Origin of the sequence: Pseudoalteromonas sp. B131b, from assembly GCF_037162545.1 — a bacterium.
In the GTDB taxonomy this organism is placed as follows: Bacteria; Pseudomonadota; Gammaproteobacteria; order Enterobacterales; family Alteromonadaceae; genus Pseudoalteromonas; species Pseudoalteromonas fuliginea.
In genome coordinates, this window is the sequence record NZ_JARLUZ010000002.1 from 749,729 (window position 1) to 807,399 (window position 57,671).

Here is a 57,671-nt window from a genome sequence, read left to right on the forward strand (position 1 = left end):
GATGTCGGCTCATCACATCCTGGGGCTGAAGTCGGTCCCAAGGGTATGGCTGTTCGCCATTTAAAGTGGTACGCGAGCTGGGTTTAGAACGTCGTGAGACAGTTCGGTCCCTATCTGCCGTGGGCGTTTGAGAATTGAGAGGGGTTGCTCCTAGTACGAGAGGACCGGAGTGAACGAACCGCTGGTGTTCGGGTTGTCATGCCAATGGCATTGCCCGGTAGCTACGTTCGGAACTGATAAGCGCTGAAAGCATCTAAGCGCGAAGCAGGCCTCGAGATGAGTTCTCACTAGACTTTTAAAGTCTCTGAAGGGCCGTTGAAGACTACAACGTTGATAGGCAAGATGTGGAAGTGGTGTGAGCCATTAAGCTAACTTGTACTAATTACCCGTGAGGCTTAACCATACAACGCCAAACGCGTTTTATGTGATAGTGAAACACGCGAAGAAGTTAATATGACTAAAGTAGATATTACTTAGAAAGACTTAAAAAATATTATCAGATATTTTCCAAATTCAAGAGGTGACTCTTAGCGCGTAGCGTTAAAGTTGAGGCACCTTGCGCAAAGAAAATGGTAGCACTACGTGCTTGTCATTAATTCTTTGCACCATATTTGCTTGGTGACAATAGCGTTTTGGACCCACCTGACTCCATGCCGAACTCAGTAGTGAAACGAAACAGCGCCGATGATAGTGTAGCATTTGCTATGTGAAAGTAGGACATTACCAGGCTTCAAATTAAAGAAACCCGTTGCAGCAATGTGACGGGTTTTTTGCTATCTGGGATTTAGTAAATAGCCAAGAGTCCATGCCGAACTCAGTAGTGAAGTCAAAGCTTCGACCGATGATAGTGTAGCATTTGTTATGTGACTTTCTACCGCTGTGGGCACTAAGACATTACCAGGCTTCAAATTGTAGAGAGCCCGACTAGAAATAGTCGGGCTTTTTTACGTCTGCAGAAAAGTGAAAATAAAAGCGGTAGCAAGAGCCCATGCCGAACTCAGTAGTGAAACAAAACAGCTCGAAGGCGAGACCCACTGAGGGCCGCCCTGACACAAAGATAGTGTAGCATTTCACTGTGACTCTCCACCGCTGTGGGTACCATGACATTCTACTGCGTAGCGCACCGACTTAACATTGTAGAAAGCCCGAATTTAACGATTCGGGCTTTTTTACTTCTGCAGAAAAGTGGATGGATAATACATGGTATCATTGGTAAACTTACTCTAATCTTTTATGCCCATTTAGCTGACTTTGCTTGTTAATTAACAGTATGAACACTAAAGTTAATTTATAGTATTAGCTAAAAAATAATGTGTGTGAGCTCCCTCAATGAACTATCAACCCTTTATAGATGACTCAGTATCCTTAATAGAGTTTACACGTATTTACCTCGCTATTTTCTATACATTTGTGGCGGGATTTTATACTTATAGAATTATTTATAAAAATCGAACCACACCCTCTGGCGTTATTTTTCCTGGTCAGCAGTATTGCTCTAGTTGGTGGAACCATATGGCGTTTAAATTTTTCAGGGCTGCTATTTGGTTTGTGTGTGTTGTGAGAGTTTTTATTCCTGAATTAGATAATTACTTAGTATTATTTGAACCTTTAAACGGTTGGCCTGGGGTCATGTTTGGCAATGTATTACTGAGTGCTGGGTTTATATTAAGTATGTTTGTACATTTTGATATGGCATCACTTTGGCGCTCAGGAATAGATCCTAAAGGGCCAAAGGAGCTAAAAACCACTGGACTCTATGACTATTCTCGCAACCCTATGTATTTAGGTGTTGCAGCGGCTCAAATTGGTTTCTTTTTAGCATTGCCGTGTGTATTTAGTCTGGTATGTTTGATTGTAGGGGTGAGCGCTTTATATAGACAAACTTTAGTAGAAGAAGAGCATCTATCGCAATCTTTTTCAGAGCAGTATCAGTATTATAAAAAACGCGTACCTCGCTGGTTGTAATAAAGACACTACCCACATACGAGCTGGTATTTAATTTTAAAGTAATACTTTAGATTTTACGTACTTTTCAATAAAGCTTTGTTTAGTGATTGGTTTTGAAAATACATAACCTTGAATATAATCACATGCTAACTGTTTTAATAGTAAGTACTGATGTTGGGTTTCTACCCCTTCAGCGACAACTTTTACACCTAAATTATGTGCCATTGTTATTATTGCCTTTATAAGCGCTATGCTGTTTTCATTGGTTTCTATATCTCTAATAAAAGAGTGATCAATTTTTAGGATATCGATATCTAAGCGTTGAAGATAGGCAAGTGATGAATAACCGACACCAAAATCATCTATTGCTATATCAATATTTTTTGCGTTAAGTCGCTTTAATTGACTCTGTATTAAAGAATCAGGATCCATTAGCGTGTTCTCTGTAACTTCTATGAGAATAGTATGGGCGGGGAGTTTGTATTGCTCACTTGCTTCTAGCCATTCATTTACCCAATTACCAGCACGATCAATCTCAAGTGGTGACGTATTTACGCTAATTTGTATAGGTGTTTCGCAAAGTAGATTAAATTGAACAGTATCTTTAATTGCTTGTAGTTTTACCCACTGGCCAATATCGCTTATTAAGCCATTCTTTTCAGCGATTGGTATAAATTCATTTGGGCTAATTAGACCTCGCTCAGGGTGATTCCAGCGTATTAACGCTTCGGCTTTGGGTACTGATGTACCATTAATAGAAAAAATGGGTTGATAATAAAGCTCAAATTGATTTTTTTAAGGGCAGTATGTATTTGTTCTATTAAACGGCGCTTTTCGATTGCTTGTTCTTCCATAGCATAAGTGAAAAATTCGTAGCGGTTTCTACCTTTATGTTTAGATAAATACATTGCTTGATCAGCTCGCTTTACTAAGTCTTCTACTGTTACCCCATCCGTTGGATAAAAAGTTAAACCTAAACTTGCAGTCACATACACCTTTTCTTTTTTAGATGAATACACTGCATTAAGCTACTTTTTACTGCATTTGCAACCTTACTTGCGCTCGCTTGATTGTCTACTCCTTCTAGAATAAGAGTAAATTCATCACCGCCTAGTCTTGCTACAGTATCGTTAGCTGTTATGCAGTTTTGTAACCTAACTGCGACTTGATGTAACAGTAAATCGCCATAGTCATGTCCGAGACTGTCGTTTATTTCTTTGAAGCCATCTAAATCAATAAAAATAAGGGCAAAAGTTATATTTTTTTGCTAATTAAACTTTGTAGTTTTTCGTAAAAGTAACGTCTGTTAGGTAGGTCTGTAAGGCCATCTTCATATGCATATTGGTGTAATTGTAAATTTGCATTTTCAAGTTCTTTAGTACGAAGCCGAACTTGATTTTCAAGTGAACTTTCTCGCTGTTCAATCGTGTGTAACATATCGTTGAAACAGGAAGTAAGTTCGCCTACCTCATCTTGCGAGAGCTGTTTTGCACGTAAGCTATAGTCATTCGATTTTGTTATTTGGTTAGCTGTTTGTGCCAAATATAATATAGGGTTTAAAAACCGACGTCTGAGTAATAAGGATAATAGTAAGCTCACAATAAATGTAAATATCACCAAAATAATAAGAAACTTACTATAAAATGCCACTCTATCATTAATGTAGCTATCATTAGCCCTAATTTTGAGCTCACCATAGCAATGAGAATCTAGCTCTAAAACGGTACTTATTTCTATACTATGTTGTGCTGTTTTAGAAAGAGAATTGGCGATAGCAAGTGGTTTACCATCTGAATTACTCACAATCACAGATACTATATCTGAGCGAATAAGCAGTGGGTTAATAAGTTCTTGTATTGCTTCTGCATCGTCAAACATAAGCGCTGTCGTTATATTAGGGGACAACATTTTAGAAAGAGATACTAAACTTTTTACTTGCTCTTCTTTCGCGCTACTTATTTCATAGGCACTAAATACGGTTGTGACAGTTGCGGTTGATACGAGGGCGACACACATTAAAATGACTAAAAGTTTTTTGCTCATTGTGTTTAATAAAAATAGTTTTTTCATTGCATTACCTATCAACAACGCGAGCAAGGCGTAATACTTTTGAACTCATCGTAATACCTACTTCTTTAAGCTTTTTAGGCGCTATTTCGAAACGAATTTTACCACTTGAAAGAAAAAACCTAATGTGTCCGCCATTTTTAATAAAACCTTCAGTTTCACCTATAACCATAATATTGTCATAAGGAAAAAACTTTAGGTTTTCCCAATTAGCGATTGTATTGACGGTTATAAAAAGCATATCACACGATACGTTTGATATATCGTTGAGAGCAATATGTTTATTCTTTAAAGGTAATCCTTTTACTATTCGTTCTTTTAAAACAATGTTTGCTAACTCAATAAAGTGTTTATCAGGGCTGCATAGAGTAAAAAAATTGTCTTTTTGAGGAAGCGAGTGCCATTGAGAAAATCTGGCAAAATTATATAAGAAGCCCGCTTTAAGCATGTATTCCTTTTCCATTGCATTACAATTCGCACTAAATAAAAATACAAATATAATTAAGGTACGATGGATTAAACTTTTTGACTTGAGCATGTTATAAACTTAAAACGTAGTCATAATTGTGAATGTAAAAGATTCATCAATATAATTGGGTATAGTATAGGTTTCGTGTGTATTACCATATTCGATGTGAGAACTAGCTAATAAATTTTTACCTGAAAGCGCTGTTGACCACTGTTGATTTATCTGCCAATTCCAAGTCAAATCTAATGCTGCGTAGTTATCTGTGTTATACGCATTAGAATTTTCTACTCGTAATGTAGAAAACAGAGAATGGCCGTTAAATAGAGTGTAATTTGCTTTTGCAAATAGCTGCCTATTTGTTGAATCAAACCCAACCACAGGGCTTGTGTCATAAGGTAAGCTATATTTAAAGTCTGTATAACTGTACCCAAGTTCTGCGCTGAGAGTATCCATAGGTTGCCACGATAAAACGACATCAAAACCTTTTGTTGTTGTTTTTCCAACAGAGATTAAATCAAGGTTGATTTGAGTTGTTGTAAGCGCTTGAGCTGCTTGTGGGATCTCTCCCGATCGAAACAGAGCGAGAGCAGGCAAGAATTGTTCAAAATGGGTATTTAAGTTAATAACCGCTACGTTTTTACCGTGCGTGTTATAAGCGGAAAAGTCCATTGACCAATCGTTATCGGAAAATCGGTAACCTAGTTCGTGAGAGATATAATTCTCAGATTTCACTTTATCGTTACCATTTAAAAAAGTGGCGATTCGATATTCATCTATAGCTACCAGCCCTGTACTAGTGCCAAGTACATCAAGAACTCTGGTTCCATTAAGTTTAAAGTTATCGTTAAACTCAATAAGCGTGGGGATTCGTACACTTCTGGATATAGCGCTCCAAACAAGATGATTCTCGATTGGTTTGTAAACTAACCTTGCTGAAGGTTGGTTTTCCCACCCTGTTAGATCATTATGATCTAATTTAGTGCCAATTATAAAATCGAGAGTATCAGGGGTAAAGTTATATTGAGCCTGAATAAGCCCACCATACTGCTGAAGGTTATCCAAATCTTTATCGCTATCTAAAAAGACACTTTGTGCAAATGAAATGGTGTTATAGCGGTAGTTTAATCCCCAATCAAACTGTAGTGACTGGTAAATAAAATTCATTTGGTAGTCAATATCTATCGATTCGAAATGCTCTTTTATGTAGGCTTGAGATCCATTTTGTTTGAGCCATGATACCTGTAACATCTGATTGGCATTGCCTGATATTCTGTGTTCTAAACGGGCCATCATACGTGAGTCGATACGTTTTAAATCATCAGAAAATGCAATGTTTTCATTTGTAGCATCAACTACACCTCGGTAGTTTTGGCCTAATTTTGAATGCGTAACATCGCCTTGAAATAAACCCGACAATTCATCATTAGGTGTATAGTCAGCACGTATACCAAAAGAATATTGTTTCGTAGTATCATTTGGTTTGAGTCTAGCTCCTTTTTTAGATGCATTTGCATGTTTTGCATGGCCATAAATTCGATAACTGCCTTTATTACCAATATCGTTTCCATAACGAAAATTTGTATCGACATTTATTTGATTGCCGGTGGTTGCTGTTGCTAATGTGTCACGAGTATCAATACTATTTTTAGTAATAATATTGATAACACCATTATTTGCGTTACTTCCCCATAAAAGCCCACCTTGCCCTCGAATGACTTCTATGCGTTCAATATCGTACAAAGGAACATTGAGTGTTTCCCAATAAACAGCCGCAAATTTTGGTGTATATAAACTTTGGCCATCGATCATGACTAATAACTTGCTAGAAAAGCGAGAAGCAACGCCTCTCGAAGAGATAGCCCACTGGTTATTATCGAGTTGTCTAACAATAAGCCCAGGAACCATTTTTAGTGCTTCAGGTACAGACATAGCACCAGAGTTAGTAATTTGCTCTTTACTTAAAACATAAATAGAGGAGGCTGTATCAAATGCTGATTGAGTTCTTTTCATTGCTGAAGTGACTTGAACATCCATTCCCATTAGGGCATCAAGGTCAAGGTTTTCGTAATCAAATTGCTCAGCCATTAGTAAGGGAGAAATAAAGGTTAATGGCCATAAAAAGCGTTGTGATATTTTCAATGAGGTGTCTCCTACACAATCCAAATTCAAAAACAATCGTTGTTTTTGTAAAGCATCTGTTATCACATGATATTAACATAAATTAATGATGTGAAAGCACTTTATATTATTAATAAAATTGATTTTGGAATTTGTTTAGTTCGCTCAAAATAATAAACGTCTTGGGCCAGTTGACCTTTCAGAATTAAAATTCATTCTATCTCGGGGCTATTTTATCTGGTTACTAAATTGGAAAAAGCAAAATACAGATCCTATATTTTAACTCTGTTTCATAGGTAATCATCAAGTATAAGTAGTTTTGAGCTGTCATGGTTTAGCAATGCGTTATAGGCTTAATTATTACTCGCTATTTATATAGATGGCACATTATTAAAATGAGAGTGAATATATCGTTTCTTTAAAGCTATTTTTTGCTTTTGTTGTAGGGGTGTCGAATACTGGATTTAGCTTCATTAAACCTAGAGGCAAGCAGGTATGATAAAAAGTGGGTTAGTGGATTTACAAGAAGTACTTGATTTAATGCTTGATGCTGTTTGTGTTGTAGATAAGCAAGGTACATTTGTTTTTGTTAGCGCCGCGTTTGAGCGAATTTTTGGTTATTCAGCCAATGAAGTTGTTGGTAAAAAAATGATTAATTATGTCTATTCTGGAGATCATCAAAAAACGCACGATGCAATTGCTTCGCTTTTATCAGGAGAGTTAATAAACCCTCGTTTTGAAAATCGTTGGCTCAGAAAAAATGGACAATTAGTCCACATACTATGGTCTGTTCGCTGGTCTGAAGAACATCAAGTAAGAATTGCAGTGGCTCACGATATTACCGAGCGAAAAGAGATGGAAGAGCAGCTTTATTACATGGCAGGGCATGATGCATTAACGGGTTTACCAAACCGTTCGTTATTAATGGATCGATTGCAAAAAGTAATTGTAAAAGCTCACCGAGATAATTTATTTTTTTCACTACTGTTTATTGATATAAATGGCTTTAAAGCTGTAAATGATACTTATGGTCATAACGTTGGTGATAAGTTGTTGCATAGCATTGCACAGAGGCTGTCGAATGTAATGAGGGAATATGACACTGTAGGGCGTTTAGGTGGGGATGAGTTTTTAATTATTTTAGATAATTTAAAGTCACCAACCGAAAGTGTTGTTATTAGGCGTAAAATTTTAGCTCAATTTAAGGCTGAATTTCAATTGGATGAATTAAGTCTCAATATCTATCCTAGTATTGGTATTGCCAATTACCCTAATGATGGACAAACTGATCATCAACTCATTAAGTATGCCGATCAAGCTATGTACAAAATTAAAGGCGCAAATGTTGCTAAAGTTATGTAGTCATTTTTATTAATTTAATGTCTATGCTGAACTACTTTTTTAATATCTTGTTGCCAATTGAGTGCTAAAAAATCAATAAATGTACGTACTAACGTTTGCTGATAACTTCGTGATAGGTACACCGCCCATAGGCTATGGCCAGGTGAATAATAATGCGGCAAGACTTCTACTAGCTCGCCATTTTTTAAGTGTTTATTTGCTAAATCGCAAGGAATATTAGCAATTCCCATCCCCCTAATTGCCGCTTTAACTAAAATGCCCATTTCGTTTGATTGCAAATTCCCCTTAATTGCAACTTTTTGATCATTTGTTGCCGATATTATTCGCCATTTTGTCGCACTACTGTGCACTAGGCAATTATGATTTAGTAAGTCCTGAGGTTTAATTAAGGGGGCGACTCAGCTAAGTAGTTTGCCGAGGCACATAACACACCATCAATATGCATTAGTTTACGGGCAATATGTTGATCATCAGGTTGTTCAATATAGCGCAGTGCTACATCAACACGTTCGTCTACCAACTGTGATAAGTTATCCGAAAGTACGAGCTGAACATTTGTTTTGGGGTGTAGTTGTAAAAATTGCTCCACTCTTTCAAATAATAAATTTTGACCCAGCCCAATAGGCGATGCAATTCTGATTGTACCAACTAGTTCATTATTATGGCTATGAGCACGACTTTTTAAATCAGAGACTGTACTGAGTATTTGTTGGCAGTAAATTAATGCTTCTTCACCTTGAATAGTTAAACTTACTTTACGTGTTGTGCGATGAAATAATCTCAACGATAACCACTGTTCTATTTCTTGTACGTGACGAGTAACTTGTAAGCGGCTTAGATTTAAGTGCTCAGCAGATTTAGTAAAGCTGCCACAGCGGGCAACTTCTACAAAGCTTGTAATTGCAGTAATTTTATCCATTAGTAACTTATTATGAACTAATATGTATCGTAACAGTGTGTTTATCACTTAAAAGTGTGCAAGTAAACTAACTTCATTAACTCAATAATAGGATACAGATAATGAAAGTAGCAGTTTTAGGCGCAACAGGCTGGATTGGCAGCACAATCGTACAACAAGCAACTAAGCGCGGTTTAGAAGTGGTCAGCATTGTACGTGACGCAGCGAAAATAACAGATAATACAACTGCCGTTCGCGTATTTGATTTACAAAGCCAAGATAATATTGCTTCAGTACTTAAAGGTATAGATGTACTTATTGCTTCAGTGGGCGGACGTGCAGTAGGTAATCATGAATTAGTTGCACAAACCGCAGAGCGTTTATTAACAGCATTAAATGGAACAAGCACGCGTTTGATTTGGGTAGGTGGTGCGGGTAGCTTAGAGGTTGCACCTGGGGTAACACTTGTATCAACACCTGAATTCCCTGCAGATTACAAAGATGAAGCACTCGCACAAGGTGAAGCATTAAATGTATTTAAAACGACCACTAGTTCTGCTTCGTGGACTTTTGTAAGCCCTGCTGCAGTAATTTATCCTGGTGAAAGTGAAGGTCCTTATCGTATTGGCGGAGATCAGTTTTTTACAAATGAAGCTGGTGAAAGCAAAGTATCAGTCACTGATTATGCAATAGCATTAGTTGACGAAGCACAAAAAGCTGCACACTTAAACCAACGTATCAGTGTTGCTTATTAACTTATATTAAGTTTAAAGCATTTGATTATTTAGATGCTAAGCGCTGGCTCCTAAGGGCAAAATAATTTAATCTGAGAGTATTAATCCTTATTAAATTATTTGTCTTATGAGCCTTCTTTTTTCGCTTGCGTTAGCAAGTCTTCCTGCTTTACCTGAGCCTGTTGCAAATAATGCTGTGGCTAAAGTTATTATTAAAAATCAGCCTTATTTTTTAAGTTTTATGGGATTAGGCCGCGATAAACAGTACTCGTCAGTGCATAACAAAGTGTGGGCGCTTAAAGTTGGCGATTCACAGTGGCAATCTAAAACTGGTGTGCCTTCAAGCTTGCCATTAAAAGGGCGCTTAGCAAGTACCGCAGTTGGTTTAGGTGAATACGCCTATGTGTTTGGCGGCTATACAGTTGCAGAGGATCATACTGAAGTTTCAAGCCCCGACGTATATAGGTACGACGTAATAAAAGATACCTATACTCCTTTAGCCAATATGCCAGTGCCTGTAGATGATAGCGTAGCGCTGAGCTACAAAGCGCGTTACATTTACTTAATTAGCGGTTGGCATAACGACGGCAACGTAAATTTAGTACAAGTATACGACACGCAAAATAATACATGGGAGCAAGCCTCACCATTTTTAGGTGATCCCGTATTTGGTCAAGCGGCAGCAATTAGCGGCAATACAATTGTTGTGTGTGATGGCGTTAAAACACAAGCCAATCCTGATTCGCGTCGCTCGTTTGCAGGCGTAGCACAGTGCTTAAAAGGTACAATAGATTCAACTAATCCACAAAAAATAGATTGGCGCACATTGCCACATCCAACAGGTTCCGCCCACTATCGAATGGCAGCCACCAGCTATAATGGCAATATTTATATGCTGGCAGGTTCTAACAATCCATATAATTACAGCGCAATAGGCTACGACGGTAAACCTGCACCAGCAAGTGATCATGTTTGGCGCTTTAATATCGAAAAAAATGGATGGCAGGTTTTATCACCGGTTGAGGTAAAGAGTATGGATCACCGTGGTTTACTTGAACACAATGGGGTTTTATATCGAATTGGCGGTATTGACAATAAACAGCAAGTAAGTACTAACGTACTGGGTTACGAGGCTGAAAAGTGAACACTCTTTACATCACAGGAGCAGGAGTAAGCGCAGCCAGCGGTATTCCAACCTTTAGAGGGGAGGATGGTTATTGGACCATCGGCAGTAAAAATTATACGCCTATGGAAATGGCAACGCGCGCAATGTATAAAAACGCACCGAAAGAGTTTTTAGCGTGGTATTACCATCGCTTTGCAACGTATCGCAACCATGGTCCAAACGACGTACACCATTGGCTGAGTGATAAAAACCTAATTACTCAAAATATAGATGGGCTTGATGGCAAAGCAGGCAATAAAAATTACATTGCTATTCATGGCAGGCTCGATCAAATGACGCTATTTCACCATCAAGGCGATGATGTAACCCCGTTTGCCGCTCCGTGGGAAAAGGTAGATGAAAGCTGCCTGCACGACTCCTTATTTGAAGTGTTTAATATTAAAAACCGATCACCTGAGCTTAATTATTCTTTTAAACCCTTTGTTTTATTGTTTGATGAGTATTACACCGAGCTTTATAGAATTAGCGAAGCGCAAAAACGCATGAGTAATGCCGGTAAAATTGTATTTATGGGGACTTCGTTTAGCGTTAATATTACGCAAATGGCGATAGAAATAGCGCGTGATTACAACATTCCCATTGAAGTTGTAGACCCCGAACCAGCTCATATTTTACACCCCAATGTGAGTTATAAAAAAATGACTGCGCTTGAGTATATTCAAAATAGCTAAATTAAGTTGGTGATTATGTGTGATAAATACGCTATTTATATTTATTTTACAATTTTATAAAGTATTTCTCCTTCGCTTGTACATTGTTGATCTATAATCTTAACTTATACATTAATCGTCATACTGTAAACATAACAACACTGAAGAGATGTAAATGAGTGATTTAACAGCAATAGCAAATTTATCAATATTATTAGTAGAGCCTTCAGATGTTCAACAAAAGCTTATTATAAAATCACTGACTCAGTGTGGTGTAAAGCAGGTTGAAAAAGCAACATCGCAAGAACAAGCGCTAACAATGCTTAATAGTTACCAGCCTGATTTAGTTATTAGTAGTATGTACTTTTCAGACGGTACCGCTGACTCCTTACTACAAAAAATCAGATCAAATCCATTAACAGAAAACCAAGCATTTATGTTGGTGTCAAGTGAGCGTAACAAAAAGTACTTAGAGCAGTTAAGGCAGTCGGGTGTATTAGCTATTTTGCCTAAACCATTTAGTGCTGAAGCTATAACGCGCGCACTTAAAGCTACTTTAGATATTATTAGTGAAGAAGAAGTTGAGCTTGAACACTTTGATATTACTTTATTACGTGTACTTGTAGTTGATGACAGTCGCTTTGCGCGTAAACACATTATTCGCGTACTTGCGGGGATGGGGATCCCAGCACCAGTAGAAGCTGAAGATGGCAAACAAGCCATCGAACAATTAAATACACAGTCATTCGATTTGATTGTTACGGATTATAATATGCCTGAAATGGATGGCAAAGAGCTAACCGAAACCGTCAGAGGGTCAAACACCTACTCACATATCCCTATTTTAATGGTGAGTTCAGAAGCAAACGACACTCACTTAGCCAATATTGCTCAAGCTGGCGTTGATGCCATTTGTGATAAACCATTTGAGCCTGCAACAGTTAGAGATTTATTGTTTAAAATAATGTCTTAACTTATAAACTTAAGGCTAGCAGTAAAAATGTATTAGCCTGAGCAGATAAAATTAAAGCAGCGCTTGTTAAAAGTCGCTGCTTTTTTATTATTGGCTAGGTACGTTATAAAGACTAAACGCCACAAAACATAATATAACTGCAATTGTGGTATCAAATATTCGCCATCTTAATGATGAGCTTAATATGCTTTTAAGTTTAGGAGCAAAAAGCACTAAAGTGCTGAACCAAATTAGTGACCCAACACAAGCGCCAAGTGCAAAATGCATTGGGTTTGGTTGTAAAGCGCCAATATTGCCAAGTAATAACACGGTATCTAAATACACATGTGGATTTAGCAAACTGATTGCAAAGGCCGAAAGGGCAGTACTCCACCAGCTTACTTTTTCTACTTGGCTTATTTTTAAACCCGAAGTCCCTTTAATCGCTCGCATTGCAGATCCATACGCTAAGTACAATAGCATCGCAATACCGCCCCATGTTAACCAAGGCAGTAATCCTGGTAATAACTGCTGTAATTCATTTGCTGCAAATACACCTATTAAAATAAGAGTCGCGTCGCAAATAATGCATACCGTGGCTAAAACCAATCGATTAGCGCCAGCCATGCATTGGCTTAAAATCCAAATATTTTGCGCGCCAATGGCAATAATTAAACTTAGCCCCAGCATCACACCCGATAAAAACGACATACTATAAATCTACTCAACTATTCAATGCCTTGCAGGGTATTGGTAATTCTGTTACAAATCCAATGAATATATTTAGGGTTATATGCGTAAAACTCATGATTGATTATCAACTACTCAATGCACTGTCGGCGGTTATTAGTGAAGGCGGGTTTGAAAAAGCCTCTAAAAAGCTATTTATTACGCAATCGGCAGTAAGTCGGCGTATTCATCAACTCGAAGCCAAACTTGGAGAGCCTGTAATAATTAGGACGCAGCCACCGCGCCCAACCGCTCTTGGCAAGCGTTTACTTAATCATTTACAACAAGTCCTGCAGTTAGAAGTTGCTTTAAACGTAGATGCACTTAACGAGCACTCCAGCTTAAACACACCTCTTAGTGTAAAGTTGGCTGCCAATGCTGATTCACTAGCCACATGGTTGCCAGAAGCCCTTGCCATACTAGATACAGAATCTGATTGTAAATTTAGATTTGAAGTGATCTCAGAGGATCAATCTATCGCCCATAAAAGAATGAAAGACGGCGAGGTAATGGTATGTATTAGCTCATCTTCTGAGCCTGTAAATGGCGGGTTAGCGAGCCCATTAGGCGCTATACGTTACAAGGCAATTGCGAGTCCTGACTTTATTAAACAGCATAACCTCACTTCGCTTACGCAATTGGCGCAGGTACCTTGTTTAGTTTTTAGTGAATATGACAAGCTACAGCACCAGTTTTTAGCCGATATTAACGGCTCAACGCCAGAGTATATACATATATATCCCTCATCAGAAGGATTTAAACAAGCCATGATAGCAGGCCTTGGGTATGGTTTATTGCCGACTTTGCAGCTTGGTGATTCCCTGCAAAAAGGGGAGTTAGTTGACTTATTTCCAGAGTATTATATTGATACGCCCTTGTACTGGCATTATTGGCAAAGTGAAAGCCCGCAACTTAAAGCACTGCGTAAGTTTGCAATGCAAGTTGCGGCTAACCGATTAGAACCAATTTAAAGGTGTTTATAACTTCCCTAATCTATAAATGAGTAATGCCGTTTTTTTAATGTTTTTATCAAGGCTGGTTAAATCGGCTGTTTCGTTTTTAGTGTGCGCACCGCTGCCCATCAAGCCTAAACCATCAAGTGCCATATCAACATGATTTGCCGCAAACGAAATATCAGCCGCACCTGCATTACGTGGATTGGCGGCTACTACTTTGTTGAAGCCTAAGTCGTGGCTTGCGTCGCTGTATAATTCTAATAGTTTTTTATTGCCATCAGTTAATGCCATTGGCGGGTAACCGTCTTCAAAAATAAGCTCTGCTTTACTGCCATCTAAGTTTTTAGCCACAATTTTTAGCATAACCTTTTTAGCGCTTTCTACCTGCTTTGGCGAAAGTGCGCGTAAATCACCTGCAACATGCACGGTTTGTGCTATTACATTACTTTTACCAAATGCCGTTGCTGACGAATTAGCACTGTCGTAGTCGGCATTGGTACCGCCCACAATAAGCCCTGGGTTAAATGTTAAATTAGGTTGCGTGGCAAGTTGCTCTCTAAAATCATTTAAAATGCGTGATGTTTCGTAAATAGCGCCATATCCAACGCTTTCGCTAAATATTTGTGACGAATGCGCTGCATTTGCCGTTACGTTTAGCGTCCAGCCCGTATAACCACGGCGCGCCGCCATGGCAGTTTTAATATTGTTGTCGCCATTTTCATAGCCAAGCGCTACGTCAGCCCAAATTGCTGCATCAACAATAGCTTGTTTAGATAAGCTAAGCGGGCGACCGCTGCTTTCTTCATCGCCAGTCAATAATACTTTTATGCTTACATTTTTGAGTAAATTAAGGGCTTGTAAGCTTTTAAGTGCGGTAATTATTATCGTGTTACCGCCTTTCATATCGGCAACGCCTGGGCCACTGGCTGTATCGGTATCAAGCTGTTTGTAGGTAGTAAAGTTATCGTTTTTGGCAAATACCGTATCTAGATGGCCGATCATCAGTATTTTTATTGCATCGGGGCTTTTACTTTCATGTGTTGCCAGTACATGCCCTGCGCGATTAAACGCACTGCCATCAAGCCATTCAACTTTAAAACCAATGGCTTTGAGCTGCTCGCTTGTCAGCGCGCCTACTTTTTTTACACCTTCAATATTAAGCGAACCGCTATTAATATTTACGGCTTGCTCTATTTCTTTAAGTGCTTGGGGAATGTTTTTATCGACCTGTTTTACTATTTCACGCTCATTTTTATCAAGCGCCGCATGGCTTGTAAGCGACAGGGTACTCGCAAGGGTAAAAATAAGTGCATGGCTAAATTTTAAAAATGACATAACAGTATAATAAGTAAAAAATAAGAATATTTAATATGAAGTAAAATTAATAAGGATTCAATAGAAGTAGATTGTGATTTTTAACTAATTTTATAAGCAATAACGAGTTACAAGTTTAAGGGTGAACGCGTTATTAGTTTAAATACTGATATTTAAAATATAACCTGTTAACTAATAATCAACGGGTATAATTAATCAGCAATTTGCCTGATATTACTGACCTCCACCATTTTGGGGTTTTGCTACATTTAGAAAAGGTAAGGCGCATCTAACTAACTGTTTACAGTTGTTTATTTTATAGCTAGGATAAAATTATTGTAATATAAAGACATTTATTGGTTTGTAAAACGACAAATGTCGTAGACTAAATTGTTATGTGAATGGAGTGATAGTTGTCATCTGCACCTAAAAACAAAGAAGAGCTACAAAAATCGATTACGACAGCTTTTGATAAGATATTAACAGACTATTTGTCAATTCCTTCTGAAGTTTCTCGAAAAGTAGGTGTAGTCGGTAATATAAAAGGTACTGAGATTAGTGTTAGTGATACCGTCGCTTATCTCATAGGCTGGGGAGAGTTAGTTTTAAAATGGTACGAATTGAAATCTAATAACAAATCTGTTTGCTTTCCCGAAACTGGATATAAATGGAATGAGTTAGGTAAATTGGCTCAACATTTTCACTTGCAATACAATGATTGGTCTTATGAGGACCTTATTGCTAAATTTACTGTTACTACTTCTAATATTTTGATATTAGTAGAGTCTTTAGACAATCAAAAACTCTATGGTGAAAATTGGTATGAAAAATACACATTAGGTAAAATGATTCAATTTAATACATCTTCACCAATGGTTAATATGCGTGGAAAAGTAAGAAAGTACAAAAAGTTAAATAATATCAAATAGTAAATTCACATAACAACACGCCCTGAGGTGGACAGCAAGCGCTAAAGCTCACTTTCCACCGCAAATTTGAACAGCGGTGATCCCTTACTTTTCAATGCGGTTAAGTAAGTTGATTCATCGTAGGGCGTATGTGTTTTCCAGCACCTAAATAGAATTCGTATCCACTTAAATGCCAATGATCTGATGATGGTATTATGGGGTTTTCCTTTGGCTTCTTGCTGCCGATAATAGGCTTTAGCCCAAAATGAATAACGCACAGATAATCCAGCCCATTCCACAAATGTTTGCCTTAAAAATTTAGTGCACGAGTATCGCCAGTGTATCCATTCCTTTTTGCCACTGCGTTCGGTTACTGGAGCAATGCCTGCGTATTTTTGTATGTCAGCAGCGCATTTATAACGGTCACGATTTGACCCCAAAGCGGCTAATAATCGAGGTGCTAATTGTGGCCCCGCCCCAGGTAAACTATCAAAGATAGCGCGATCTGTATGTTGCTTATAAAGTGTTTTAATTTCGTCATCAAATCGTGTTATTGCCAACATCAGCTGTTTAAGTTGCGGAACGAGGCATTCAATAAGCAATAAGTTTGGCGTGATCACCGCCATATCTTCGGTGAGTATTTCTGCATCTTTGATTTCTTTTATCCGCTTTTCATTAACGAGTGGGTAGCGGGAATTATGTTGATTAAAGAAGTCGAGTAGTGTTTGTTTCCTCGCTTTTTTAGCGTGAGCAAGAGAGGGCCAGCGCAGTAAGAAGTCACAGAATATTTGAGTGTCTTTTTCTTTAAACCAATCAATCACGTGGGGATAATAATTTTTTAGCGTTGTGGCTATTTTATTGGTTAAATTAACACGATCTTGTACTAGTTTACGTCTGTATTCGACAAGCAGCGCAAGACACCTAACGTCCTCTGAATCCGGCCTAATAACCGTTAATTTATCCATGTGAAGTTGTAAGATTTTAACTTGAATAATTGCATCAGTAGGACCATCTTTAGCCCCGCTGTGCGTAAATGCAGCACGGTATTTAGCAACACTTGATGGGTTAATCACAAATAATACAATGTGCTTAAATTTACTGAGTGCATATATAAGAGGGCCTTTTTTTAGCTCACACGCGACAGCAACAGATCTGCCGTTGTAGCGTTGTTTTAACTCAAGCGCCCATGCATTAATTGACTTAGGTTCAGAGGAAATCACACTTAAATGTTGTGTATTTGTGTCACGATTTATTTCACAAATATCGTGTTTACGGTCAGCCCAATCGATCCCGATAAGGGCAGCAAAATCTGAGACGTTAAAGGCTTCCATTTTGGGCCTCCTAGAGGTAAAGTGAAAGAATAAATAGAGACTAATAGTGTTTCTCGCAGGTCTTATAGATAGTCGGCATTACGACAATCCCTGAGTATGCGTATTGAAACAAATAACTCCTGTTGATCCGAAAGTCTTGTTACAAACATTGATTGTTTCCGCTCAAATATTCGTGATCAACAGAAGCATATTCCATGTATTAATGAGATAGGTAAATACATTAATTAATGGAACGGAGTAACTATAAGCAAATCAAGTGGGACTAATTACAGCTGGCCGCCTCACTTCGTTCGTTATTTTGCCAGCAATAATTAGCCCCTTATTTGGTCGTTGTGACTGTAGAATTACTCTTTTTAGGAACGTATTCTACTATTTCTAATTGATTTTTTTCAACCTTAAATCCATTCATTCGCTGTGATCTAATAGATATTATTCACCCACGGTAAACTGTTATGGCTAACTACAAGCCTGACTTATCCTGCCAAAATAAATTCATTCCTATCCACTTTGCAAAACGTATTAAATTTCGTAAGCGTCTAGCAAAGTGCACCTGCCAGTAACTCATCAAAACTAGTAAGCTATTTCCGAATTTCAATGAGGAGATAGTCATGAGAAAAACACGCAGCCTTGAACAGTGGCGCTGTATTATCGAAGAACAACAAGTCAGTAATTTAACTATCACTGACTATTGCCAGCAAAATGCTTTATCAAAAACAACTTTTTATGCCGCACGAAGTAAGCTTAATGCCTCATCAGGCAGCTTTGTTCGCGCTAAAGTGACTAAACACGTTGACGTTATCGAACAGCAACAGTCAATCACCCTCACTATCGGCAAAGTAAACGTCAGCTTGCCACCCACAATGCCTGCCACTTATCTGAGTCAACTGTTACGCGAGCTTACCTGATGAAAATGTTTGTCGAACCAAAAAGTATTTACTTACACCGCGAGGCCGTGGATTTTCGAAAATCCATTGATGGTCTAATCGCAATCGTTGAAGGCGAACTTGAGCGTGATGCTTATACTGGCGCATTATTCTTATTCTGCAATAAAGCGAAAGATAAACTCAAGCTCGTTTACTGGGATAAAACAGGGTTTGCTTTAAGATATTACCTGAATCTAAAGAAGTAAGTAAGAAAATATTAAGCTTACCCAATAATCAACATCCGAACTCACTTTCTAATAAAGGGTTAGGGCATATTTTATCCGCTCCAAATCCACCAACATATTTTACAACATCATGTAAAGTTGAACCGTTACTTGAGTGCACACAAAAATGCCGTAAGAAGGGAGGGGTTAATATATGCAAAACCTCTTGGGTTAACCGTCTTGTAGAATGTAGGGATAGTGGAGGGGTAATCTTTATGTGCTATAAAACGATTGACCTAGGAATGCTATGTACTTGTTGGGATGAAGATGATTTTGATTCAGGTACTTGCCCAGTGTTTTAACCTCACTTTCTTTTTTGAGATCGTTCATTTCAACGATCTCTAATAACACTATCTATTTGAACTAAACATTAGATACTTACGCTGCCTTTCGATGCACAATAATAACTGCTCGTTTAGACGTTCCAACGACATCACTAATATCTCACAATCTAGATCAAAGGAGTCAATGCGCTTTCCTTTTCCAGCTAGAATACAGCCATTATTATGGACATCTTCCAGTCGTTGGAAGTACAACTCATCTTCAATTTTACCTTCATGAAAACCTTGGAGGTTTTTTCCTAAGTAAAGTAAAGGTTCAATTGAAGGAAGGCACAAAAAGTCATCATAGTACTTTAGACAGAAATACATCTCACCAACTATATATTCCATTTTTATTTTCTCTTTAGATTGATTTAAAATTCGACCAATTAAGTAATGTAATGGTCAACTAACTTTGATCACAGTTCTAGATTATTGATGTCTAAGCTCAAATTCATTAGGCGCTAAAGTTGGTTAATCTGCTTATAAGCCTGTTTTTTCGCTTAACGATGTGATTATTATAAGGGGGAAGTACAGGTCTATTTATATTTTTGCTAAGCTTTGCTTGAACAGTGCTTATTGAGCAGGGGTTTATAGCTAAAAAATAGAGCCAAGACTATTTAAAATATTTTAATTAATATAAATGTTTGGGTCAACTAATTCAGGATAGTGAATTAAATTTTTCTTCTGCTACAACAGCGCTAACCATTTGATTATGGTTACGTGGTCTATGCTAGTTATAATATTTCATCAAATAATTGCTAATACCTTTTTCTGCTTCTTGATAATTGTCAACAACAACCAAAAAGTGATTTACTCCACCATTTGAATAATGAAGCTCGCCATTAATCAGGCTTGTTTCTTTTCTTTGAGCCTATAACTTTCCCACTTAATTTGAACAATATGTAAGTGGTGTAAAATTCTATCTAACATCGCTGAAGTTAACGCTGTGTATTAGTGTGATTACCAAGGGATTCTGTCGGTCTAATTACCGAGCGACTTTGCCGTAGTGACCTTAGCAAGTAATACCTATTTGGGCAATCTGATCGAAACAAAAAAACGAAACACAGATCAATAATTGTCTTATTCGAAGGTATCTACCACTGCTAAAGCACTCGTTCGTATGATTTAGGAATTTGTATCAAGAGCGCAACAAGCGTCCGTGTCAGAATTCGGAGCTGCTAATTTTTTTCAACACCTTGATTGTTTCCATGTGACTAGACTCCATCTAAGCAATCCCTTATTCTTGAGTTTCTTTTACTAAACAAGCATTTAAATAAGGACATTGAATGACCAAGTATTTCTGCACGATTTTTTTTATTGTCACGGCTTCCTTTAGTGCGTATGCGGATTCATTTAAAGAAAATGCTGTTGAGCGGCATTTACCTTTTCAAAAAATACCAATTTCATCTTCTGTGTTAAATGAAACCGTTGATATCTATGTTCAATTGCCTTTCAAGTATGAAAGTGAATTCAATCAAAACTATCGTTATCCTGTTCTTTACACTTTAGATGCACCTGTAGGGTTGCCTCTTGTATCAGGCGTTCTTGCCCCGCTGAATGGCTACAATAGCGCCCCTCAAATGATCATCGTTGGGATCTCTACTTCCAATAGAGGCAGAGATTTTACACCAACATCTGATCCAAATTACGAAGAGCATAGCGGCGGGGCTGATAAGTATTTAACGTTTATTGAACAAGACGTTATTCCATACATCGAGAAACACTATCGGACAGAAAAATTTAGAATACTCTCTGGGCATTCATACGGCGGGCTGCTTGTGTCACATAGTTTTCATAAAAGGCCAAACTTGTTCCAAGCGCACTTTGCCAATAGTCCCTCTGTGTTCTGGGAGAGCGGAAAAACCGTTAGCGATCTCATTAAGTTCGTAAAAACGAATCCCATGCACAAAAATTTTCTATACATGAATATAGGGAATGAAGGTAACCCAGAATCAGATTCCCCAGAAGGTGTTCAGATGCTCTCAGGGATTCAAAAGATAGAGAGAGAACTTGCGAATTTAAATACACCGAACCTGCGTTACAAATTTGAATACTTTCGAGAAGAGCCTCATCAAAATACACCGATTTACGGGACAATTGGGGCACTCAGAGGTTTGTACCCTCAGTGGTCTATTCCATATGAAACATCAGTTGAAGGCTACGAAAGTGTCCTAGCGCACTTCAAAAAGCTATCAACCCTATATGGGTATCAAATTGAACCAAAATCCTGGCAAATGTATGATGAAGGCATAGGACAACTCACCTACTTAGAAAATCCTGCTGAAGCAATTAAGTATTTTAGCTACAACATCAGTCAGGAGCCATCTGCATATAGCTCTAGGCTTCATATCGTTGACGCCTTTGTAAAACTTGGTAAAAAACAAGAAGCGTTAAAACATTTAAACATTTTGTTGCGCAGAGATGATTTAAGTGATGAGGAACGTCAACAATTGACCGAGAAAAAGTCGAATGTAAATTTGATGTAAGTTTAACCAAAATAGCGTTGACACCCATCCTAACTGTTACGGAAATTGTCAATTACAAAATAGCGTTGACACCCATCCTAACTGTTACGGAAATTGTCAATTAGATCATGATGGCAAGTGAGTTTTATAAATAATGAATCACGTAAAAACTGAGCGACATTAGCAAGATGAAAGTAAAAAGAGAAAGTCAGTAGGTCGATGGCAATTGTACTGCTTTGTTTATTATATAGAAGGGCTGTGTACACGATGCATTGAGAAGGGAAAGCCCTTTTAACCTAAATAAAAGCCACTTAAACACCCGTAATCCCTTCTAAAATGCTAATTAAAACGATATCAAAAATTTCTTTATATGCTGCGTAAAAGTACAGTAATTGATTGAACCGAAATAGGAACTCAGCTATGGTTTGTTTATCAATAAAAACAAATAAAAAACGAGTTAATCTACAGTCTCGTTAGGCACACATGGAGGTTTCGTGAATCTTAATCAAGTTACATTGCCAGTTAAACACATGGATAAAGCGACTGAGTTTTATTTAAAACTAGGTTTTACCCAAATTGTCGATACTCCCCATTATGCCCGTTTCGAATGTCCTGACGGAAACTCAACCTTTTCACTTTTATTAGAAACTGGTAGTTTTTTAAATGGCGTAGTAATCTATTTTGAGCATGAAAAACTTGATCAGTGGGTATCTGATTTAAAATCTATTGGCATCGAGTTTTATCAAGAGCCAACAGATCAAAGTTATCTGTGGCGTGAAGCAATATTGCACGATCCATCAGGTAATAAAATCAAACTGTATTGGGCGGGAGAAAACAGGCTTAATCCACCATGGCGAGTAGATAAACGTGCCTAGCAAGCACTTCAAAAGCAATAAAAAAACAGTTGGTTAAGTTCCGTGCATCTTCATATTTTAACCAACTATTTTTGTCCGATCATGTGGACGTTAAGGCTGTGGAATTACTCTTTTTTAAGAAAAACAGCCTGTTTATGGGTTCCAAATAATACCTAATGCTTTAATAGCGCTTAGAGTTAATTACAGGATCTCGTTTTTAATTGAATTTGGCTGTTGGAGTTATTTTACAGTCTCGTTATGAGCCTAGGGTCTGTTGAACTTTCAAGGTTAAATTTGCAGCAGTCTGTTTGGTATTTAGGCAAGGCAGAGCCTATGTAGTGTGGCTATTCCCCATAAATGGGCGATAACGCAGCATTAATGCCAAACAGGCGCTGCCCAAAGGGCTGAGGGATCCCCACTTTATCCAGCGGCCTCTTTTTGATAATTAGAAATAAAGTTTTTTAAACTTTTTTCTATATAGCTTTGTGTAATACGTCTCTTACATAGCTTTATGACTTCTTGGCTAAGGTTAAAAATGAAAGAACTCGGCGATTCTTAACACTATTTGCTTGAAATTTTATATGCCACTTTCTTTTTTCTGCTTCACACCCTATAAACTATAACGCAGTGCTCGCTATTGTGGCTATCAAGCATAATATTCCTATTCTATTTATGCCGGTGCTTTTACTAAAACGCCACGAAAAACCATATCTCAAACTTTTGTCATCGCGGAAATTTTGCTCTATTTGCATTCTTTTACTATATAAACCAACTACTCGCTTACTCGTCATTGTATTGTCTGATGTCGCGAGTAACCATGGCTCTTTCGCTAAGTTTTGATACATTTTTGTATCTTTCGTAAATCTGCTTTTTCCTTTTCTTCCTTTATTTTTTCCATGATATACGTGTAAAAATGCATCGCATGCTGTCGGGCTGGACTGAGTTAGTCTTGCTTGACCTAACGCCTTTGGTATATCGCTGGCACCAGCCCTAAGTTGTTTTAATGTATGCCATTGTGATTGCATGGCTAGTTTACACTTCATTGAGCCTCTTAATCGACCTATCATATGCCAACCAAGTTCGCGTACTTTACTATACCAAGGCGTAAGAAAGCCGCCGTCTGTTACAATATAGACACTAGGATGTCGTCCAAGCACTTCATAAAGTTCATCTAAAAACAGGCTGTTGGTTGCTGGGCTATCAAAATTCTTCTGCTCAACAATCATGTTATAAATCACGATAGAGCGCCCATCCACAAGTAAGCTTGCTCGCAGTAAGTGATAGTCGTGACCACAGGCACCGCTCCAGTCAACGGCAATTGCAAGCATTGGTAAAGAGTCGATAATAGGATGAGCTAATGCTTTATAGATAGCGACCCTTTCATTGTAGAGGTGAGTATTTTTTAAGAAGCGATCAACGCGTTTTATTTTATGTTTTACATCCACAGCGCCAGACAAATTTCTGCCGATTTCAGTTAAGGTAAGTTTATTGCCCGAAATTAATGCATTACTGCAGCTTAGTAATGTTTTTACTCTGGCATTATTGAATGGCGCTAATGCATGTTTAAAGTACTTATGGCAAACTGATGTGTCAGGCATAGCAGTTGTGACTTATGTGGGTTGTGGTGATTTACATAAGATCATAAATTGCTGTGCCTGTCACGTTTTGGGGATTCGTCAGCCCAAAGGGTTCTTCCTAGGGGCTATTTACTCCTTGTTGCTCGGTTCTTACTTAGCCCACTAGGTTACAAACCTCGCGCCGCGATTAAATAGCCCCTAATTTGAACAAATTTTAATCCGTAAAGATCAACAGACCCTAGGATAATAATGAGAACACTTCAGCTTTTAGGTTTTATACTTGCGATTGCAGGGTTTATTTTAGGCTACGTGATGCTAGCCTCAATTGATGGTGAAGCATCCGACGCTTCAGCAGGAGGTGCAGGCATAGGCGTTATGTTTATGGTGTTACCTATTCTTGGTTGGTCTGCGTTAATATTAGTGCCCTCTTCAGTAGCATTGTTCAATCATAAAGTAAGAGAACGCACTTATTTCAGAGGCAATTTTTGGCTAAACCTTTGGAAAGTAAACCTAGTTATTTCTTTTGGATATATTGCCGTTGTTCTATATTTTGCTTACATATGGTTTAAGGGCAGCATTGGCAATTAACAAAGCCTCTAAATGTTCAATACCTTTAATTCATTCTTACCTACTAACATCTAACCCAAACTAAGCACTACAACCATCAGGCTTAACACCATTAGTATTAAACCTAACAGCCCAAACTAAAGAATGTTTAATTAGTTGGCATTAAATAAATCTCGCGCACACTGTTTCGCTGGTTTGCTTCAATAGCAAACAGTACGGCGTCGGCTACATCTTGCGGGTCGAGTTTGTCGGGTTTAGCGTCATCAAAAAATGGGGTGTTTACCATGCCTGGGGCTATGGTTGTGCAGCGGCCGTTCCACTCGCTCATTTCCTCAGCTAAGTTTTGTCCAAAGCCATAAGCAAACCATTTAGTTGCCCCATAAATAGAGCCTCCTAGTGGCTTACGACCAGCAGCTGAGCTGGTTAATATAAAGTGACCTTTGTTTTGGCGTAAATGCGGCAGTGTTAATTTTGCAGTCCACAGCAGCGCTTTAATGTTTATGTCGATCATCGCTGACCATTCATCTGGGTCACCTTTTTCGGTGCCTGCGGTTGAAACGCCCATGCCTGCGTTAGCAAAGGCCACATCTAATCGGCCAAACTTTTCAATGCCTTTGGTAACTACGTTTTCAAGCGCGGTAAAGTCGGTTGCATCTGCGGCTACGCCCAGCGCATTATTTGAGCCTAACGACTTTACTAACTCAGTTAACTTATCTTCGCGTCTAGCGGTAAGTATTACTTTATGACCATTATTTACAAGGGTTTTTGCGGTTGCTTCACCAATGCCACTTGAAGCGCCGGTTATGAGTACTATTTTTTCTTTTGCCATAGATAACCTCTTTAATGAACGTTAAAAACTTAAAGTCACCATACCAATAAACGATTAACCTACATTGAATAGTCGCTATAAATTAGCGATAAATAGGTGTGTTTTGTACTTCAATCATCATGGTTTTTAAGCCGTTATTAAAATTGAAATAAGTGATTAAAAAAGATAGGTTTAAATTTTTTATTCTATATACTCGCGCCACTTCTTTTGAAGTCGGTTTTTATTAGATTTAACCATTATTTTGCTGAGTGTCAGCAACATTTATCGGAACAAACATGAAAGATAAACTCTTAGCGTTTTGGCAAAGCCATTCAGAAACAATCATCACTTTAGGGTACAAAGTGATTTTAGCGTTGGTGATTTTAGTTGCGAGTGCCTTAATTGCACGCTCGGTTAAAAAAGCGATTAAAAACTCTAAATCGCCATTAAAAAGAGTAGATAGTACGCTACTCCCGCTTTTATCGAGTATTGCTGGTTATTTAGTTTATATAATTGGTGGGCTATTTATTTTAGATATTTTTGGCGTTAATACGGCAAGCTTAATTGCGCTAATGGGTGCTGCTGGTTTAGCGATTGGTTTAGCCCTTAAAAATACGCTGAGCAATATTGCTGCGGGTATTATGCTGCTAATACTCAGACCTTTTAAAATAGGCGACTTTGTTGATGCCAGTGGCACGCTTGGTACTGTGAGTGAAATAAACTTGTTTACCACTATTTTTAAAACCACCGACGGTCTTTATATCGCATCGCCTAACGGCAAAGTGTGGGGTGGCAATATTAAAAACTTTACCCGTAATGGCAAAAGACGAATGGACATAGTGGTGGGTATTTCGTATGCCGACTCAATTGACGTTGGCTTAAATGTACTTAAAGAATTAGCCGCATCAGAGAGCCGATTACTCGCAGAGCCTGCACCTAAAGTAATGGTGACATCAATAGGCGAAAGCGCAGTAAACATTCAATTACGTGCGTGGGCTGTTAATGGTGATTATTGGCAAACTGTGTGGGATTTAAATAAACGTGTTAAAGAAGCTATTGAAGGCGCAGGGCTGAGTATTCCGTTTCCGCAGCGTACACTGCATATATCTGAGTCTATGGCATCGGCAGTAATTGTTAACAAAGATACCTAAATATGTATTAACATAAACACAAATAAAAATAGCGAGCCTTGGCTCGCTATTTTTGTATTAGCCTTTGTGTAGGCTGAGGTATTAACCTTCTAATTGAAAGTCGTACACTGAACCTAAATTAAGTAGCTGCGTTAGCTCATCAAGTGCTTGGTAGCTCTCGGTGAGTAGAGCTGAGTCTGCAAAGTCACTTGCACCTAATTTGTCGCGGTAGTTACGTTTTGCCCAGTCACACAGTTGTGTATATTTAGTATCAGTTAAAATAACCTCTGGGTTTATTGCAGCAAGTTCTTGCTCGTTAAGGGCTACACGTAAACGCAAGCAAGCTGGGCCGCCACCATTTTGCATACTTTGGCGTAAATCAAAAAACTGTACTTGGTTTACTGGGTTATCAGCCATGATCATTTCTTCAATGTAGGCGTTAACTGCGCTGTTGCGTTTACACTCTTGTGGTGCCACTAACAGCATTGAACCATCTTCAAGGCTCACTAGCTGGCTGTTAAATAAATAGCTACTTACAGCGTCGGTAATACTTACTTTATCGGTAGGTACTTCAATAATGTAAAATTCTTTATTGCCCACATACGCTTCGCGAATATCTTGCAGTGCCAAAGCTTGGTTTAAAAATGCTTGCTGGTGGCACAGTAATACGTTGGCGTTACCTACTGCAATTACATCGTTATGAAACACACCTTGGTCTATTACGTCTGGATTTTGCTGTAGTAAAATTTGGCTTGAATCTTTTAAGTTATGTAAACGGCAAATTGCTTCTGAGGCTTCGAGTGTTTGCCTTGCAGGAAATTTAGCTGGTTTTGGTAATTGGCTGTTAAACGCGCTGGCACCAAATACAAACATTTCAAGGCCTTGCTCGCCGTGGCTGTCACAAAAACGAGTATGGTTTGCTGCACCTTCGTCGCCAAAAAAGCCTTGGTCGGGTAAATGGGTATGGTGCGCAAAGTATTTGTCGTTGTTAAACATCGCTTTTAATAAGCGTGTAGTGGTTGCAGGCTCTAATGAACGATGAAACTTATTATTTAAATTAGCTGAAGTAAAATGTACTTTGCCGTCGGTTGTATCAGGAGATGGCGATACCGTAGCGGCATTGGCTGTCCACATTGCTGACGCTGAATAACACGCGCGTAATAAAATAGGATCAGCTTTAAATGCTTTATGAATTACTTGTGCATCATTACCGGTAAAGCCTAAGCGGCGCAGTACGTTTAAGTCGGGGCGCGCATGAGGGGCAAATACACCTTGAGTTAGGCCTTTGTCGTGCATCGCTTTCATTTTTTCAAGGCCTTGAAGCACTGCCTCTTGAGGATTTGAAAAGCTTGCTGCGTTATTTAACGAGGCAACATTACCATACGATAAACCAGCGTAGTTGTGAGTAGGGCCAACTAAGCCATCAAAATTAACTTCCAAAGCGTGCATACACGTTCCAACTAAAAATTTTCAATAGGATGCAACAATACAACGCAATAGGGCTGCTTGCAAAGTTATAAACGCAGTGTTTTTACTAATTTTTTCGACGTTTTTAAATGTGGAGTTTATTACAAGGGGGTTGTTTTTATATTGAACGATTAATTTGAAGTTTAATTAAAATGTACACATAAATTTCATAGTGTGCAAAAGCTTAGCCTAAAGTAGGTTTTTACATTTAAGCTTTATGCCAAGCCTTTACACAATACGATGTTACTTAACATAGACGCGCTCTTTGTCAGCGGTGGTATGGGTATTTGTTGGATCATTAACTTGCCAAACGCTAATGTCTAAACGCCATAAAAGGTAAAGGGTATGGTATAAGTTGAACATGGTTTTTCCTTGGTATTTTCACTGAACACATCAGTTTATAGGAAGAAGTATGCCAACATTAACTTGAATATTTTATGAATAGAAATCAGGTATTTAGTATTTAAGTGTAAATACGTACTAAAGGATTAGCACCAAAGCGGTGAAGTATTTTTAAAATATGCACCAGTGTGGTGTGTTTTTAACAAAAAGCCCTGCAACTATTAGGTCACTTAAATGTGCAAGGCTTTTTTAAAAATGTAGTCACTTGAAAAGTAAATTAGCGGCCTACTTTTCCTTTTACTAAAGGCTCGAACGACATTACTTTAAACTTACCGTGGCTTTGATTTTTGCCATTATTAAGTACAGGCGAATTATGTAAATCGTCAACGGTAAAGTATATTTTATGATCGGCTCCGTAACTAAAGCCATCAGGCCAGCTCAAACGTTCGTCTTTAAATAATACTTCGTAGTCGCCAGTGGGTTTAACTACGCCAATTGCGCCATTGGTTATGTCGGTTACATATATGTTACCGCCGCCATCAACAATAATACCGTCTGAAATTGGCTTAGTGCCGTAACGCGTAACTTTGTCTTCAAGCGCTTTAGCCCAAAGGCTCTCGTTATTTATATCGCTGGTGGCAATGCGGTAAACCGACGTGCCCGACATTGAGCCAAAGTAAAGCCAGTCTTCGTTAGGGTCAAGCGTAATAGGGTTAACACCTAAGCGGGCAGGTTGGCCGCCAAGGCTCATTGTGCGCCCATCAATAACCATATCGATATTTTCGGCGGTGGTGTAATGGCTATTTTGCAACACTCTACGTGCGACACCTGTTTTAAGGTTTACCGTAATAATAGCGGCTTGGCTGCCTTGGGCTGTGTCGGCAATGTATACAACGCTATGCTTATTATCGATGACTAAATCGTTTAAAAATGAGGTGTCGGTAATGGTCGGTTTAGCCAGATAAATAATTTTGTGCAGTTGCTCTTTGTTTGTATCCCAACCTACTAAGCGCCCAGCGTGATCGGGCCCTGAAGTGTCGAGCATCCATAACACGCCATCGCTTGATACGTTTATGCCAAGTACGTCGTAAAAACCTTTACCGTTATTGTACGCGTATGCCCATTCTTCATTAGGGTAGGGCTTAGTTGTACCATCGCTTAAAAGTTCCATAATTTTTTGCTTTTGGCCAAAAAAGCCATGCACAGATAAAAATTTTCTGCCTGATGGGGTAATAGCAATGTTGCCCGGTGGGTGCTGCGCATCAAATGTGGCTACTGTTTTTAAATCAGCATTTTGGCCAGCGGTGTTAGCAGTTACAGCGTTGCTACCTAAAAGTGCCGTGCTACACGCCGCTGCTAATAGTAATTTTTTAATATGAGTCATTTTTAAAACCTTTTAAAACACGTTTATTGTTTAAAAATTAAGAGCCTAATCGGCTAAGTCGTTTACTACTAAATCGAGCAGCTGCATCAACTGCTTCGCTTGCGCTGCATCTACACTATCAAATTTACATAAAATATTTTTAGGAATATCGGCTGCTTTTAACTTGAGCGATTGGCCATGCTGGGTTAGCTGCACTAGGCGTTTGCGTTTGTCGTGCTCATCTTTAATAACAGCCAGTAATGATTTGTCGCTCATTTTTTTGAGTATTTGGGTCATAGCACCGCCGTCTATCGCGGTTTTATCTATTAGCTCTGCAATTGTTATTTCGTCTTGCTCCCACAGCGCCATCATTACTACGTATTGCGGGTAAGTTAAATTTAGCTCGTTTAAAGGCTCGCGATACGCACGCGCAATGCTGTTAGATGCCATGTATAACCGATGGCATAACTGATTTTTTAACTTTAATTGCTCAAACGGCATAACGTTATCCTTTATTTCGATACATGCTATTTTAATTTGCATGCAAAGTATTTGCAATCTCTAATTACTTGTTCTATTATTTTGCACACAAACTAAATTAATTACTAAACTTTGGAGTTCATTATGAATGTATTACAAAACGTAGCTTACACTGCAAAAGCAACTGCAACTGGCGGCCGTGAAGGCGTAGCTAAATCTGATGATGGTCGTTTAGATGTAAATTTATCAACACCTAAAGGTTTAGGCGGAGACGACGGACAAGGCACTAACCCAGAGCAATTATTTGCCGCAGGTTATGCAGCATGTTTTATTGGTGCACTTAAATTTGTAGCAGGTAGTGAAAAAATAGATTTACCAAGCGACACACATATTAATTCACAAGTGTCTATTGGTGCTATTGAAGGCGGTTTTGGTATTGCAGTAAAACTTGCTGTGTCACTAGGTGATATGGATAAAGCTGCAGCGCAAACGCTTGTAGATAAAGCACACCAAGTATGCCCATATTCAAACGCAACACGTGGCAATATTGAAGTAGAGCTTTCAGTTATTTAATAACTAAATAAAGAAAAGTTATAAAAGCACACAACGAGAATTAGTCGTTGTGTGCTTTTTTGCGTTTAAGGCATAAAAATTAAATATACGATAAATCGTATATTCACTATTCCATATATTGTTATTTTGTTTTATTGTGTATGCATAAGCACAGTGAGGACAGTATGGAACAATTCAACCCACTTCAATTTTATAAATGCCTAGCGGACGATACGCGTTTAAAAGCAATGTTGCTTATTAGCGACCAAGAAGAGCTATGTGTATGCGAACTGGTTGCTGCACTTGAGCTAAGCCAACCTAAAGTGTCTCGCCATTTAGCACAGTTAAGACAATGCGGATTATTGAGCGACCGTAAACAAAATCAATGGGTTTATTACAGTATTAATAAAGCCCTGCCAGAGTGGGCTAAAAATGTATTAACGCAAACGCTTACTGCTAACCCTTCATTTTATGAAAACGATTTAACGCGCTTAAATGTTATGGGTAATCGCCCTGAACGTATTACTAGCTGCTGTAACTAACTAATAAATTAACTTATTAAAGGTATTTAATTATGACTATTAAAGTAGGTATTAACGGTTTTGGCCGTATGGGGCGTTTAACTCTGCGTGCAGCAGTTGATTGGCCAGAAATAGAGTTTATTAAAGTAAATGATGTAGCGGGCGATGCTAAAACCCACGCACATTTAATTGAGTTTGACTCAGTACATGGGCGCTTAGCACAACTGGTTTCTAGTGACGATAATAGCTTTAGTGTGGGTAAACACACGATTGCAGTTACCAACAACAAAACCATAAACGAAACTGATTGGTCAGATTGCGATGTAGTTATAGAAGCCAGCGGTAAAATGAAAACCACTGAACTGTTAAATCAATATTTAGCGAAAGGTGTTAAGCGTGTTGTGGTAACCGCGCCTGTAAAAGAAAACGGTATATTAAATGTAGTAATGGGTGTAAACGATGATCTTTATAACCCAAGTGAGCATAAAATTGTTACGGCTGCTTCTTGCACAACTAACTGTTTAGCGCCAATAGTAAAAGTACTGCAAGAAAAAGTGGGCATTAAGCACGGCTCAATGACTACTATTCACGACATTACTAATACTCAAACAATTATTGATGCACCTCATAAAGACTTACGCCGTGCGCGCTCGTGCGGTACTAGTTTAATCCCTACTACAACCGGTAGTGCAACGGCTATTACGCATATTTTCCCCGAGCTTAAAGGTAAATTAAACGGTCATGCTGTGCGTGTACCTCTTACTAACGCGTCAATTACCGATTGTGTTTTTGAGCTAGAGCGAGGTGTTACACAAGATGAAGTAAACACTTGGTTTAAAGACGCTGCAAATAACGAGTTACAAGGTATTTTAGGCTACGAAGAAAGACCGCTTGTATCTATAGATTACAAAACAGATCCGCGCAGCTGCACCATAGATGCGCTTTCAACCATGGTAATTAACAACACTCAACTTAAACTATACGCTTGGTACGATAACGAGTGGGGTTATGCAAACCGTACTGCTGAGCTAATGCTTAAAGTTGCACAAAGTGATTTTGCTTAATCTCGTTTAAAAAGGTTTAACGCTATGCTTGCGCAGTTAGCTAATTTACCAAGTTCTATAAAGCAATATTTAATAATTACTGGTAACTATTGGGCATTTACTTTAACTGATGGTGCGCTACGCATGTTGGTGGTGCTGTATTTTCATCAGTTGGGTTATGGTGCATTTGCGATAGCCATGTTGTTTTTGTTTTATGAAATATTTGGGGTGATCACCAATTTAGTAGGTGGTTGGCTTGGCGCGCATTTAGGGTTGAACAAAACCATGAATGTAGGGCTTGGGCTACAACTTGTCGCCTTAGCCATGCTTTGCGTGCCAGGGGATTGGCTAACCGTTGCCTATGTTATGGCAGCGCAAGCACTGAGTGGCATAGCAAAAGACTTAAATAAAATGAGCGCAAAGAGCGCCATTAAGTATTTAGTACCACAAGACGATGCAGGGCAAAGCCAATTATATAAATGGATTGCCATACTTACCGGCTCTAAAAATGCGTTAAAAGGAGTGGGCTTTTTTTAGGCGGCTTACTACTTACGTTATTTGGGTTTGTGGGAGCATTAATAAGTCTAATTATTTTACTTAGTGTTGCGTGGGTTATTAGTTTAATTTTTTTAAAAGGCGATATTGGTAAAGCTAAAAACAAACCTAAGTTTAAAGAATTATTTTCTAAATCGCGGGCAATTAACTTACTTAGCGCAGCGCGTTTATGCTTGTTTGCGGCGCGCGATGTATGGTTTGTAGTTGCACTACCTGTTTACTTAGCCGCTCAGTTTAACTGGGATCATTGGTGGGTCAGCGGCTTTATGGCTTTGTGGGTAATTGCTTATGGGCTGGTGCAATCGCAAGCACCGCGAATAACTGGGCAAGGTGATTCAACTTCACATTCGGTCAAAAAAGCGTATTGGTGGGTCGTTTTATTAAGTGGTGTAACTGGCATTTTAGCGTTGTTGATGCAATTGGATATAGCGGTACATTTTACGCTTGTAATCGGCTTACTTATTTTTGGTGGAGTATTTGCTGTAAATTCATCGCTGCACAGTTACTTAATAGTAAGTTTTGCTAAAAATGATGGGGTGTCACTCGACGTAGGCTTTTATTATATGGCCAATGCGATAGGGCGTTTGCTTGGTACGGTGCTTTCTGGTTGGGTTTTTCAAGTATATGGGCTTAGTGCGTGTTTATGGGTAAGTGTTTGTTTGTTAATAATGGCGACAATTACGACGGCATACCTGAAAAAGCAGTAAAAACCCAATTAATTGTATTAAATTCAAATTGTTTGATGATATTCATAGCTTCATTTTTTAAAACTACTAAACTATAGCTGTAGATTTAATCAAAAGGTGTATGGAATGCGGGAAATATCGTTAGCAAAAAAGTTACTCTGGCTTACCGTCGGGAGTATATTTATTACAGTATTGGTACTTTCTAGTGTTTTATGGTGGGAATTATCATCAAGCAATGAGCAGTTAGCGAGCAAATCTGAAGAGTATATCGTTGCTGAGGTTGAAGAAAAACTTAATGCTAATGCTGCAGTATATGGTGAACGAATTGCTGGCTTTGTTAACGAGGCTTACCGAGTTCCGTATTCATTAGCCGCATTACTTGGTGATGCTGCAAAACAAAATACGCTAAGTAGAGATACAGTTGTAAGCATAAACCGCTCTATTTTAGAAAATAATACACTTTTATCTTCTATTTATTCTCAGTTCGAAGCTAATGCTTTTGATGGACAAGATGCTCAATTCCAGCGGGGCTTTAAGCATTCTGTTGATGGTGATGGCACGCTCGAAGTCTATATTACTCGGGACGAGAATGGTACGGTAGAACAGCAAAAAGTGGCTAATGCAGCTGACAAATATATAACAAATTTGAACGAATTTGGACTTCGCGAAGCTGAATGGTACTTATGTGCAAAGGATACGCTCACACCATGTATTATGGAGCCTTACCTTTACGAAATTCCGTCTGGTGATTCGGTAATGTTAACGTCATTAACAGTGCCAATTTTAAAATCTGGGCAGTTTATTGGTTTAGCTGGTGTAGACTTAACACTGCCTACTTTTCAAGTGATGACTGAACAGCTTTCTAAACAACTCTATAACGGTAAAGCAAAAGTAACATTATTGAGTGACATAGGCTTAATTGTTGGCAGTAGCCATTATAAAACTAAACTAGGGCGTCCACTAAAAGAAGCGATTAGCTCGTCGTTGTACAACGATATTGAAAAGTCAAAAGGACAAAGCGGTATTTTTAAGGTTAATAACGAGTACCTTGTTAATTACCCTATCAATATTAAACTTGCCAATAAGCAGTGGTCTTTAATTATTGAAGTACCAACAGAGCTTGCGCTCGCAGGTCCTGAAGCGTTGGCTGAAAACATGCAAGAAACTGCAGCATCGTTAGGGTCTATTATTTTAGTAACCGGTTTAGCTATAGCTGCAATTGCATTTGTTATAATGAAATTAGTGGTTGGCGGCATCGTTGCACCGCTTCGACAAATTCAACAACGTGTTGATAACCTTGCAAGCTCTGAGGGTGATTTAACGCATACATTGCATGTTGATAGCCACGCTGAACTTATTGCATTAGCTGGTGGGTTTAATCGATTTTTAGCAAAACTACGTGATTTAATTTCTGAACTAAAAGCGGTGTCTGAACAAACCAAACAGCAAGGCGAGATAGCGCAACACATTGCCATAGATACAAAGCAAAATGTGCAATCGCAATTTCAAGAAATTGAAAGTGTGGTAACAGCTATGAACGAAATGAGCGCAACAGCACTCGAAGTTGCCAGAGCATCAGAACAGTCAGCGCAGCAGGCAGATGAAATTAATGGCTTAGTGGTTAGTAGTGAGTCGAGTTTGTCGTCAGCGATGAGCCAAGTTAAAACTATGTCTGAAGAAATTAAAGAAGCTAACCAAGCGGTTGAAAAAGTAGCATCGCGTAGTAAAGATATTACGCAAATTTTGGATGTGATCCGTACCATTTCAGAACAAACTAACTTATTGGCACTTAATGCGGCAATTGAAGCTGCGCGTGCTGGTGAACATGGCCGAGGCTTTGCGGTAGTTGCTGATGAGGTAAGAGCGCTTGCGTCTAAAACGCGTTCATCGACTGACGATATCAGTAAATTGATCGATAGTTTGTTACACGAAGTTGGCAATGCCTCAACTGTAATAGAAAAAGGCGTAGTGCGCGCACAAAGTGCTGTTGATGAAACCTCAATTGCATTTGATGCTCTTCACAGTGTAGTGGTTAAAGTTGATGAAATAACTAATCAAATTACACATATTGCCACGGCAGCTGAAGAGCAAAGTTTAGTAACTGAAGAAATAAATCGTAATTTAACACTTATATCAGATGCAGCTTCGCAGCTATCCGATTTATCGGCACAAGCAGGCGATAGCAGTGAAGTACTCAACAAGCTTGTAACGCAACAAGATTCAGAGCTTAATAAGTTAAAAACGTAATATTGAACGTAAAAAAATAAAAAGGCAGCAATTAAATTACTGCCTTTTTTAATTAAAACAAGCGGTTTATAGGTTTTTCATGAGCGCAAACATTTGATTGATCATAGGTTGGGCCAGTAGTTCAACGCCTGGTCGATTAAAATAACCACGTAACCCTGTAAACTGAATCTGAAAAAAACGTGCGTACTCAATAGCTGTTAATTTATCGCTCAACTCATTTTTTGCTATTGCTTGCTCGAAAAGTACAGTGAGATAACCTTCAAACTTAGCCGCTAAATCTAAACTCAATTCATATAAACTACTGTTTTTATCGGCAAACTCATTGTTAGCTTTTACTAACATACAGATTGCACTCGGGCTACAATCTTTGTTTTTAATTACCACATTTTCTACAAATGCACGTAAGCCACCTAAGGTTGTGTCTGACGAAGATAAAAAACCGTCAATTTGGCTTTTCATTTGCACCGTATAGTCTTTTAGTGACTCACTATATAGCCCCTCTTTTGAACCAAATGCAGAATAAATACTGCCTGGTCGCATATTAACGGCTTCTTGTAAGTCTCGCGTTGAGGTTGCATGAAAGCCTTTTTCCCAAAATAATTGGCTGGCAACACGAACAACATTTTCGCGTTCAAATTTAACCTTATTAACCATTTCATTCTCAATTAATTTGAACAGTTGCTCAATTTTAACTTGAACAGTCGCTCAAAATCAAATAGTATGTGTTTCGAAGTTACATAAACCTAATTATTTTTGGAGCGAAACATGGCAGAATTTACTTTATACACGGCAGAAAATGCACCAGAAGAAGCAAAACCACTTTTAGCTGATTCAGTAGCAGCATTTGGTATGCTTCCTAACTTACATGCAGTAATGGCTGAAGCACCAACATTACTTAAAGGTTACCAAGTACTGCATGACTTGTTTCAAAAAACGTCATTTAATGCAGAAGAGCTAACAGTAGTATGGCAATCAATTAACGTAGAGCACGACTGTCATTACTGTGTTCCTGCTCACAGTGGTATTGCAGCGGCAATGAAAGTTGATCAAGGTATTGTTGACGCACTTGTTAACAAAACACCACTTGAAAACCCTAAGCTAGAAACTCTTCGTGAGACTACACTTGCAATGACACGTGAACGTGGCGTGATCAGCGATGAGCAAATCGAAAAATTCTTTGCCGCAGGTTACGCTAAGCAACAACTACTTGAAATTATTGTAGGCTTGTCTCAAAAAGTAATGAGCAACTACACTAATCACCTTGCTGATACACCAGTAGATGATGCATTTAAAAAATACGTAAAATAAATACGGTTTTATAAATGACAATAGGCAGCTTAGGCTGCCTTTTTTGTGTTTATAAATTGCGATTATTTAAACTTAACGGCTTTTGTACTGCGTGTATAAATACGTTGTTCGGGCTTTGTCCACTCCCCTTTTTTAAATAAGAGATTGATACAATGAATTTATCGTCTTTTAAATCACTTGTAGACTTAACCTTAGTCACTCCCTCTTTACTGCCTGTTACTTCTTCGTAGGCTACAAACTGAGTCGGGCTTAATACTGTTATAGTGCCTTTTGTATAAAAACCTGCTGTTGTGAAGTAATAAAAGACGAGTGACTTTTTTTGCTATCATAAAAAATCGTCGATTCGCCGCCATACTCACCCTCATTAATAGAGTGCATAGTACGAATAGCTTTACCGTTTAGCGTACGTTCCCACCTGCCGACATCCTGAACTGGCTTTGCGCCTGAGACTACCTTAAAGTCGGTTTGCCAAGTGCCTAAGTAAGGCTGAAATATTGCTAGCTCTTTATCGAGGGTTAAGTTGTTTTCGTCCGCGTAACTAAAAGTAAATGAACAGAGGAGCAACGCTAAGAATAACGCTTTAAAATGTGTCATAATTTAACTCTTATTTTTAAATTCTGTGCGTTCAGTATAGGTGATAATTAATTGATAAAAAAAGCCTTAATAACAATATCGAGTCTTTTTATTGCTTTAACTTGGCTAGCTTACATGCTTAGCTATATTGCTCTTTATATACCAATTTATCTCAGTATTTTGAGTATGTTAACATTTTTAATGTATGCTTGGGATAAGCGCAAAGCAATACAATCGGCACATAAAAAAGTAAACCGTACGCCTGAGCGCACGTTGCAATTACTTGCTCTGTGTGGTGGTTGGCCAGGTGCATTATTTGCACAACAATTACTACGTCATAAATCTAAAAAACGTCGTTTTATACTTGTGCTGTGGGTATGCATTGCAGTTAATTTAGGTGGGATCGTGTATTTTTGGTTGAATAGGGGGTATTTACTCGTTTGACTAAATAGAAGGTTTGCTGAGCTAACTTAACCTGAACTTTGGTAAATAATATATTACTCAGAGTTCAGGTTACTTAACAGTATAAATGGCTTACTGTTCAGATTGACTTGTTAGTGCTTCATCTAATCCAACAGTTAAAATAGTTTTTTTGTCAACAACGACCCATTTTCTGTAGGTTTGGTATCCAGCTCTGCTGACTTCAATATCGTATTTGCCTTCTTTTAGCTCAATGGCATCTTGATAGACCGGGTTTATGTTCATAATACGAACGCGAGCATCTGCGGGAGTCGTAATAACGGTTAATGAAATTGGTGCTACAACTTCTTCAACATCTACTTTGGCTTCGGTAACAACCTCAGTGACGACTTTATCAACTGTTGAGGTGGTTGAACAACCGCTTAGTAATAGGATGGCTGCAAGTGCGCTTAAGTTTTTCATCGATACTCCATTAAGTAATTTAAAAATGTTGAAGGTTACGAAAAATCTTGGAGGAGTGTCTTAAAAGCTCAACTCGTCGTCCTTGACTCTCGTTTAAAAAGCGGTGGATAGTCTAATATGTATCCACCATATATTCAATTATAGTTATTTTCTTATTGCTACGCTCATCATCTAAACAAACTCTGAGTTAGTAGCCTAACTATTTTATTTACAGCATACTGTCTAACGACTGCGTAATGGCCTCACTTCTTTCGACTAATTGCTCCGCAGTTCGGTACATTTTTCGCTTCATTAGAGTATTAGCCATAGTAATATATCGCTTTGACAAATCTTGTTTTAATGTCACTAGAAGAGGAAAATCAGTTGGTAGATCAGCAGACTCTAAATTAATAAGTTCTTCAAACTCTAGTAGCTGCTTGTAATCCTCAATACCTTCCAATTGTTCAGAGTAACGTTGAAATCTTGGTTGATAAAAAACAATAGCATCCGAGAGTGGGTAGGTAATTTGCTCACCTATCGCTAATTTTTTCTGATAAAAGGTCAGTGCATCAATTGCAGATTCTCTTTTGAGTAAATTTGCGAAAAGGAGTTCAGCTTTTTGATTGCTGGTAAATATCGCTTTACCAACATTTAAGAGTGCTTTTTGCGCAATTACGTCATCTTCTTCTACTGCTTTGTCTAACGCTATTTTAAAATTATCAAAATGTAAGGAAGAGGGCTCGTACACGTAGGTATTATCAACTTCTTTTAAGTCTTGAATTAGCTGCGGGATATTATTATTGTCACTTTCGTTATAACGAGACTGTTCTAACAATAAATTAATTCTCGATGTGATATCAAAAATTATTGACTGACGCTCTCTTAGGATGCTCTCTAACTGCACTGAAAGTTTTTCTGAGTCAGGGTAGTAGTCGAGAGCTTTAGAGTAGATTGAAATTGTTTTATCAAAATCTTTAAATTTATTTGAATTATTATTATTAAAGTTATTAGCTCTTTTATCAAAACTGCCTAATATGCTCGTTTGATTTACTCTTAATAGGCCCTGCTTTAATACTTCGTACTGCGGAGGAATTTCAGCTAACTTATCTAAAATATGAGGCCCATTCCAAGACATCCAGGTTTCTACTTGTTGATTAATTGCGTTCGCATTATCAAGTTTTGCCTCTAGTTGCTTTACTTGCACAGTGTTAGCTAATTGATATTGAATAGCTACAATAACTAAAATAACGGATGCTGCGACTAAACCGATCGCTGGCTTTAAATTAGACTTAAGTTTTTTAGAAATAGGTAATAAAGAACTTTGTCGTTGTGACGTTTCTAACGATAGTGCATTATTTATACTTTGCCATAACCAAAGTGGACAATTGCTTGGACGTTTAGCAGTGGTACTCTTTGGTAGTTTATCGGCTGCAACTCGATTAAATGGATGTTTACTACTTAATAGTTCAAACGCAATACATGCGTATGAAAACACGTCATCTTTAACGGTAGCACTGGCACCATTTAGTTGTTCAGGACTTGCGTAGGTCGGTGTATAACCGCCAATATCGCCCAACTCAACATTACTTCTAACGGCATACGCATCTTCAATGTTTTTATGCTTTGCGATACCAAAGTCGAGTACTTTTAAGTCCCCATTACTGTCAAATATGATATTGGATGGTTTGAGGTCATTATGAATCACCCCTCTTGAATGTGCATATATAAGAGCATCAGCAAGCTGTTCTAAAATCACTTTCGCTTTTTTAAATGCCATGCCTGAGGGCTTGTTGCGTTTAATTATTTGTTCTAAAGTTTCTCCCTCAACAAGTTCCATTGTGACGTAATATAAATCGCCATCGGAATCTGCTGAAAACACTTTAACGATGTTAGGGTGGGAGAGCTGTTGTGTTTTTGCTGTTTCGTCTTTTAGAAGAGTAATTGCTTCTTCTGAGTATGAAAACTCTTCTTGCAACACTTTTAAAGCAACAAATGCTTCAGCACGATTTACATTTTCTAAGAAGGTATCACGCGCTCTGTAAATGTAGCACATGCCGCCTTGTCCAATTAGTTCTTCAACCAGGTAGCGATCGGAAATCTTTTTTCCGATGAGGTTAATCTTATTTTTAGCAGAGGTTCTTTTTTGATTAGAATCAAGTGATGCAATTTGAGTTTTGTCACTCGGGTTGTTAATACCGCTCATTATAAATCCTTTTATTGTGTTTATTTAAATAATTACAAAGGTAAGCTTTATACTTATTATCAATTTCCCTCTGATATTGTCGTACATTTTTACAAAAAATCTCGACTATAGCAATGTTTCAATTATTGAATATTTATATCTAAATTTTGAAACAGCTAATTTATACGCTATCGGGAATATTTAACAAATGTAACTTTATAAAAATATAAAAAATAAACCCACTTTTGAGCACATACTTAAGTAAAAAAGAGAGTTTAGGGCGTCAATGAATGAGATTAAGTAATCAAGATAAATCAATTGAGGTTTTACTTTTTCATTTTATAGAGAACGGATTTTGGCCGAAATGTAAAAATATTAACGGCCACAATTGTTCAGTATTTCGATTAAGTTAATATTTATTTTTACAGTATTTTATGGCTCAACAAAAGTCAGTCTATATTTATATATTAATTTCAATGTTGACAATAGTTTCTCTTCTACTTTATCCTACCGACAATAAAGATTTAAGGGACTGACTTATCAAATGGAACTGATACTAAACATAACTAGTTATCATAGACTCTCACCTGAAATTGAAGCATCTAAGACTGTAGTAGATAAACTTATCTTTGGTCGCTCTGAGGCTTGTGATTGGCACCTGCCCGATCCTGAAAAAATAATATCAAGTAAACACGGACAAATCGTAAAAGAAGGTGATTCTTTTTATATTTACGATAATTCAACGAATGGCACCTTTATAAACTTTGCTGTAACCCCACTTGGTCAAGGAAATAGGCAGGTTCTTGCTGACAGTGACGTATTAACTATTGGCGACTTTCAAATTGATGTTAAGTTGGTTGATGATCGCGTTTCACCAGTGAGTAATACCGATTTTTCGGCCAGTCAAAACAGTGATAATAATTACCGTGCGGATAGTAAAGATTCATTTTCACAATCGCATCAGTTTTTAGACGAATCTATTTTAGATGAATCAATGCCTGGAGTTTCTATGGTGCAAGAGCCCTTTTTGAACTCAGGTAACCAGATCCCAGAAGATTGGGATGATTTATCACGCCTGATGAACCCAGAACACTCCGATGCATCAAAACATGACTCTGCGAATGTTCAAGAGTTAAAAACGAATTCTCCATTAGTACAATCGGAAAGTCGAAAAATAGCCCCTAAAGAACAAACTGTCGAGACTGCATCACCAAAAATAGCTGCAAAAAACAGTACTGCGTTATCTGATGCATTTTTAAAAGGTTTAAATATAAAGCCTGAAGTACAAAATTCGTTAAATACAGAAAAGCATTGGTTTGAAATGGGGCAAGGCCTTAATTTATTACTCAATGGCCTTATGGACTCTTTACGTCAAAGAGCGCATGTAAAAAGTCAATTGAGGTTAAATCATACAATGTTTCAAACTGAACAAAACAACCCTTTAAAATTTTCTGCTAATATAGATGACGTTATTCAGAATTTATTCATAAGGAATAGTGCAAGCTTCCTTTCGTCTAAGGAGTCGATAAATGAAAGCTTTATTGACTCTCGCAGGCACGAACATGCGTTATTAGCCGGTGCAGATGGTGTACTTAAAGGGATGTTAGAGCAAGTTTCTCCCCAACAGATAAGTCAGCAAGCAAATGATAATTCTAACGTATTAAAAATTATCCCTGGGCAAATTGAATCTAAATGCTGGAAGTTATATCAGAGTTTACATGATGATTTGTCACAAGACGTTAGTTCCAAAGGGGCAATGGCTTTGTCAGATGATTTTTTAAAGGCATACAACGATAGACTTAAAGAAACGCTTTAGAAAGGAAATTAAACAATGTATAAAATTAAGCTCTACTTAATGAGTTTTAGTTTACTATTTTTAGTACTAGGATGTTCTACCGTTAATAAACTTGTTCCGCCTTCAACAGATCTGATTATTAATGTATCTAAGAATGTTAATCCTGATACGTCGGATAGACCTTCACCTGTAGTTATGAAAATATTTGAACTTAGTTCTCGAACTATTTTTGATACACAAGATTTTTTAGCCTTTACGATACGCCTGAAAAATTATTAGGGCCTGATCTGTTAAAAAAAGACGAGCTTGAATTACAGCCAAATACAGTACAAAAATATAAAATGAGTCTCAATCGAAACACTCGCTATGTGGGGGTTGTGGTTGCTTATAGAAACATTGATCAGGCAAGATGGAGAGCTGTAATTGAAGTTGATCCTACCGGTTATGATGATATAAATGTCAATGTAGAAGCTATTGCTACATACATGAGAGAGAAATAAAAAAAGGATTTGTAAAATGGGTGATAACACTCGTGTTGCTTGGACTGAAGGGATGTTTTTAAGGCCGCAACACTTCCAGCAATCAGATAAACATATTGCGAATGTAATCCAACAAGTGTGCAGTGGTAACCTTGCAGATCCTTGGGGAATACTTGAGGTAGCAATTGATACTGAACTGCTAAAATCGGGTCAATTTGCGATTGAATCACTGTCGGCAATTACCCCAGATTTACTACCGATAGATATGCCTCAGTCAACTTCTTTGCCTGAGCCATTAGTGGTCGGCAAAGATATATATGACGAGATAGTTTATCTTGCAATACCGGCATTGAAAAATAGCGGCATAAACTTATCTGCCCCAGAAGAAAATATTGTAACTCGTTATAAATTGAATGATTTATCAGTGAGTGATGATTTAGTGGGGGCGCAATCTCAAGAAGTTATTCAAGTCGCTAAAATATATAGTAAGTTAGTACTTTCCTCTGATGATCACTCTGGTTATATATTGCTGCCTTTAGCAAGAATTCTGGACGTTAGTAGTGAAGGGCAAATAAAGCTAGATAATAAGTATATACCGGCATCTTTAAAAGTAGGGCAATGCAAGCCTCTTTTGGGTCTTGTTCGCGAAATTGGTTCAATGATCAAACAGCGCTCAGAAAGCATCGCCGTTAGATTGTGTCAAGGATATGCAGGAAGTACATCAGTTGCCGACTTTATTATGCTGCAAACATTAAATAAGTATGATGCAGTATTTGACAACTTATTATCAGTCAATAATATCCATCCAAATATCTTGTATATTAGGTTGATTGAGCTTGCCGGAGAGCTGTCGACGTTTAGTACTGTTAATAAACGAGTTCCTAAGCTCCCTAAATACGATCATAAAAACTTGGGTCAAGTGTTTAGCGAAGTCGTTAACTTTCTATATCAGTCGTTGAGTCATGTTATTGAGCAAACAGCAACTGAAATAAAGTTAGAACAAAGCAAATTTGGAATTTCATTTGGTGCATTAAACGATAAGTCGGTGCTAAATTCAGCTCAATTTATTCTAGCAATAAAAGCAAGTGTCCCGCATGAAGAGTTACGTAAAATACTGCCATCACAGATAAAAATAGGCAGTGTAGAAACTATACGTGATCTTGTTAATAACCAAATACCAGGAATAACAATCAGTAGTTTACCTACAGCCCCAAGACAAATCCCATATCATGCAGGTTTCCATTATTTTGAATTAAATAAACAGGGAGAGCATTGGGATAAGTTGCGCTCTAGTGGCGGAATTGCCATTCATTTATCAGGTAGCTACCCAGAACTACAATTAAGCCTTTGGGCAATTAGAACTTAATTTTAAAGGAAGAGTTTCAATGGACGAAACCATTATCAAACCACGCCCTGGTAGATTAGGACGTGATACCTCTAGTAAAGCAAATACTGACAGTGATGCTGATAAAACGGTGATGTCTGTCGAATCGCCATCGACAAAGCTACCAAGTAGCGTCAAAGTGTCTATCTTTAAAAACCCTCTTTTAGAAGCTGCAACTGACTGTTTTTCAATAGTCATATCTATTAGTCAATCAGCCGAAATGACAAATTTAGCAGCTTTAAAACATCGTTGTGTTGAGGCCATAAAGCGGTTTGAAGTTGAAGTTCGCAACCAAAATTTATCTAAAGATATCATCAACAATGCGCGCTACTGCCTATGTGCTATTCTCGATGAATCGGTATTAAATTCAAAATGGAGCTCAATGGAATGGGCCGATGAAAGCTTATTATCTACATTTCATAAAGAAACATTTGGTGGTGAATATTTTTATACATTACTCGATGACGCGCTGTTACAACCTGAAAAAAACAAGCAATTTTTAGAGTTACAGTATCATTGTTTAAACCTTGGTTTTAAGGGCAAATATAGATTAGATACTGTTGGTGATAATAAAGTTGAAGAATACCGTTCTCAGATGTACCACCTTTTAAATCAATTAGATGGGCCAATCAATAACAAGTTATCACCTAATTGGAAGGAGCGAGTTGCTGCAGGTGTTGAACTTAGAAATCAAGTACCGCTTTGGGTGATTTTTTCTGTTTTAGGGCTCGTGTTACTTGCCGTTTATTTATTTATCAATATGAAACTCAATGATGATGTTTTTGCTATTAATGAAAAACTTGCCGTTATTCATCCACTCGCAAATGAGCAAACTATCGATAAAAAAGACCAGCAATTATTAGTTTTAGAGCAGCTACTACAAACCGAAATACAGAGGGGCATTGTGGTTGTTAAAAAAGTAATGATCGGATCAGAATTTCCATTAAAAGTGAAAGTTTGTTTAATCAAGGTAATTCACAGCTACTGCCTTCTTTTCAGCCTATTCTTGAAAAACTTGCACTTAGTTTAGAGGGAACAAAAGGCAGAATATTAATTACGGGTCACACAGACGACACGCCTATTAGTACCGACAGATACCCCTCAAATTGGCACCTTTCTTTAGCTAGAGCAACACAAGTTGCTAATTCTATGGCTAAAAGTACTAACCTTAGTGGCCGTTTATGGCCTGAAGGTAAAGGGGCCGCAGAGCCAATCGCCAGCAATTCAGATTCAGCTTCTAGGTCATTGAACCGACGAATTGAAATCGATCTATTATTTTAATGAGGCTGATATGAGTTTCTCGCAAAAATTTAAAAAAATGACATACGCTCTTACATCTCGTACCGCGATGCTAATTATAGGTTTCCTAGCTTTATCATTATTGATTTGGTTTGGTGGTCCTTTAATTGCAGTGGCAGATTACGTCCCTTTAGCAAGTATTGCTGCAAGGTTGCTAACAATATTACTTATATTGTTGCTCTTTTCTGTGACAAAAATTTATCGTCTTGTGCAGCAAAATAAAAGAGATGAAAAAATGGCTGATGAGTTAATCGATAGCGATGACTCAGGCGGCAGTGAAGTAAACGAAGAAATCACGACTCTAAAAACAAGAATGAATGAAGCTATCGACTTGTTAAAAGATGTTAAGTTGTTCAAAGGTAAAAATATTTACCAGTTGCCGTGGTACATAATGATCGGCCCTCCTGGCGCGGGTAAAACAACCGTTATTAATAATTCAGGATTGGATTATCCATTAAAAGATAAACTGGGCGTTGATTTAGTTCATGGCATCGGTGGTACACGAAATTGTGATTGGTGGTTTACTAATAAAGCGGTATTGATCGATACCGCCGGTAGGTATACAACTCAAAATAGTCATGCAAAACATGACTCACGAGCATGGGAAGGGTTTTTAGGTCTATTGCGAAAGTATCGTCCACTTAGGCCAATTAATGGTGTGATGATCAGCATGGGTATATCTGAGTTGATGAGTCAGACTAAAACTGAGCGTAACTTGCATGCACGTGCAATAAAGCAACGGCTACAAGAGCTTCAAAATCAGCTTGGGATGACATTTCCTGTCTATGTTATTTTTTCTAAGGTTGATTTAATTGAAGGATTCAGAGAGTTTTTTGGCGAATTAACGGAAGAAGAATGTGAACAAGTATGGGGAGTTACCTTTGAGCTTGATCTTGCTAAAGACACCCAGGTAGAAGCGTTTAATAAAGAATTTCATACTTTAATTTCTAAATTAACAGAAATGCTTAATCGCAGATTGATAAATGAAAGAAACGAAGCGATTAGAGCTAAAATATTCGAATTCCCTAGGCAGCTAAGAGTACTTCAAGGTGTCGCTGATGGCTTTTTAAAAGAAATATTTACACCTAATGCATATGAAGAGCTGCCCATGTTTAGGGGCGTTTACTTAACGAGCGCAACTCAAGAAGGAACGCCTTCTAGCTTTTTGAATGATGTTAACTCAGGTAAAACAGATTATATAAATCAATCAAAAAGCTTTTTATAAAAAATGTTTTAGAAAGCGTGATTTTTCCAGAGCAAAATTTAGCAAGTACAAATAAACATCACGACAAACAAAATAAATGGCTACGCGTTGCTAGTATCTCATTAGCTGTTATTGCGCTATTTGGCTTTTCAATTTCTTGGTACTTTAGTTTTGCATGGAATAGTAATCTAATTGCAGAAACTGAAGAGGCTATTTCGACATATCAAGAGCTTGATTCAGCGTCATTTGATCGAAATAACTTAGTGGTTTTAAATGATAGGTTAAACGCGCTGAGAAATTTACCAGCAAGTGCGCCATTTTTAATGGACTCGGAAGAGTCACCATCATTTGGTTTTAATAAATTAAATGAAATTAAAGCATCTTCTGTTAATGCTTACGATCGCTCTTTACAAACTTATTTAGAACCATTTATCAGCAATACCCTTATAAAAGAAATGGCAGCCCATCCAGAGCACCTTAGTTATTTATATGAGACTTTGAAGTGTTATTTAATGCTATTTCAACCAGAGTATTTTGAAAGTGAAGACATTACAGCATGGTTTGATGCTTACTTAGAAAGAAGCCTTCCGGGTGATAAGAGTATTCAAATTAGAGATGAATTAATGGGTCATATTTCAGCTTTGTTGAACAAAGGTATTAATCAAACTGATGTTGATAACCAAGCTGTACGAACTGCACGCGCTGAATTAACTAAGTTGCCTATAGCAGAAAGAGCTTATCAACGTCTGCAAGCTGACTTTCTTAATAGTAGTATTCCGCCGTTTAGATTAACCGATATTATTAGTTTTGAAAGCGCGCAAAAATTTACGTTTCGTAATAATGGTGAGCTAACTAGAAATATCCCTGGGTTGTACACATTTAATGGATTTCACGGTATTTTTAACGTTGAAAAAAGTAAAATGTTAGGTAATTTAATGGCCAGTAGTTGGGTGTATGGTGAAGAAGCATCAGGCACTTACGATATTTCAAAAGATGAAATAGAAAAGAAATTAGAGCAGCGTTATTTTCAAGACTATATTCATTATTGGCAGTCGTTCTTAGATGACTTAAGTCTTAATCAATATAGCTCACCGGCAGAGGGCGTTAATATTACGGATGTATTAGCGGGTTCAGAAGCGCCAATTAAAAATATTATTACTGCAGTTCAAAAGAATGTTCAGCTGACAAAACTACCGGTATCGGAAAATCAAAAAGCAGCAGGTAAACTGGCTGCTAATGCTGCTGAAATTGCAATACAAGCGAAAGCAAATAGGATCAAGCGATTTTTACCTGACGAAGCGCCTAAGTTCGACATAAAGTTGCCAGGTTACCAAGTCGAAGAAGCATTTGAAGATGTGATAAACATTGATTCTCAACAGCTCGATAATATTCAGAAAAATCTGCGAGAGCTTAATATTTATTTAACCAAGCTCGATCGAGGCGATCAGCTTAAGTATTCAATAAAAGATCAAATTAGTGGTAAGAGTAAACCAAGCTTTATACGTCAATTAGAGTTTCAAAGTCGAGATTTACCTTATCCATTTAATAGCTGGTTATTAGATATAAGCAGAGACACTAGTAATATCACCAAAAATAGTGCAAACAGGCACCTGAACGAAATTTGGAAAAGCAAAGTTTTAAGAGAATACAATGCTGCGATTGTGGGAAGGTACCCTTTCTCTCCACAGGCAGATAAAGAAGTAAATATGAAAGACTTTGCTCGCTTTTTTGGACCAGGTGGAACCATTGATAGCTTTTTCAATAGCTATGTTGCGCCTAGCGTTGATATAAGCTCAAGTCCATGGAAGTTTGAAAAAGACATTGGTATTAGCAGTGAAACATTAAAAATGTTTGAACATGCTTATCAAATCCAAACCGCTTTTTTTGATGGTGGAAGTAATACCCCTCGAATAGAGTTTGGTTTACGAACATTTAAACTGGATAAAACAGTGTCTAGCCTTATGATAGAAATTGATGGACAGTCAATGACTTACCGACATGGTCCATTAAAAGTAACAAATTTCATTTGGCCTGGAGCATCTGGTCAAAGTAAAACAAGAGTGGTGTTTACGCCTCCAAATGGTGGCCGCTCAATTAACACAACTTACCAGGGTGAATGGTCACTTTATAGAATGCTTGATGAGCTTAGCGAAAAAAGAAGCCAAACTCGTAACGATCTAGAGCTGCACTTTTCAATTATGGGAAATAATGCAAAAGTCGAATTGTTGCCTAAATCAATCAGACATCCATTTTGGAATACAAGCGTAGAGAAGTTTTCATGTCCGACACGATTATAAATATAGGTTATCTTGGTAAAGTGCCCTCTTTAGGGGACTTTGTTCAAGATAACGTTTCTAAGGCATTTTCTGAGCATTGGGAGCAATGGTTACAAGCAGCCATTGCTGTTAGTAAGGAGCAGCTAGGAGAAGCATGGCAGGATAATTACTTGGTAGCGCCTGTCTGGCACTTTGCCTTGAGCCCTAATATAGTTGGCGACAACGGGGTTATGGGAACCATAATACCGAGTATGGATGCGGTTGGAAGGCATTATCCTTTTACTCTATTGAGTGAGACGCAAAGTGACCCTATTGCTATATTAAACTCAGGTGTGTTTTCTTTAGAGTATGAAGATGTGGTTTTAAAAGTATTAGAGGGCTCGGTTGATCTTTTTTCGTGGAGAAAAGAGGTCACCCAAACGCTTAATATAATGACGGCTGAAAAAAGCAGGTCAGCTATTCTCATTCACCCGATAAAAACAAAGCGGGTGAGGCGTTTGAATTTTCAGGTACTGAGCTGTCAGATAATGTTTTAGAAGATGCAATGCATGCCATATTACATAAGAAACATGGTGATTATAGCGTTTGGTGGACACATGGTTCATTTAACATCAAACCAATGGTGCTTATTACATCTGCACTACCTCCTGTAAATCAAGTTGCAGCCATGTTAGATGGTAGGTGGAAACATTGGGAATGGAATTATACGCAGGTAAAAAATAGTGATTAGTAAATTTTGTACAAGTTATGCCATTACCCACCGAGGTGTTGTTAGGCAACTAAATGAAGATGCCCATGTAGAAATTAATAGTCATAACCTGTGGGTTGTTGCTGATGGCATGGGAGGCCATGAAGCCGGTGAAGTCGCAAGCCAGTTAGTTGTTGATGTTATTAGGACAAAAGTTCAAGAGCTTGAATTAGATGTTTTAAGTATTTCTCATATTGTGGGGGCGATTGAAGAAGCAAATAGACAGCTCAGTGAATACAGTGCTTCTTATCTAGATAATAAAACGGCGGGTAGTACGGTTACTGCGTTATTTTTAAAAGATGGGAACTACCATATTTTATGGGCTGGTGATAGCCGAGCCTACTTATTACGTGATGGTGAGCTTCAGCAGATATCAAGAGATCATAGCCAAGTAAATGACTTGATTGATGAAGGGGTTATTTCTGTTGAAGAAGCGAAAAATCATCCTCTATCTAATGTAATAACACGCGCAGTTGGTGTTATGGAAAATGTAAAAGTGGATGTTATTAAAGATAAAATAAGAACCGGTGATATATTTTTACTTTGTTCTGATGGGCTAACTGGAGAATTATCTGATGACGATATATGCATGTCTTTAGAACCAAATAGTATTATTGATTCGGGTATGGCACTAATGCACTCTTCTTTAGTTCGAGGTGCAAGAGATAATGTGACATGTATTTTAATTAAATATGATGAAACAAAAGATAATCAAGATATTAATGCTATTAATAATATGGATGAGGCGACGATTCCTTTATTTACTAAATAACATATTGATTATTTTAAATAAGATTGTTTTAAATTATTTAAATGATGTTATTTGAAAGTATACTAAAAATTGATTGTTTATATATTGGCAATAATGAATTTTTAAACACAATTGTAACTAAGCTTGTATTTTAATATAAAGAATGTAATATAAAATCCGCTCCGCTTTATTGGAGTTTTATGGATAATTATTAGGACAATGGAATGTTTTTATTAGATGAATATATCTCCCCTATTTCAGACACTGAGATTGCAGGTATTGATCCCCGCTCAGATGTCTCTCCTACGTCTACATATTATGCTTTAAAAGATTTGAGAAATCAGCTCAGAGCGGCTGAAAGAAATGCATTGGTTGATGAGCAAGGTATCTCCTCTTTGTCGCGAGACTGGTTACCTCTCCTTGAGCAATGTAGCAAAGCAATAAAAACCGAAAGCAAAGATATTGAATATTTGGCATGGCTAATTGAAGCAATGTGTCGTATTTACGGCTTTAAAGGCTTGGCGTTTGGCTTTAAAGTTGCTCACAACCTAATTGAAAATCACTTTGACGATTTATACCCTACACTCGACTCAGATGATGAAATTTGGGATAAAGTATCAGCACTAGTAGGGTTAAATGGCTCTGCGGGTGAAGGTACGTTGATCATACCAATAAAGAGTATTTACTTAACTGATAGTGTAAGTATGAATTCTTATTCTTTTTGGGAATATCAACAAGGATATGATGTTTCTCGTTTGAGTGATGATAAAAGAGAGAAAAAATTACTCAAGGTGCAGTTGACTTCGAATTAATAGAAAAAAGTGCGGCAGAAACCAGTACTGATTTTTTTGTCTCTCTAAAGTTAGATATTGAAGAAGCGATTGAGCAATTTTCCACGCTTAGTGAAGTCATGGACAGAGTGACAGGTCAACCACAGCCGACTTCTAATATAAAACAGGCACTTGAAGTGAGTTTGGCGGCACTAAAACACGTTGCTGCAGATAAGCTTGAAGCGGCAGAACAAGCACTAGCTCAAAAGAATGCTAGTGAAAATGTTGAGCTAGAAACTGAGAACGATGCGGGAGTCGAAGGCGTAGTTGAAAAAACGAATAGCAATGAGATTAACTCTAGAGAAAATGCAATAAGTAAACTAAAAGAAATAGCCACATTCTTTAGAAAAACAGAGCCTCACTCGCCGATGTCGTACACGATAGAACAAGTAATTCGATGGAGCGAATTATCGCTACCTGAGTTATTAAATGAACTAATTACAGATAGTGATGCTAGGACTGGGTACTTTAAGTTGTCTGGCATTAAAATCAGCGAAACTGAAACATAAGTAAAAGGAGTTCTCAATGAGTATCCATGATAAATTAAAACGAGTTCGTAAGCCTAGAGTACATATCACTTATGATGTGGAAACTGAAGGCGCAGCGGTTAAAAAAGAATTACCATTTGTTGTTGGTGTGATGGGGGACTTTTCAGGAGATAATGCTGATGCCTTAAAGCCACTTAAAGACAGACGATTTATACAAATAGATCGCGACAACTTTAATGATGTTTTAAAGCGTATGAGTCCTTCTCTGAATTTATTAGTCGACAATACATTAAATGATGAAGGTTCTCAGTTTGAAGTTAAGCTTAACTTTAAATCGATTGATGACTTTGAGCCAGCAGCTGTTGTAAATCAGGTTGAACCATTACGTAAATTAATGGAAACACGTAATAAACTACGCGACCTAATGACTAAAATTGACCGCTCAGAAGAACTTGAAAATGTATTAGAAGAAGTACTTAGTAATACCGCAAGTTTAGACTCTATCGCTAAAGAGCTTAAATTAGAGGAGACTGAAAAATGAGTACAGAGCAACTAAGTACAGAATTAGAGTCAACGACTGAAGTGAGTTCATCTTTACTTGAACAAGCTATTGGTGCAACTAAGCAAACAGATGCGAGTCGCGCAGAAGAGTTACTTAAAACACTGACTGAAGAAGCCTTGAAAGGGACAGTCCAGTGGAATAAAAACATGACTGTGACGTTTAATGAAGCAATTCAATTAATCGATCAAAAAATATCAAAGCAGCTAAGTGTTGTTATGCACAGTGATGAATTTCAAAAGCTTGAAGGTTCATGGCGTGGATTACATCACCTAGTGATGAACTCAGAAACAAGTGGCACACTTAAAATCCGTGTTTTAAATATGAAGAAAAAAGAGCTTCATAAAGATTTAAGTAAAGCGGTTGAATTTGATCAAAGCCAGACGTTTAAGAAAATATACGAAGCTGAATTTGGCACACCAGGTGGTGAACCTTACGGCACAATCGTTGGCGATTTCGAATTTACTAATCATCCTGAAGATGTTGAAGCACTTAGTTTAATGTCTAATGTTGCAGCTGCAGGCTTCTGTCCATTTATTGCGGCATCGTCGCCATCATTATTTGGTTTCGATAACTGGGAAGAATTGACAAAACCTCGCGATTTAGAAAAAGTCTTTGAATCATTAGAGTATACAAAATGGCGCTCATTTAGAGACAGTGACGATTCACGTTTTGTATCTTTAACAATGCCTCGTTTCTTATCTCGTCTGCCGTACGGTGCTGCTTCGAAGCCAGTGGAAGAGTTTAACTACGAAGAGTTTGAAGTTGAGCCTAAAGATGGTCGTTCGGTCAGTACTGAAAATAAAGACTATTGCTGGAGCAACGCAGCGTACGCTATGGCAACAAATATGACAAAAGCTTTTGCTCAATACGGCTTTTGTACTGCTATTCGTGGTGCTGAAGGTGGCGGTAAAGTAGAAGGCCTACCAACACATATTTTCACTAGTGATGACGGCGACCCAGATCTAAAATGTCCGACTGAAATTGGTATAACAGATCGTCGCGAAGCAGAGCTAAGCAAATTAGGATTTTTACCACTTTGTCATTATAAAAATACTGATTACGCTGTGTTTTTTGGTGGCCAAAGTTGTCAAAAACCACAAATTTACTCTACACCAGATGCGACTGCTAATGCTGCAATTTCAGCTCGATTACCATACTTAATGGCGACGTCTCGTTTTGCGCATTACTTAAAAGTGATGGCTCGTGACAAAATTGGTAGCTTTATGGAAGCAGAAGACGTTGAATCTTGGTTAAATCGTTGGATACTATCTTACGTTAATGCGACAGAGGGCGGTGGTCAAGATATTAGAGCACGTTACCCTTTAGCTGATGCAAAAGTATCGGTTAAAGAAATTCCAGGTCAACCTGGTGCTTACAATGCTGTTGCCTGGTTAAAACCTTGGTTACAAATGGAAGAGCTTACTTCTTCTTTACGCCTTGTAGCTAAAATTCCTGAGATTGGTTAACTAACCTCTCTCTAGCGTTAAGGATAATGCATTAGAATGAATCATGAAGAGTTTTCATTTATAAATCAAGACTTCACTTTTCAACAAAAGTCGCAGTCTCGAATAAGTGATAATGAAGCTTTGCTTGATAGGTTTTTAAACGAAAAAAACCTAGATAAAGCATTATTATTATGGCTTGAAGGCTCTTCTGATTCACCTATTTCATGGAATAAGGAGTCTTTAGGTCCCTATCTACAACGTATTATAGTTGAGCTTGATCAGCTGATATCTAAACAACTAAATATAATTATTCATGACAAACGCTTTCAAAAATTAGAAGCTAGCTGGCGTAATATGTGGTGGCTTTTATTGCAGAGCGAGCAATACGATAAAGAAAATAAAGTAAAAGTAAAAGTATTAAACTGTAATTGGATGACCTTATCTAAGGATGTAAATAAAGCGATTGATTTTGATCAAAGCATGTTTTTCCAATTATTATATCAAAGCGAGTTTGATAGTGCCGGGGGAGAACCTTTTGGGGTTGTTATTGGCGATTACGAAATAACAAATACCTTTTCTGAAGGAACGACTTACAACGATATTGATACAATAAAAGAGATATCAAGAACGGCGGCTGCCGCTTTTTCTCCTTTCATCTGTTGTGCTTCACCCAATTTATTTGGCGCTGATAGTTTTTCTGACTTAGGTTATTACTCCGATCTTTTTAATCATTTTGAACAGCCTGAATATGCAAAGTGGCAGAGCTTTAGAAAGATGGAAGAGTCGCGATTTATCGGCTTTACATTACCGCATGTCCTCGTTAGGCCACCTTATAGTAATGACGGAAAACGCCATCAAGATTTTTATTTTAAAGAGCAAATTGTTGACCCTGAAACAGATATGCTTTGGGGAAATGCTTCTTTCCAGTTCGTATCAACAATAATAAGAGCTTACTGTGAGAGTGGCTGGTTTGGTCATATTCGTGGCATTGAACCAGGGAAAGTTTCAAAAGGGTTAGTGACAGGGCTAGCACGAGACAATTTTGCTAATGATACATATCAAAAAGAGGCTAAACCGCCTTTGAATTTATTGGTAACAAGTAAGTTTGAGAAACAGTTTTCTGAGCTTGGTTTTATTCCTGCTTCATCGGTTACAAATACAGAACATATTGTTTTTTATAGTAATGCGTCTGTTCAAAAAGCAAAAAATTATGACTCAAGTGCTGCAAATATAAATGCGCGTTTATCTTCAATGCTGCAGTATATATTGTGTGTTTCTCGTTTTGCGCACTATTTAAAATTATTAGCACGTGATCGCGTAGGCTCATACAGTACTGCGCAAGCATGTGAAAGAGATTTACAGGCTTGGGTAAATAACTATACCACAGCATCAGATTCAGCTTCTGAGCAAATCAGAAGCAAATACCCATTAAGTAATGCAAAGATAAAAGTTAGTGAAAATAAGGCTAATCCAGGGCATTACTTTTCTGTTTTGCAGTTACAACCACACTTTCAATTAGATCAAATGGTTTCTAGCATTAAATTAATAACTGAGCTTAGTCCTCACCATAAAATAAAGGAATAGTAATGAAAAAAATACATAGCTTAATTCGTGAGGGGAAACTCACTGATGCATTGTCATGCTGCGCAACAGAATTGCAAGATGAACCTTTAAACTTTGATATTAGAAGTATTTACGCAGAGCTACTTTGTATTAATGGTGAACTTGAAAAAGCAGATAAACAATTAGATTTTATGGTTCAAAAGAACCCAGAATTTGCCGTTGGTGCGGTCAACCTTCGTCACTTAATTCGTGCGCAGCAGTCGAGAGTTGATTTTTATCAAGGCAATGGAATTCCTAAACTGTTTCATGATGCAGATGAACTCGACACTTTATTTTTAAAAATGCATGTTGCTTTACTCGAAAATGAAGTTAATGAAGCCGCTGAGTTAGCCCTAAAAATGGAAGCGCTTAGAGCTACAATATCACAAGATGATTCAACTGGAATTCGAGATCTTGATGATACCTTGGGCCCATATTTAGAAGTGTTAGGTACAAATGGCGAGTTTTATTTAGCCAATTTTAATGAAATAGAAACATTAAGAGTACAGCCTAATGAATCATTACTTGAAAGTATTTGGTTACGAGTGGAAATAACAATTAAAGATGGCCCATCAGGTACAGCTCATTTACCGCTTGTTTATGCAAATTCAAACAGCGACATTGAAAAGTTAGGGCAAGTGTCTGATTGGGAAGAACTTAAAGACGAGTTTATTATCGGTAAAGGAATGAAAATGCTATTTGTTAATGACGAGGCAATCACTATTCCTAACTTAAAAATAAACGCACTCGAAACTGCCTAATTTATATTTGAATAATCATGATTGAACATAAGCAACAGCTTCAAGCATCAATTATCGATAAACTTATCGATGATGAGCCCGACTTTCAAGATGCACCTTCTCGCACCGAAGGGATAACGATTAGTGAACTCAGAAAAAATGTGCGAAGAGACATAGAAGCGTTGCTTAATGCGCGAATTCAATGGCATACATGGCCATCACAATATGATGAATTAGCAACATCTTGCTTATCATATGGGCTTCCTGACTTTTCGAGTATGTCAGTAAGCTCTCATGAAGGACGAACATTATTGTGTGAGACGGTCAGAGATACGATTTTAAAATTTGAACCACGATTTCTTGAGGTTGAGGTGTTTACTGATGAAGAAGTGCCAATTAATAGAGTACTTAATTTGCGAATAAATGCGCTTTTGTATGCTGATCCCGAGCCTGAATTCATCAGTTTTGATTCTGAAGTTGAGCCAGTTAACTTAGGCATGAAAATTATTGAGGCATCTTTATGAACGATGAATTATTAAAGTATTATAATCGTGAATTAGCATTTGTGCGCCATTTAGGTAAAGACTTTGCTGATAAATATCCTAAGGTTGCGGGGCGATTAAAGCTTAGTGAAGATCATATTGAAGACCCTCATGTATCGAGACTAATAGAATCCTTTGCTTTTTTAACCGCCAATATTAGACAAAAGTTAGACGATAGTTTCCCTGAACTAACGGATGCCTTACTGGGTCAGATGCTGCCAGACTATCAAGCACCAATACCATCAATGTCGATAGTTAAGTTAGAAGCCGAAAACCTATCTACCACGGGTATTGTGATCCCTAGAGCGAGTGAAGTAGAAACAAATGTTGAATCTATGAAGCAATGTAAGTTTCAAACCTGCTATGAAACTTACTTATGGCCTATAGAAATAACAAGCGCTCAGTTTGACAACAGCCCATTTGTTGCGCCTAAACCGAGGTGGCATGAAAAAGCAAAATCAATATTTAAACTTGAGTTAACTGGTGAATACAAAGGTGTGTCGCTGGCAGAAACAGGACTTGAGAAACTACGTATATTCATCAATGGTCAATGGCACCATACGTTAAAAGTGTATGAATTACTTTTTAAGCATTGTATTGGAGTTGCGATTGATAATGGCGAAGAAGGGATTAAGTACGTATCAAAAGATCAACTTAAAGCTGTTGGTTTCGACGCAAACGAAGCCGTTGTTCCTTATTCACAGCGCTCTTCTTCCGGTTATCGTTTATTAGTTGAAAATTTTACTTTCCCAGAGAAGTTTAGATTTTTTGAGTTACAAGGAATTAAGTCGTCACTGCCTAAAAAGTCTAATCAATGTACTTTGTATTTTTACTTAGATACAGAATCAGCTGAG

At 37.8% G+C, this 57,671-nt stretch carries 49 protein-coding genes, 2 rRNA genes and 7 pseudogenes (2 of these 58 running past the window's edge); 41 read left to right on the forward strand and 17 right to left on the reverse strand.

Going from position 1 to position 57,671, the window contains the following annotated elements; all coding sequences use genetic code 11:
• From P4S65_RS21235 to P4S65_RS21245, 3 genes are all read left to right on the forward strand, one after another.
• A 23S ribosomal RNA gene (locus tag P4S65_RS21235) occupies positions 1 to 403 on the forward strand (it extends 2,488 nt beyond the left edge of the window).
• A gap of 211 nt (positions 404 to 614) precedes the next feature.
• Positions 615 to 729 (forward strand): 5S ribosomal RNA (gene rrf / locus P4S65_RS21240).
• A 600-nt stretch (positions 730 to 1,329) separates the two neighbouring features.
• Positions 1,330 to 1,965 (forward strand): methyltransferase family protein, encoded by a 636-nt coding sequence (locus tag P4S65_RS21245; RefSeq protein WP_337121140.1) that lies wholly within the window; start codon positions 1,330 to 1,332, stop codon positions 1,963 to 1,965.
• 36 nt (positions 1,966 to 2,001) lie between these two features.
• Here P4S65_RS21245 and P4S65_RS21250 read toward each other — a convergent pair.
• From P4S65_RS21250 to P4S65_RS21260, 3 genes and pseudogenes are all read right to left on the reverse strand, one after another.
• Positions 2,002 to 4,017: pseudogene (locus P4S65_RS21250) on the reverse strand (EAL domain-containing protein).
• Between the two features lie 4 nt (positions 4,018 to 4,021).
• A complete protein-coding gene (locus P4S65_RS21255; protein ID WP_007379048.1) occupies positions 4,022 to 4,462 on the reverse strand; it encodes a YfiR family protein in 441 nt (146 codons plus the stop codon).
• A gap of 99 nt (positions 4,463 to 4,561) precedes the next feature.
• On the reverse strand, positions 4,562 to 6,622 hold the full coding sequence (locus tag P4S65_RS21260) for a TonB-dependent receptor plug domain-containing protein (RefSeq protein WP_337121141.1): 2,061 nt from the start codon (positions 6,620 to 6,622) through the stop codon (positions 4,562 to 4,564).
• Between the two features lie 474 nt (positions 6,623 to 7,096).
• Between P4S65_RS21260 and P4S65_RS21265 the strand changes: the two genes are divergently transcribed.
• Positions 7,097 to 7,963: a diguanylate cyclase domain-containing protein gene (locus P4S65_RS21265; protein WP_096794265.1), complete on the forward strand. Its 867-nt coding sequence runs from the start codon at positions 7,097 to 7,099 to the stop codon at positions 7,961 to 7,963.
• A gap of 14 nt (positions 7,964 to 7,977) precedes the next feature.
• Here P4S65_RS21265 and P4S65_RS21270 read toward each other — a convergent pair.
• Positions 7,978 to 8,882: pseudogene (locus P4S65_RS21270) on the reverse strand (LysR substrate-binding domain-containing protein).
• Between the two features lie 101 nt (positions 8,883 to 8,983).
• Between P4S65_RS21270 and P4S65_RS21275 the strand changes: the two are divergent.
• From P4S65_RS21275 to P4S65_RS21290, 4 genes are all read left to right on the forward strand, one after another.
• On the forward strand, positions 8,984 to 9,616 hold the full coding sequence (locus P4S65_RS21275; protein ID WP_007379043.1) for an NAD(P)-dependent oxidoreductase: 633 nt from the start codon (positions 8,984 to 8,986) through the stop codon (positions 9,614 to 9,616).
• Between the two features lie 106 nt (positions 9,617 to 9,722).
• On the forward strand, positions 9,723 to 10,739 hold the full coding sequence (locus P4S65_RS21280) for a Kelch repeat-containing protein (RefSeq protein WP_337121142.1): 1,017 nt from the start codon (positions 9,723 to 9,725) through the stop codon (positions 10,737 to 10,739).
• Entirely contained in the window at positions 10,736 to 11,452 is a 717-nt protein-coding gene (locus tag P4S65_RS21285; RefSeq protein ID WP_096794269.1) for an SIR2 family NAD-dependent protein deacylase, read from the forward strand. The genes P4S65_RS21280 and P4S65_RS21285 overlap by 4 nt, the downstream gene beginning before the upstream one ends.
• Positions 11,453 to 11,606: 154 nt before the next feature.
• On the forward strand, positions 11,607 to 12,404 hold the full coding sequence (locus P4S65_RS21290) for a response regulator transcription factor (RefSeq protein ID WP_007379040.1): 798 nt from the start codon (positions 11,607 to 11,609) through the stop codon (positions 12,402 to 12,404).
• An 87-nt stretch (positions 12,405 to 12,491) separates the two neighbouring features.
• Here the strand turns inward: P4S65_RS21290 and P4S65_RS21295 are convergent, their stop codons facing one another.
• On the reverse strand, positions 12,492 to 13,094 hold the full coding sequence (locus P4S65_RS21295; protein ID WP_337121143.1) for a LysE/ArgO family amino acid transporter: 603 nt from the start codon (positions 13,092 to 13,094) through the stop codon (positions 12,492 to 12,494).
• 95 nt (positions 13,095 to 13,189) lie between these two features.
• Here P4S65_RS21295 and P4S65_RS21300 point away from each other — a divergent pair, with 95 nt between their 5' ends.
• The gene (locus P4S65_RS21300) at positions 13,190 to 14,083 is read left to right on the forward strand and encodes a LysR family transcriptional regulator ArgP (protein WP_149613269.1); all 894 of its coding nucleotides are present in this window, start codon (positions 13,190 to 13,192) and stop codon (positions 14,081 to 14,083) included.
• A gap of 6 nt (positions 14,084 to 14,089) precedes the next feature.
• Here the strand turns inward: P4S65_RS21300 and P4S65_RS21305 are convergent, their stop codons facing one another.
• On the reverse strand, positions 14,090 to 15,403 hold the full coding sequence (locus tag P4S65_RS21305; protein WP_337121144.1) for a M20/M25/M40 family metallo-hydrolase: 1,314 nt from the start codon (positions 15,401 to 15,403) through the stop codon (positions 14,090 to 14,092).
• Between the two features lie 392 nt (positions 15,404 to 15,795).
• Here P4S65_RS21305 and P4S65_RS21310 point away from each other — a divergent pair, with 392 nt between their 5' ends.
• A complete protein-coding gene (locus tag P4S65_RS21310) occupies positions 15,796 to 16,311 on the forward strand; it encodes a ClbS/DfsB family four-helix bundle protein (RefSeq protein WP_337121145.1) in 516 nt (171 codons plus the stop codon).
• 41 nt (positions 16,312 to 16,352) lie between these two features.
• Here P4S65_RS21310 and P4S65_RS21315 read toward each other — a convergent pair whose 3' ends face one another.
• A complete protein-coding gene (locus P4S65_RS21315) occupies positions 16,353 to 17,621 on the reverse strand; it encodes an IS110 family transposase (RefSeq protein WP_337121146.1) in 1,269 nt (422 codons plus the stop codon).
• A 452-nt stretch (positions 17,622 to 18,073) separates the two neighbouring features.
• Between P4S65_RS21315 and P4S65_RS21990 the strand changes: the two are divergent.
• From P4S65_RS21990 to tnpB, 3 genes and pseudogenes are all read left to right on the forward strand, one after another.
• Positions 18,074 to 18,142, forward strand: a pseudogene (locus P4S65_RS21990) (transposase); the annotation flags it as partial.
• Positions 18,143 to 18,229: 87 nt separating this feature from the next.
• On the forward strand, positions 18,230 to 18,526 hold the full coding sequence (gene tnpA / locus P4S65_RS21320) for an IS66 family insertion sequence element accessory protein TnpA (protein WP_306725475.1): 297 nt from the start codon (positions 18,230 to 18,232) through the stop codon (positions 18,524 to 18,526).
• Positions 18,526 to 18,750 (forward strand): IS66 family insertion sequence element accessory protein TnpB, encoded by a 225-nt coding sequence (gene tnpB / locus P4S65_RS21325; protein ID WP_337121147.1) that lies wholly within the window; start codon positions 18,526 to 18,528, stop codon positions 18,748 to 18,750. The genes tnpA and tnpB overlap by 1 nt, the downstream gene beginning before the upstream one ends.
• Before the next feature lie 1,187 nt (positions 18,751 to 19,937).
• Here the strand turns inward: tnpB and P4S65_RS21330 are convergent.
• A pseudogene (locus tag P4S65_RS21330) lies at positions 19,938 to 20,036 on the reverse strand (ATP-binding protein); the annotation flags it as partial.
• Between the two features lie 341 nt (positions 20,037 to 20,377).
• Between P4S65_RS21330 and P4S65_RS21335 the strand changes: the two are divergent.
• Both P4S65_RS21335 and P4S65_RS21340 read left to right on the forward strand, forming a co-directional pair.
• Positions 20,378 to 21,577 (forward strand): alpha/beta hydrolase-fold protein, encoded by a 1,200-nt coding sequence (locus P4S65_RS21335; protein ID WP_050484113.1) that lies wholly within the window; start codon positions 20,378 to 20,380, stop codon positions 21,575 to 21,577.
• A gap of 473 nt (positions 21,578 to 22,050) precedes the next feature.
• Positions 22,051 to 22,431, forward strand: coding sequence for a VOC family protein (locus P4S65_RS21340; RefSeq protein WP_149606020.1), 381 nt, complete (start codon positions 22,051 to 22,053; stop codon positions 22,429 to 22,431).
• Positions 22,432 to 23,027: 596 nt separating this feature from the next.
• Here the strand turns inward: P4S65_RS21340 and P4S65_RS21345 are convergent.
• Entirely contained in the window at positions 23,028 to 24,008 is a 981-nt protein-coding gene (locus P4S65_RS21345) for an IS4 family transposase (RefSeq protein ID WP_337121148.1), read from the reverse strand.
• 228 nt (positions 24,009 to 24,236) lie between these two features.
• Here P4S65_RS21345 and P4S65_RS21350 point away from each other — a divergent pair, with 228 nt between their 5' ends.
• Entirely contained in the window at positions 24,237 to 24,575 is a 339-nt protein-coding gene (locus P4S65_RS21350) for a carbon starvation protein CstA (RefSeq protein ID WP_096794278.1), read from the forward strand.
• Between the two features lie 127 nt (positions 24,576 to 24,702).
• Here P4S65_RS21350 and P4S65_RS21355 read toward each other — a convergent pair whose 3' ends face one another.
• Complete coding sequence (locus P4S65_RS21355) at positions 24,703 to 25,383, reverse strand: SDR family oxidoreductase (RefSeq protein ID WP_337121149.1); 681 nt, start codon at positions 25,381 to 25,383, stop codon at positions 24,703 to 24,705.
• A 275-nt stretch (positions 25,384 to 25,658) separates the two neighbouring features.
• Between P4S65_RS21355 and P4S65_RS21360 the strand changes: the two genes are divergently transcribed.
• Complete coding sequence (locus P4S65_RS21360) at positions 25,659 to 26,513, forward strand: mechanosensitive ion channel family protein (RefSeq protein ID WP_337121150.1); 855 nt, start codon at positions 25,659 to 25,661, stop codon at positions 26,511 to 26,513.
• A gap of 81 nt (positions 26,514 to 26,594) precedes the next feature.
• On the opposite strand, the gene astB is transcribed toward P4S65_RS21360, so the two are convergent.
• The 3 genes from astB to P4S65_RS21375 all read right to left on the reverse strand — a co-directional run bounded on the left by astB (position 26,595) and on the right by P4S65_RS21375 (position 30,165).
• Positions 26,595 to 27,941 (reverse strand): N-succinylarginine dihydrolase, encoded by a 1,347-nt coding sequence (astB, locus tag P4S65_RS21365; RefSeq protein WP_033039790.1) that lies wholly within the window; start codon positions 27,939 to 27,941, stop codon positions 26,595 to 26,597.
• A gap of 637 nt (positions 27,942 to 28,578) precedes the next feature.
• Positions 28,579 to 29,685, reverse strand: a complete 1,107-nt coding sequence (locus P4S65_RS21370; RefSeq protein ID WP_337121151.1) for an L-dopachrome tautomerase-related protein — start codon at positions 29,683 to 29,685, stop codon at positions 28,579 to 28,581.
• A 45-nt stretch (positions 29,686 to 29,730) separates the two neighbouring features.
• A complete protein-coding gene (locus P4S65_RS21375; protein ID WP_337121204.1) occupies positions 29,731 to 30,165 on the reverse strand; it encodes a MarR family winged helix-turn-helix transcriptional regulator in 435 nt (144 codons plus the stop codon).
• A gap of 123 nt (positions 30,166 to 30,288) precedes the next feature.
• On the opposite strand from P4S65_RS21375, the gene P4S65_RS21380 reads away from it, so the two are divergent.
• The 5 genes and pseudogenes from P4S65_RS21380 (at position 30,289) to P4S65_RS21400 (ending at position 35,748) form a co-directional block, all read left to right on the forward strand.
• On the forward strand, positions 30,289 to 30,717 hold the full coding sequence (locus tag P4S65_RS21380) for an organic hydroperoxide resistance protein (protein WP_024594483.1): 429 nt from the start codon (positions 30,289 to 30,291) through the stop codon (positions 30,715 to 30,717).
• Between the two features lie 164 nt (positions 30,718 to 30,881).
• Positions 30,882 to 31,238: a metalloregulator ArsR/SmtB family transcription factor gene (locus P4S65_RS21385; RefSeq protein WP_096794284.1), complete on the forward strand. Its 357-nt coding sequence runs from the start codon at positions 30,882 to 30,884 to the stop codon at positions 31,236 to 31,238.
• Between the two features lie 32 nt (positions 31,239 to 31,270).
• On the forward strand, positions 31,271 to 32,281 hold the full coding sequence (locus tag P4S65_RS21390) for an ArsJ-associated glyceraldehyde-3-phosphate dehydrogenase (RefSeq protein ID WP_337121152.1): 1,011 nt from the start codon (positions 31,271 to 31,273) through the stop codon (positions 32,279 to 32,281).
• 24 nt (positions 32,282 to 32,305) lie between these two features.
• Positions 32,306 to 33,522: pseudogene (arsJ, locus tag P4S65_RS21395) on the forward strand (organoarsenical effux MFS transporter ArsJ).
• Between the two features lie 105 nt (positions 33,523 to 33,627).
• Positions 33,628 to 35,748, forward strand: coding sequence for a methyl-accepting chemotaxis protein (locus tag P4S65_RS21400; protein ID WP_337121153.1), 2,121 nt, complete (start codon positions 33,628 to 33,630; stop codon positions 35,746 to 35,748).
• A 66-nt stretch (positions 35,749 to 35,814) separates the two neighbouring features.
• Here P4S65_RS21400 and P4S65_RS21405 read toward each other — a convergent pair whose 3' ends face one another.
• Positions 35,815 to 36,402: a TetR/AcrR family transcriptional regulator gene (locus P4S65_RS21405; RefSeq protein ID WP_007377108.1), complete on the reverse strand. Its 588-nt coding sequence runs from the start codon at positions 36,400 to 36,402 to the stop codon at positions 35,815 to 35,817.
• A gap of 111 nt (positions 36,403 to 36,513) precedes the next feature.
• Here P4S65_RS21405 and P4S65_RS21410 point away from each other — a divergent pair, with 111 nt between their 5' ends.
• Positions 36,514 to 37,056 carry a carboxymuconolactone decarboxylase family protein gene (locus P4S65_RS21410; protein WP_007377107.1) on the forward strand — a complete coding sequence of 181 codons (543 nt, stop codon included), beginning with the start codon at positions 36,514 to 36,516 and terminating at the stop codon, positions 37,054 to 37,056.
• A 62-nt stretch (positions 37,057 to 37,118) separates the two neighbouring features.
• Here P4S65_RS21410 and P4S65_RS21415 read toward each other — a convergent pair.
• A pseudogene (locus P4S65_RS21415) lies at positions 37,119 to 37,650 on the reverse strand (hypothetical protein).
• Between the two features lie 51 nt (positions 37,651 to 37,701).
• On the opposite strand from P4S65_RS21415, the gene P4S65_RS21420 reads away from it, so the two are divergent.
• Positions 37,702 to 38,073 carry a DUF1294 domain-containing protein gene (locus tag P4S65_RS21420; protein WP_337121154.1) on the forward strand — a complete coding sequence of 124 codons (372 nt, stop codon included), beginning with the start codon at positions 37,702 to 37,704 and terminating at the stop codon, positions 38,071 to 38,073.
• Between the two features lie 90 nt (positions 38,074 to 38,163).
• Here the strand turns inward: P4S65_RS21420 and P4S65_RS21425 are convergent, their stop codons facing one another.
• Both P4S65_RS21425 and P4S65_RS21430 read right to left on the reverse strand, forming a co-directional pair.
• Positions 38,164 to 38,511, reverse strand: a complete 348-nt coding sequence (locus P4S65_RS21425; protein ID WP_007377104.1) for a hypothetical protein — start codon at positions 38,509 to 38,511, stop codon at positions 38,164 to 38,166.
• Between the two features lie 208 nt (positions 38,512 to 38,719).
• Positions 38,720 to 40,693: a serine/threonine-protein kinase gene (locus tag P4S65_RS21430; RefSeq protein WP_008137777.1), complete on the reverse strand. Its 1,974-nt coding sequence runs from the start codon at positions 40,691 to 40,693 to the stop codon at positions 38,720 to 38,722.
• Positions 40,694 to 41,216: 523 nt separating this feature from the next.
• Here P4S65_RS21430 and tagH point away from each other — a divergent pair.
• The 17 genes and pseudogenes from tagH to tssF all read left to right on the forward strand — a co-directional run.
• Positions 41,217 to 42,488: a type VI secretion system-associated FHA domain protein TagH gene (gene tagH, locus P4S65_RS21435; RefSeq protein ID WP_337121155.1), complete on the forward strand. Its 1,272-nt coding sequence runs from the start codon at positions 41,217 to 41,219 to the stop codon at positions 42,486 to 42,488.
• Positions 42,489 to 42,527: 39 nt separating this feature from the next.
• A pseudogene (gene tssJ, locus P4S65_RS21440) lies at positions 42,528 to 42,967 on the forward strand (type VI secretion system lipoprotein TssJ).
• Positions 42,968 to 42,983: 16 nt separating this feature from the next.
• Entirely contained in the window at positions 42,984 to 44,312 is a 1,329-nt protein-coding gene (gene tssK / locus P4S65_RS21445; RefSeq protein WP_008137773.1) for a type VI secretion system baseplate subunit TssK, read from the forward strand.
• Positions 44,313 to 44,331: 19 nt separating this feature from the next.
• Entirely contained in the window at positions 44,332 to 45,360 is a 1,029-nt protein-coding gene (gene icmH, locus P4S65_RS21450) for a type IVB secretion system protein IcmH/DotU (protein WP_337121156.1), read from the forward strand.
• Positions 45,288 to 45,611 (forward strand): OmpA family protein, encoded by a 324-nt coding sequence (locus P4S65_RS21455; RefSeq protein WP_337121157.1) that lies wholly within the window; start codon positions 45,288 to 45,290, stop codon positions 45,609 to 45,611. Before icmH ends, P4S65_RS21455 begins: the two co-directional genes overlap by 73 nt.
• A 10-nt stretch (positions 45,612 to 45,621) precedes the next feature.
• Complete coding sequence (tssM, locus tag P4S65_RS21460; RefSeq protein ID WP_337121158.1) at positions 45,622 to 46,854, forward strand: type VI secretion system membrane subunit TssM; 1,233 nt, start codon at positions 45,622 to 45,624, stop codon at positions 46,852 to 46,854.
• A gap of 17 nt (positions 46,855 to 46,871) precedes the next feature.
• Positions 46,872 to 49,130 carry a type VI secretion system membrane subunit TssM gene (gene tssM / locus P4S65_RS21465; RefSeq protein WP_337121159.1) on the forward strand — a complete coding sequence of 753 codons (2,259 nt, stop codon included), beginning with the start codon at positions 46,872 to 46,874 and terminating at the stop codon, positions 49,128 to 49,130.
• Positions 49,112 to 49,645 (forward strand): type VI secretion system-associated protein TagF, encoded by a 534-nt coding sequence (gene tagF / locus P4S65_RS21470; RefSeq protein WP_337121160.1) that lies wholly within the window; start codon positions 49,112 to 49,114, stop codon positions 49,643 to 49,645. Before tssM (P4S65_RS21465) ends, tagF begins: the two co-directional genes overlap by 19 nt.
• 186 nt (positions 49,646 to 49,831) lie before the next feature.
• On the forward strand, positions 49,832 to 50,629 hold the full coding sequence (locus P4S65_RS21475; RefSeq protein ID WP_007377096.1) for a PP2C family protein-serine/threonine phosphatase: 798 nt from the start codon (positions 49,832 to 49,834) through the stop codon (positions 50,627 to 50,629).
• A 203-nt stretch (positions 50,630 to 50,832) separates the two neighbouring features.
• The gene (locus P4S65_RS21480) at positions 50,833 to 51,420 is read left to right on the forward strand and encodes a type VI secretion system protein TssA (RefSeq protein WP_008137767.1); all 588 of its coding nucleotides are present in this window, start codon (positions 50,833 to 50,835) and stop codon (positions 51,418 to 51,420) included.
• Between the two features lie 98 nt (positions 51,421 to 51,518).
• Entirely contained in the window at positions 51,519 to 51,947 is a 429-nt protein-coding gene (locus tag P4S65_RS21485; protein WP_337121161.1) for a hypothetical protein, read from the forward strand.
• 16 nt (positions 51,948 to 51,963) lie between these two features.
• Positions 51,964 to 52,467 (forward strand): type VI secretion system contractile sheath small subunit, encoded by a 504-nt coding sequence (tssB, locus tag P4S65_RS21490; protein WP_007377094.1) that lies wholly within the window; start codon positions 51,964 to 51,966, stop codon positions 52,465 to 52,467.
• Complete coding sequence (gene tssC / locus P4S65_RS21495) at positions 52,464 to 53,954, forward strand: type VI secretion system contractile sheath large subunit (protein ID WP_007377093.1); 1,491 nt, start codon at positions 52,464 to 52,466, stop codon at positions 53,952 to 53,954. Before tssB ends, tssC (P4S65_RS21495) begins: the two co-directional genes overlap by 4 nt.
• Positions 53,955 to 53,990: 36 nt before the next feature.
• Positions 53,991 to 55,517, forward strand: coding sequence for a type VI secretion system contractile sheath large subunit (gene tssC, locus P4S65_RS21500; RefSeq protein WP_096794293.1), 1,527 nt, complete (start codon positions 53,991 to 53,993; stop codon positions 55,515 to 55,517).
• A 2-nt stretch (positions 55,518 to 55,519) separates the two neighbouring features.
• The gene (locus P4S65_RS21505) at positions 55,520 to 56,296 is read left to right on the forward strand and encodes a type VI secretion system accessory protein TagJ (protein ID WP_007377091.1); all 777 of its coding nucleotides are present in this window, start codon (positions 55,520 to 55,522) and stop codon (positions 56,294 to 56,296) included.
• 17 nt (positions 56,297 to 56,313) lie between these two features.
• Complete coding sequence (gene tssE / locus P4S65_RS21510; protein ID WP_096794294.1) at positions 56,314 to 56,799, forward strand: type VI secretion system baseplate subunit TssE; 486 nt, start codon at positions 56,314 to 56,316, stop codon at positions 56,797 to 56,799.
• On the forward strand, positions 56,796 to 57,671 hold the 5' end (the start) of the coding sequence (tssF, locus tag P4S65_RS21515; protein WP_096794295.1) for a type VI secretion system baseplate subunit TssF. Its footprint extends 951 nt past the window's final position; only the first 876 of its 1,827 coding nucleotides appear in the window; its start codon is at positions 56,796 to 56,798; its stop codon lies beyond the right edge, outside the window. Before tssE ends, tssF begins: the two co-directional genes overlap by 4 nt.

Excerpts from the sequence above, each read along its gene's own strand:
- astB (WP_033039790.1), bottom strand. The coding sequence starts at position 27,941 with ATGCACGCTTTGGAAGTTAATTTTGATGGCTTAGTTGGCCCTACTCAC.
- tnpB (WP_337121147.1), top strand. The coding sequence starts at position 18,526 with ATGAAAATGTTTGTCGAACCAAAAAGTATTTACTTACACCGCGAGGCC.
- tssM (WP_337121158.1), top strand. The coding sequence starts at position 45,622 with ATGAGTTTCTCGCAAAAATTTAAAAAAATGACATACGCTCTTACATCT.
- P4S65_RS21295 (WP_337121143.1), bottom strand. The coding sequence starts at position 13,094 with ATGTCGTTTTTATCGGGTGTGATGCTGGGGCTAAGTTTAATTATTGCC.
- P4S65_RS21405 (WP_007377108.1), bottom strand. The coding sequence starts at position 36,402 with ATGGTTAATAAGGTTAAATTTGAACGCGAAAATGTTGTTCGTGTTGCC.
- tagH (WP_337121155.1), top strand. The coding sequence starts at position 41,217 with ATGGAACTGATACTAAACATAACTAGTTATCATAGACTCTCACCTGAA.
- P4S65_RS21485 (WP_337121161.1), top strand. The coding sequence starts at position 51,519 with ATGGACAGAGTGACAGGTCAACCACAGCCGACTTCTAATATAAAACAG.
- P4S65_RS21305 (WP_337121144.1), bottom strand. The coding sequence starts at position 15,403 with ATGTCATTTTTAAAATTTAGCCATGCACTTATTTTTACCCTTGCGAGT.
- tssE (WP_096794294.1), top strand. The coding sequence starts at position 56,314 with ATGATTGAACATAAGCAACAGCTTCAAGCATCAATTATCGATAAACTT.
- tagF (WP_337121160.1), top strand. The coding sequence starts at position 49,112 with ATGTCCGACACGATTATAAATATAGGTTATCTTGGTAAAGTGCCCTCT.
- tssB (WP_007377094.1), top strand. The coding sequence starts at position 51,964 with ATGAGTATCCATGATAAATTAAAACGAGTTCGTAAGCCTAGAGTACAT.
- P4S65_RS21370 (WP_337121151.1), bottom strand. The coding sequence starts at position 29,685 with ATGACTCATATTAAAAAATTACTATTAGCAGCGGCGTGTAGCACGGCA.
- P4S65_RS21290 (WP_007379040.1), top strand. The coding sequence starts at position 11,607 with ATGAGTGATTTAACAGCAATAGCAAATTTATCAATATTATTAGTAGAG.
- P4S65_RS21400 (WP_337121153.1), top strand. The coding sequence starts at position 33,628 with ATGCGGGAAATATCGTTAGCAAAAAAGTTACTCTGGCTTACCGTCGGG.
- P4S65_RS21350 (WP_096794278.1), top strand. The coding sequence starts at position 24,237 with ATGAGAACACTTCAGCTTTTAGGTTTTATACTTGCGATTGCAGGGTTT.
- P4S65_RS21480 (WP_008137767.1), top strand. The coding sequence starts at position 50,833 with ATGTTTTTATTAGATGAATATATCTCCCCTATTTCAGACACTGAGATT.
- P4S65_RS21410 (WP_007377107.1), top strand. The coding sequence starts at position 36,514 with ATGGCAGAATTTACTTTATACACGGCAGAAAATGCACCAGAAGAAGCA.
- P4S65_RS21280 (WP_337121142.1), top strand. The coding sequence starts at position 9,723 with ATGAGCCTTCTTTTTTCGCTTGCGTTAGCAAGTCTTCCTGCTTTACCT.
- P4S65_RS21390 (WP_337121152.1), top strand. The coding sequence starts at position 31,271 with ATGACTATTAAAGTAGGTATTAACGGTTTTGGCCGTATGGGGCGTTTA.
- tssC (WP_007377093.1), top strand. The coding sequence starts at position 52,464 with ATGAGTACAGAGCAACTAAGTACAGAATTAGAGTCAACGACTGAAGTG.
- P4S65_RS21375 (WP_337121204.1), bottom strand. The coding sequence starts at position 30,165 with ATGCCGTTTGAGCAATTAAAGTTAAAAAATCAGTTATGCCATCGGTTA.
- P4S65_RS21275 (WP_007379043.1), top strand. The coding sequence starts at position 8,984 with ATGAAAGTAGCAGTTTTAGGCGCAACAGGCTGGATTGGCAGCACAATC.
- P4S65_RS21355 (WP_337121149.1), bottom strand. The coding sequence starts at position 25,383 with ATGGCAAAAGAAAAAATAGTACTCATAACCGGCGCTTCAAGTGGCATT.
- P4S65_RS21315 (WP_337121146.1), bottom strand. The coding sequence starts at position 17,621 with ATGGAAGCCTTTAACGTCTCAGATTTTGCTGCCCTTATCGGGATCGAT.
- P4S65_RS21505 (WP_007377091.1), top strand. The coding sequence starts at position 55,520 with ATGAAAAAAATACATAGCTTAATTCGTGAGGGGAAACTCACTGATGCA.
- P4S65_RS21345 (WP_337121148.1), bottom strand. The coding sequence starts at position 24,008 with ATGCCTGACACATCAGTTTGCCATAAGTACTTTAAACATGCATTAGCG.
- P4S65_RS21360 (WP_337121150.1), top strand. The coding sequence starts at position 25,659 with ATGAAAGATAAACTCTTAGCGTTTTGGCAAAGCCATTCAGAAACAATC.
- icmH (WP_337121156.1), top strand. The coding sequence starts at position 44,332 with ATGGACGAAACCATTATCAAACCACGCCCTGGTAGATTAGGACGTGAT.
- P4S65_RS21245 (WP_337121140.1), top strand. The coding sequence starts at position 1,330 with ATGAACTATCAACCCTTTATAGATGACTCAGTATCCTTAATAGAGTTT.
- P4S65_RS21300 (WP_149613269.1), top strand. The coding sequence starts at position 13,190 with ATGATTGATTATCAACTACTCAATGCACTGTCGGCGGTTATTAGTGAA.
- P4S65_RS21335 (WP_050484113.1), top strand. The coding sequence starts at position 20,378 with ATGACCAAGTATTTCTGCACGATTTTTTTTATTGTCACGGCTTCCTTT.
- P4S65_RS21380 (WP_024594483.1), top strand. The coding sequence starts at position 30,289 with ATGAATGTATTACAAAACGTAGCTTACACTGCAAAAGCAACTGCAACT.
- tnpA (WP_306725475.1), top strand. The coding sequence starts at position 18,230 with ATGAGAAAAACACGCAGCCTTGAACAGTGGCGCTGTATTATCGAAGAA.
- P4S65_RS21425 (WP_007377104.1), bottom strand. The coding sequence starts at position 38,511 with ATGAAAAACTTAAGCGCACTTGCAGCCATCCTATTACTAAGCGGTTGT.
- tssK (WP_008137773.1), top strand. The coding sequence starts at position 42,984 with ATGGGTGATAACACTCGTGTTGCTTGGACTGAAGGGATGTTTTTAAGG.
- P4S65_RS21430 (WP_008137777.1), bottom strand. The coding sequence starts at position 40,693 with ATGAGCGGTATTAACAACCCGAGTGACAAAACTCAAATTGCATCACTT.
- P4S65_RS21265 (WP_096794265.1), top strand. The coding sequence starts at position 7,097 with ATGATAAAAAGTGGGTTAGTGGATTTACAAGAAGTACTTGATTTAATG.
- P4S65_RS21255 (WP_007379048.1), bottom strand. The coding sequence starts at position 4,462 with ATGCTTAAAGCGGGCTTCTTATATAATTTTGCCAGATTTTCTCAATGG.
- tssC (WP_096794293.1), top strand. The coding sequence starts at position 53,991 with ATGAATCATGAAGAGTTTTCATTTATAAATCAAGACTTCACTTTTCAA.
- P4S65_RS21385 (WP_096794284.1), top strand. The coding sequence starts at position 30,882 with ATGGAACAATTCAACCCACTTCAATTTTATAAATGCCTAGCGGACGAT.